The 55,867-nt window shown below is 65.2% G+C and carries 54 protein-coding genes, 1 pseudogene and 1 riboswitch (1 of these 56 cut by a window edge); of the genes and pseudogenes, 38 read left to right on the top strand and 17 right to left on the bottom strand.

Annotated elements, in window-relative coordinates; genetic code table 11:
- The 3 genes from metK to DFS21_RS14510 form a co-directional block, all read left to right on the top strand.
- A protein-coding gene (metK, locus tag DFS21_RS14520) for a methionine adenosyltransferase (RefSeq protein WP_038706913.1) crosses the window boundary here: on the top strand, window positions 1-244 show its 3' end. 947 nt of this gene lie to the left of the window's left edge; only the last 244 of its 1,191 coding nucleotides appear in the window; the start codon falls outside the window, past its left edge; the stop codon is at window positions 242-244.
- 143 nt (window positions 245-387) lie between these two features.
- Window positions 388-2,088, top strand: a complete 1,701-nt coding sequence (gene ligB, locus DFS21_RS14515) for an NAD-dependent DNA ligase LigB (RefSeq protein ID WP_371926841.1) — start codon at window positions 388-390, stop codon at window positions 2,086-2,088.
- 118 nt (window positions 2,089-2,206) lie between these two features.
- Window positions 2,207-2,599: a DUF1090 domain-containing protein gene (locus tag DFS21_RS14510; RefSeq protein WP_110702095.1), complete on the top strand. Its 393-nt coding sequence runs from the start codon at window positions 2,207-2,209 to the stop codon at window positions 2,597-2,599.
- Between the two features lie 57 nt (window positions 2,600-2,656).
- Here the strand turns inward: DFS21_RS14510 and DFS21_RS14505 are convergent, their stop codons facing one another.
- Window positions 2,657-3,103, bottom strand: a complete 447-nt coding sequence (locus tag DFS21_RS14505) for a cytochrome c (protein ID WP_110702097.1) — start codon at window positions 3,101-3,103, stop codon at window positions 2,657-2,659.
- A gap of 119 nt (window positions 3,104-3,222) precedes the next feature.
- On the opposite strand from DFS21_RS14505, the gene DFS21_RS14500 reads away from it, so the two are divergent.
- Window positions 3,223-4,374: a murein transglycosylase A gene (locus tag DFS21_RS14500; RefSeq protein WP_102682222.1), complete on the top strand. Its 1,152-nt coding sequence runs from the start codon at window positions 3,223-3,225 to the stop codon at window positions 4,372-4,374.
- Window positions 4,375-4,435: 61 nt separating this feature from the next.
- Here the strand turns inward: DFS21_RS14500 and DFS21_RS14495 are convergent, their stop codons facing one another.
- Both DFS21_RS14495 and DFS21_RS14490 read right to left on the bottom strand, forming a co-directional pair.
- Window positions 4,436-4,822: an MAPEG family protein gene (locus tag DFS21_RS14495; protein WP_046853941.1), complete on the bottom strand. Its 387-nt coding sequence runs from the start codon at window positions 4,820-4,822 to the stop codon at window positions 4,436-4,438.
- Window positions 4,823-4,853: 31 nt separating this feature from the next.
- Entirely contained in the window at window positions 4,854-5,687 is an 834-nt protein-coding gene (locus DFS21_RS14490; protein ID WP_110702099.1) for an EamA family transporter, read from the bottom strand.
- 218 nt (window positions 5,688-5,905) lie between these two features.
- Between DFS21_RS14490 and DFS21_RS14485 the strand changes: the two genes are divergently transcribed.
- Entirely contained in the window at window positions 5,906-7,144 is a 1,239-nt protein-coding gene (locus DFS21_RS14485) for a sodium:proton antiporter (RefSeq protein WP_102682224.1), read from the top strand.
- A gap of 107 nt (window positions 7,145-7,251) precedes the next feature.
- Here the strand turns inward: DFS21_RS14485 and DFS21_RS14480 are convergent, their stop codons facing one another.
- Complete coding sequence (locus DFS21_RS14480; protein ID WP_003257757.1) at window positions 7,252-7,653, bottom strand: acyl-CoA thioesterase; 402 nt, start codon at window positions 7,651-7,653, stop codon at window positions 7,252-7,254.
- A 177-nt stretch (window positions 7,654-7,830) separates the two neighbouring features.
- A riboswitch (S-adenosyl-L-homocysteine riboswitch) is annotated at window positions 7,831-7,927 on the top strand.
- Window positions 7,928-7,948: 21 nt separating this feature from the next.
- Between DFS21_RS14480 and ahcY the strand changes: the two genes are divergently transcribed.
- From ahcY to DFS21_RS14460, 4 genes are all read left to right on the top strand, one after another.
- A complete protein-coding gene (ahcY, locus tag DFS21_RS14475; protein ID WP_046853939.1) occupies window positions 7,949-9,358 on the top strand; it encodes an adenosylhomocysteinase in 1,410 nt (469 codons plus the stop codon).
- 141 nt (window positions 9,359-9,499) lie between these two features.
- Window positions 9,500-10,345, top strand: coding sequence for a methylenetetrahydrofolate reductase [NAD(P)H] (gene metF, locus DFS21_RS14470; RefSeq protein ID WP_046853938.1), 846 nt, complete (start codon window positions 9,500-9,502; stop codon window positions 10,343-10,345).
- Window positions 10,346-10,461: 116 nt separating this feature from the next.
- Window positions 10,462-11,244, top strand: coding sequence for an ABC transporter substrate-binding protein (locus DFS21_RS14465; protein WP_256591388.1), 783 nt, complete (start codon window positions 10,462-10,464; stop codon window positions 11,242-11,244).
- Between the two features lie 223 nt (window positions 11,245-11,467).
- Window positions 11,468-13,375, top strand: a complete 1,908-nt coding sequence (locus tag DFS21_RS14460) for a DEAD/DEAH box helicase (RefSeq protein WP_111532546.1) — start codon at window positions 11,468-11,470, stop codon at window positions 13,373-13,375.
- A 94-nt stretch (window positions 13,376-13,469) separates the two neighbouring features.
- On the opposite strand, the gene DFS21_RS14455 is transcribed toward DFS21_RS14460, so the two are convergent.
- The 3 genes from DFS21_RS14455 to DFS21_RS14445 form a co-directional block, all read right to left on the bottom strand.
- A complete protein-coding gene (locus tag DFS21_RS14455) occupies window positions 13,470-14,048 on the bottom strand; it encodes a YceI family protein (protein ID WP_023629958.1) in 579 nt (192 codons plus the stop codon).
- A gap of 34 nt (window positions 14,049-14,082) precedes the next feature.
- A complete protein-coding gene (locus DFS21_RS14450; protein ID WP_111532545.1) occupies window positions 14,083-14,634 on the bottom strand; it encodes a cytochrome b in 552 nt (183 codons plus the stop codon).
- A 213-nt stretch (window positions 14,635-14,847) separates the two neighbouring features.
- Complete coding sequence (locus tag DFS21_RS14445; protein ID WP_111532544.1) at window positions 14,848-16,644, bottom strand: flavin monoamine oxidase family protein; 1,797 nt, start codon at window positions 16,642-16,644, stop codon at window positions 14,848-14,850.
- Between the two features lie 204 nt (window positions 16,645-16,848).
- On the opposite strand from DFS21_RS14445, the gene DFS21_RS14440 reads away from it, so the two are divergent.
- The 3 genes from DFS21_RS14440 (at window position 16,849) to DFS21_RS14430 (ending at window position 19,561) form a co-directional block, all read left to right on the top strand.
- Window positions 16,849-17,280, top strand: coding sequence for a hypothetical protein (locus tag DFS21_RS14440; RefSeq protein WP_110702107.1), 432 nt, complete (start codon window positions 16,849-16,851; stop codon window positions 17,278-17,280).
- Between the two features lie 73 nt (window positions 17,281-17,353).
- Entirely contained in the window at window positions 17,354-18,760 is a 1,407-nt protein-coding gene (locus DFS21_RS14435) for an adenosylmethionine--8-amino-7-oxononanoate transaminase (protein ID WP_102682228.1), read from the top strand.
- A gap of 81 nt (window positions 18,761-18,841) precedes the next feature.
- Complete coding sequence (locus tag DFS21_RS14430) at window positions 18,842-19,561, top strand: 16S rRNA (uracil(1498)-N(3))-methyltransferase (RefSeq protein ID WP_110702109.1); 720 nt, start codon at window positions 18,842-18,844, stop codon at window positions 19,559-19,561.
- Here DFS21_RS14430 and DFS21_RS14425 read toward each other — a convergent pair.
- The 7 genes from DFS21_RS14425 to pilG form a co-directional block, all read right to left on the bottom strand.
- Window positions 19,558-20,175 carry a hemolysin III family protein gene (locus DFS21_RS14425; RefSeq protein WP_102682230.1) on the bottom strand — a complete coding sequence of 206 codons (618 nt, stop codon included), beginning with the start codon at window positions 20,173-20,175 and terminating at the stop codon, window positions 19,558-19,560. The two genes, DFS21_RS14430 and DFS21_RS14425, sit on opposite strands and share 4 nt — an antisense overlap.
- A 68-nt stretch (window positions 20,176-20,243) precedes the next feature.
- Window positions 20,244-20,717, bottom strand: coding sequence for a chemotaxis protein CheW (locus tag DFS21_RS14420; RefSeq protein WP_110702111.1), 474 nt, complete (start codon window positions 20,715-20,717; stop codon window positions 20,244-20,246).
- Window positions 20,710-26,004 (bottom strand): Hpt domain-containing protein, encoded by a 5,295-nt coding sequence (locus DFS21_RS14415; protein WP_110702113.1) that lies wholly within the window; start codon window positions 26,002-26,004, stop codon window positions 20,710-20,712. The genes DFS21_RS14420 and DFS21_RS14415 overlap by 8 nt, the downstream gene beginning before the upstream one ends.
- 11 nt (window positions 26,005-26,015) lie before the next feature.
- Window positions 26,016-28,040, bottom strand: coding sequence for a methyl-accepting chemotaxis protein (locus tag DFS21_RS14410; RefSeq protein WP_102682257.1), 2,025 nt, complete (start codon window positions 28,038-28,040; stop codon window positions 26,016-26,018).
- A gap of 63 nt (window positions 28,041-28,103) precedes the next feature.
- Entirely contained in the window at window positions 28,104-28,658 is a 555-nt protein-coding gene (locus DFS21_RS14405) for a chemotaxis protein CheW (protein ID WP_110702115.1), read from the bottom strand.
- Window positions 28,655-29,020: a twitching motility response regulator PilH gene (pilH, locus tag DFS21_RS14400; RefSeq protein WP_046853925.1), complete on the bottom strand. Its 366-nt coding sequence runs from the start codon at window positions 29,018-29,020 to the stop codon at window positions 28,655-28,657. Before pilH ends, DFS21_RS14405 begins: the two co-directional genes overlap by 4 nt.
- A gap of 47 nt (window positions 29,021-29,067) precedes the next feature.
- Entirely contained in the window at window positions 29,068-29,469 is a 402-nt protein-coding gene (gene pilG / locus DFS21_RS14395; RefSeq protein WP_110702149.1) for a twitching motility response regulator PilG, read from the bottom strand.
- Window positions 29,470-29,724: 255 nt separating this feature from the next.
- Here pilG and gshB point away from each other — a divergent pair, with 255 nt between their 5' ends.
- The 14 genes from gshB (at window position 29,725) to DFS21_RS14325 (ending at window position 43,690) form a co-directional block, all read left to right on the top strand.
- On the top strand, window positions 29,725-30,678 hold the full coding sequence (gene gshB / locus DFS21_RS14390; protein ID WP_110702117.1) for a glutathione synthase: 954 nt from the start codon (window positions 29,725-29,727) through the stop codon (window positions 30,676-30,678).
- 233 nt (window positions 30,679-30,911) lie between these two features.
- The gene (locus DFS21_RS14385) at window positions 30,912-31,811 is read left to right on the top strand and encodes an energy transducer TonB (RefSeq protein WP_110702119.1); all 900 of its coding nucleotides are present in this window, start codon (window positions 30,912-30,914) and stop codon (window positions 31,809-31,811) included.
- Window positions 31,812-31,887: 76 nt separating this feature from the next.
- Complete coding sequence (locus DFS21_RS14380; RefSeq protein WP_110702122.1) at window positions 31,888-32,457, top strand: YqgE/AlgH family protein; 570 nt, start codon at window positions 31,888-31,890, stop codon at window positions 32,455-32,457.
- Complete coding sequence (gene ruvX, locus DFS21_RS14375) at window positions 32,457-32,882, top strand: Holliday junction resolvase RuvX (RefSeq protein ID WP_028688357.1); 426 nt, start codon at window positions 32,457-32,459, stop codon at window positions 32,880-32,882. The genes DFS21_RS14380 and ruvX overlap by 1 nt, the downstream gene beginning before the upstream one ends.
- Before the next feature lie 52 nt (window positions 32,883-32,934).
- Entirely contained in the window at window positions 32,935-33,453 is a 519-nt protein-coding gene (pyrR, locus tag DFS21_RS14370) for a bifunctional pyr operon transcriptional regulator/uracil phosphoribosyltransferase PyrR (protein ID WP_102682235.1), read from the top strand.
- A gap of 12 nt (window positions 33,454-33,465) precedes the next feature.
- A complete protein-coding gene (locus tag DFS21_RS14365) occupies window positions 33,466-34,470 on the top strand; it encodes an aspartate carbamoyltransferase catalytic subunit (RefSeq protein WP_102682236.1) in 1,005 nt (334 codons plus the stop codon).
- On the top strand, window positions 34,467-35,738 hold the full coding sequence (locus DFS21_RS14360) for a dihydroorotase (protein WP_102682237.1): 1,272 nt from the start codon (window positions 34,467-34,469) through the stop codon (window positions 35,736-35,738). Before DFS21_RS14365 ends, DFS21_RS14360 begins: the two co-directional genes overlap by 4 nt.
- Before the next feature lie 179 nt (window positions 35,739-35,917).
- Complete coding sequence (hslV, locus tag DFS21_RS14355; RefSeq protein ID WP_011536056.1) at window positions 35,918-36,448, top strand: ATP-dependent protease subunit HslV; 531 nt, start codon at window positions 35,918-35,920, stop codon at window positions 36,446-36,448.
- A gap of 74 nt (window positions 36,449-36,522) precedes the next feature.
- Window positions 36,523-37,866, top strand: a complete 1,344-nt coding sequence (hslU, locus tag DFS21_RS14350; protein WP_110702128.1) for an ATP-dependent protease ATPase subunit HslU — start codon at window positions 36,523-36,525, stop codon at window positions 37,864-37,866.
- Between the two features lie 87 nt (window positions 37,867-37,953).
- Window positions 37,954-38,331 (top strand): gamma-butyrobetaine hydroxylase-like domain-containing protein, encoded by a 378-nt coding sequence (locus tag DFS21_RS14345; RefSeq protein ID WP_046853917.1) that lies wholly within the window; start codon window positions 37,954-37,956, stop codon window positions 38,329-38,331.
- Window positions 38,332-38,666: 335 nt separating this feature from the next.
- Complete coding sequence (gene phaC, locus DFS21_RS14340; RefSeq protein ID WP_046853916.1) at window positions 38,667-40,346, top strand: class II poly(R)-hydroxyalkanoic acid synthase; 1,680 nt, start codon at window positions 38,667-38,669, stop codon at window positions 40,344-40,346.
- 64 nt (window positions 40,347-40,410) lie between these two features.
- On the top strand, window positions 40,411-41,262 hold the full coding sequence (gene phaZ / locus DFS21_RS14335; RefSeq protein ID WP_038706927.1) for a poly(3-hydroxyalkanoate) depolymerase: 852 nt from the start codon (window positions 40,411-40,413) through the stop codon (window positions 41,260-41,262).
- A gap of 126 nt (window positions 41,263-41,388) precedes the next feature.
- On the top strand, window positions 41,389-43,071 hold the full coding sequence (gene phaC / locus DFS21_RS14330) for a class II poly(R)-hydroxyalkanoic acid synthase (RefSeq protein ID WP_102682240.1): 1,683 nt from the start codon (window positions 41,389-41,391) through the stop codon (window positions 43,069-43,071).
- 4 nt (window positions 43,072-43,075) lie between these two features.
- Complete coding sequence (locus DFS21_RS14325; RefSeq protein ID WP_110702132.1) at window positions 43,076-43,690, top strand: TetR/AcrR family transcriptional regulator; 615 nt, start codon at window positions 43,076-43,078, stop codon at window positions 43,688-43,690.
- Window positions 43,691-43,775: 85 nt separating this feature from the next.
- Here DFS21_RS14325 and DFS21_RS14320 read toward each other — a convergent pair whose 3' ends face one another.
- The 3 genes from DFS21_RS14320 to DFS21_RS14310 all read right to left on the bottom strand — a co-directional run bounded on the left by DFS21_RS14320 (window position 43,776) and on the right by DFS21_RS14310 (window position 45,477).
- On the bottom strand, window positions 43,776-44,519 hold the full coding sequence (locus tag DFS21_RS14320; RefSeq protein WP_046853912.1) for a phasin family protein: 744 nt from the start codon (window positions 44,517-44,519) through the stop codon (window positions 43,776-43,778).
- Window positions 44,520-44,529: 10 nt separating this feature from the next.
- A complete protein-coding gene (locus DFS21_RS14315; protein ID WP_023632554.1) occupies window positions 44,530-44,952 on the bottom strand; it encodes a phasin family protein in 423 nt (140 codons plus the stop codon).
- A gap of 249 nt (window positions 44,953-45,201) precedes the next feature.
- On the bottom strand, window positions 45,202-45,477 hold the full coding sequence (locus DFS21_RS14310) for a polyhydroxyalkanoic acid system family protein (RefSeq protein WP_023632555.1): 276 nt from the start codon (window positions 45,475-45,477) through the stop codon (window positions 45,202-45,204).
- Window positions 45,478-45,602: 125 nt separating this feature from the next.
- Here DFS21_RS14310 and ubiE point away from each other — a divergent pair, with 125 nt between their 5' ends.
- The 12 genes and pseudogenes from ubiE to DFS21_RS27295 all read left to right on the top strand — a co-directional run bounded on the left by ubiE (window position 45,603) and on the right by DFS21_RS27295 (window position 55,738).
- On the top strand, window positions 45,603-46,373 hold the full coding sequence (gene ubiE / locus DFS21_RS14305; protein WP_023632556.1) for a bifunctional demethylmenaquinone methyltransferase/2-methoxy-6-polyprenyl-1,4-benzoquinol methylase UbiE: 771 nt from the start codon (window positions 45,603-45,605) through the stop codon (window positions 46,371-46,373).
- Window positions 46,373-46,996, top strand: coding sequence for an SCP2 domain-containing protein (locus tag DFS21_RS14300; protein WP_110702134.1), 624 nt, complete (start codon window positions 46,373-46,375; stop codon window positions 46,994-46,996). Before ubiE ends, DFS21_RS14300 begins: the two co-directional genes overlap by 1 nt.
- On the top strand, window positions 46,993-48,606 hold the full coding sequence (ubiB, locus tag DFS21_RS14295; protein WP_111532543.1) for a ubiquinone biosynthesis regulatory protein kinase UbiB: 1,614 nt from the start codon (window positions 46,993-46,995) through the stop codon (window positions 48,604-48,606). The genes DFS21_RS14300 and ubiB overlap by 4 nt, the downstream gene beginning before the upstream one ends.
- Window positions 48,607-48,679: 73 nt before the next feature.
- Complete coding sequence (hisI, locus tag DFS21_RS14290; RefSeq protein WP_023632585.1) at window positions 48,680-49,072, top strand: phosphoribosyl-AMP cyclohydrolase; 393 nt, start codon at window positions 48,680-48,682, stop codon at window positions 49,070-49,072.
- A 1-nt stretch (window position 49,073) separates the two neighbouring features.
- Window positions 49,074-49,409 carry a phosphoribosyl-ATP diphosphatase gene (locus DFS21_RS14285; RefSeq protein ID WP_023632586.1) on the top strand — a complete coding sequence of 112 codons (336 nt, stop codon included), beginning with the start codon at window positions 49,074-49,076 and terminating at the stop codon, window positions 49,407-49,409.
- Window positions 49,410-49,486: 77 nt separating this feature from the next.
- On the top strand, window positions 49,487-49,759 hold the full coding sequence (locus tag DFS21_RS14280) for a twin-arginine translocase TatA/TatE family subunit (protein WP_102682249.1): 273 nt from the start codon (window positions 49,487-49,489) through the stop codon (window positions 49,757-49,759).
- A gap of 3 nt (window positions 49,760-49,762) precedes the next feature.
- On the top strand, window positions 49,763-50,131 hold the full coding sequence (gene tatB / locus DFS21_RS14275) for a Sec-independent protein translocase protein TatB (RefSeq protein WP_111532542.1): 369 nt from the start codon (window positions 49,763-49,765) through the stop codon (window positions 50,129-50,131).
- Entirely contained in the window at window positions 50,128-50,919 is a 792-nt protein-coding gene (tatC, locus tag DFS21_RS14270) for a twin-arginine translocase subunit TatC (protein ID WP_023632588.1), read from the top strand. The genes tatB and tatC overlap by 4 nt, the downstream gene beginning before the upstream one ends.
- The gene (locus DFS21_RS14265) at window positions 50,916-51,623 is read left to right on the top strand and encodes a 16S rRNA (uracil(1498)-N(3))-methyltransferase (protein WP_110702140.1); all 708 of its coding nucleotides are present in this window, start codon (window positions 50,916-50,918) and stop codon (window positions 51,621-51,623) included. The genes tatC and DFS21_RS14265 overlap by 4 nt, the downstream gene beginning before the upstream one ends.
- A 99-nt stretch (window positions 51,624-51,722) precedes the next feature.
- Complete coding sequence (locus DFS21_RS14260) at window positions 51,723-53,639, top strand: methyl-accepting chemotaxis protein (RefSeq protein ID WP_111532541.1); 1,917 nt, start codon at window positions 51,723-51,725, stop codon at window positions 53,637-53,639.
- A gap of 155 nt (window positions 53,640-53,794) precedes the next feature.
- Window positions 53,795-54,883: pseudogene (locus DFS21_RS27300) on the top strand (methyl-accepting chemotaxis protein); the annotation flags it as partial.
- Window positions 54,866-55,738: a methyl-accepting chemotaxis protein gene (locus DFS21_RS27295; RefSeq protein WP_371918101.1), complete on the top strand. Its 873-nt coding sequence runs from the start codon at window positions 54,866-54,868 to the stop codon at window positions 55,736-55,738. The pseudogene DFS21_RS27300 and the gene DFS21_RS27295, both read left to right, overlap by 18 nt.
- The last annotated feature ends 129 nt before the right edge of the window (window positions 55,739-55,867 follow it).

Here is a 55,867-nt window from a genome sequence, read left to right as displayed (position 1 = left end):
CTTCGGCACCGGCAAGGTCTCGGACGAGAAGATCGTGCAGCTGGTGCGCGAGTGCTTCGACCTGCGTCCGTACGCCATCACCACCATGCTCGACCTGCTGCACCCGATGTACCAGGAAACCGCTGCCTACGGTCATTTCGGCCGTACCCCGCAGCAGAAGACCGTGGGTGATGACACTTTCACCACCTTCACCTGGGAGCGCACCGACCGCGCCGCCGCCCTGCGCGACGCCGCTGGCCTGTAAGCCTCCTACAGCAGTAAAAGAAAGCCCCTGCCGAGCGATCGGCAGGGCTTTTTCGTGACATATCGCCTGACAATGCGGCACGTCGCACCAAGCAACTGGAACCTAGGCTGAGGACTCCTTACCGCCTCGCAAGGATGCCGGTCATGCCTCTACTGCCGATACTCATGCTCCTGTCGACTCTCTTCACCAGCGCACAGGCCGGCCAGTGTCCGGATTGGGGCCCATCACAGGCGAATGCCGAAATGGTCCGACTGGGCGAGACCCTGGCCCGCTGGGACGATCACTACCATCGTCAAGGCAAGTCATTGGTGGCGGACGAACTCTATGACCAGAGCCGCCAGCGCCTGCTGCGACTGCAGCGGTGCTTCAACCTGCCAGACGCGGCGCCCGACCCGCTGGCCGGCGCACGTGGCCCGATGCCCCACCCGGTCGCACACACCGGCGTCGACAAGCTGCCCGACGAACAGGCGATGCGCCGCTGGCTGGCGGGCAAGCGCGATGTCTGGATACAGCCCAAGGTCGATGGCGTCGCGGTTTCCCTGATCTACCAGCAGGGCCGGCTGGTCCGGCTGCTCAGCCGCGGCGATGGCGTCCAGGGCCATGACTGGAGCCGGCATATTCCTTCGCTCGGCGCAATCACCCGACAGCTGCCGCAACCTGTGGACCTGGTGCTGCAAGGGGAACTTTACAAACGCCTGGAGGGCCATGTGCAGGCTCAGGCAGGCAGCCTTAACGCTCGCGGCAGCGTGGCCGGGCTAATGGCACGCAAGCAGCTGGACACCGCCCGCGGCGCGAGCATCGGCCTGTTCGTCTGGGACTGGCCACACGGGCCGCAAACCCAGGCGGAGCGCCTCGAGCTACTGGCCGCCATGGGCTTTGCCGACAGCCAGCGCTACAGCATCCCCATCGCCAGCCCGGAGCAGGCCGCCGAGATGCGCCTGCACTGGTATCGCGCCGCCCTGCCCTTCGCCACCGATGGCGTGATCCTGCGCCAGGGCAGCCGCCCGCCCGCCGAACGCTGGCAAGCCAAGGCCCCTTACTGGATTGCAGCCTGGAAATACCCCTTCTCCCAAGCCCTGGCCGAAGTGCGCGAAGTGCGCTTTCGCATTGGCCGCACCGGCAAGGTAACCCCCATCCTGCACCTGGCGCCTGTCGAGCTGGACGACCGTCGGGTTTCGCAGGTCAGCCTTGGGTCCCTGGCACGCTGGCAGAAACTCGATATTCGCCCGGGCGACCAGGTGGCCATCAGCCTTGCAGGCCTCACCATTCCGCGGTTTGACGACGTGGTACATCGCACGGTCGTGCGACAGCCCGTCACCTCACCGACTGCCGGGCAGTATGACGCCCACACCTGCTGGCAGGCTGGTGCTGGCTGCGAAGAACAATTCATCGCCCGATTGACCTGGTTGAGCGGCAAGCAGGGGCTGGCCCTGCCAGGGCTCGGGCCGGGCACCTGGCGCCGACTGGTGGATGTCGGCCTTGTGACCACCCTCGTGGATTGGCTGGAGCTCGATACCCAAGTCCTGGCGGCCGTGCCGGGTCTCGGCGATGCCAGGGCCCGACAGCTTCATGACAGTTTTAGCGCGGCGCGCTTGCGACCCTTCCTCCAATGGTTGAACGCGCTAGGCGCGCCCTTGCCTCAGGGGATGCCCCTGGAGGCCGACTGGTCGACGCTCGCAACGCGATCGGCTGACGCATGGCAAGCCTTGCCGGGCGGCGGTGGCGCAAGATCGAAACAACTCGAGGTATTTTTTGCAACAGAAGATGTTCAAGCCGTTGCCGAGCAACTGGGCGGGTATCGTATCGCCGGTTTCCAGCTCGCGAACGACTCCGCCGAACAATGACGAGTGTAGGTCAACTCCGAGTTTGCCGTTTAAAGACCCACCAAGGGTTCCTAAATCCGGCAAACCAAGGCAGGATTCCACCAACTTTTGCTGCTCCGCCCCGCTCAGGAGGCTTTTCATGACACGTTTCACCGCTCTTTTCCTGCTGGCAACCCTTGGCCTGGCAACCGGCGCCGCGCAAGCCGCCCAGCCGGATGCAGGCCTGACCGGCTGCGCCGCCAAGCGCAGCGCCATCGAGAACCAGCTGAAGATTGCCCGTGAACATGGCAACAGCAACCAGGCTGCCGGGCTCGAAGAGGCGCTGCGTGGCGTGGACAACTGCACCGAAGCCGGGCTGCGCAAAGAGCGCGAGCAGAAAGTGCTCGATGCCCGCCACGAAGTGAACCAGCGCACCAAGGACCTGGACAAAGCCATGAAGAAAGGTGACGCGGAAAAGATCAACAAGCGCAAGGACAAGCTGGCCGAGGCGAAGAAAGATCTGCAGGAAGCCGTGGACGAGCTTGAGCGCTGACTTTTTAACAGCCCTTGATGTGGGAACGAACCCGCTCCCACAACAGCCTCCCACGGCTCAGTGATTACGAAACTCGCTATGACAGGCCTTGCACGCCGCCTCGACCTTGTCCATCGGGGCCTTCATCTGCGCTGCGTCCAGCGGCGGGTTGCGGGTCACCGTCACCAGGTCGCCGGTAACGCCCTCCAAATGCCGGGCCAGGTCCTGGAACCGCGCCTGGCGCTCCCAGACATCCGCCCGTGCGCTGCTGTCACCCTCGTCGCGCACCTGCGGGAAGTGCTGCCACGGCTCATGGGCCAAGGTATCCAGCTTCACCGCGCCCTCGGCGAACTTCACGTCATCGAAGGGCAACCGCCCGCGCAGCATGCCACCCATGTCTTCACTGGTCTTGAGCATCTGCTTGAAGATCGCCTTGCGCTGGCCCAGCGGCGAGTTGGGGTCGACGCCGTCACAGGCGGTCAGGGCGAGGGCGGCGAGCAGTACTACGGTCAATCGCTTGAACATCACGGTCTCTTTGGCCAGGCAAACGGGTGGCCAGTATCGCCGCCTGCCGGGCAAAGACCAATAGCCACACAGAAAACAAGGGCGAATGTTCATGTTGCGCCCAGCACAGGACCCACCCGATGAAATCTGCATTGCGCCATCTCGCCTGGGCCCTCCCCGCCCTGGCGCTCCTGGCCGGCTGCAACGGCGGCGAAAGCGCCAAGCCCGAGCCTCATGCCATCGCCACTTATGTACCAGCCACCTGGAAGGACCTGCCCCAGGTCAGCGACGACGACCTGCTGGCCGGTTTCTATGCCTGGCGCAACGGTTGCGAGAAGCTCAAGCGCGATCCGGTGTGGGCCGCTACCTGCGAGGCAGCCGGTTCAGCCACGGCGAGCGCTGACCAGGTACGCACCTTCCTCGAGCAGAATCTCCAGGTGTATGGGCTGCGCTCGGCGCAGAACAGCGCCAACGGCCTGATAACCGGGTACTACGAGCCGGTCTACCCCGGCAGCCTGGAACGCACCGAAGCCGCGCATGTACCGGTGTACGGCGTACCCGAGGACATGATCGTGGTCGATCTGGCCAGTGTGTATCCCGAACTCAAGGGCAAGCGCCTGCGCGGGCGCCTCGATGGCCGCGTGCTCAAGCCCTATGACACCGCCGAAGTGATCAACCGCGACGGTGCCAAGGCGCCGGTACTGGCCTGGCTGACCGACCCGATGGACTTGCAGTTCCTGCAGATCCAGGGTTCCGGTCGCATCCAGCTGGAAGGTGGCCGCCAGCTGCGGCTGGGGTATGCCGACCAGAACGGCCACCCCTATCGGCCGATTGGCCGCTGGCTGGTGGACCAGGGCCAGCTGCCCAAGGAACAGGTGACCATGGGCAGCATCCACGCCTGGGCCCAGGCCAACCCGCAGCGGGTCCCCGAGTTGCTGGCCAGCAACCCGAGCTACGTGTTCTTCAGCACCCGGCCGGATAGCAACGAAGGTCCGCGCGGCTCGCTCAACGTGCCGCTGACCGCTGGCTACAGCGTGGCCATCGACCGCAAGGTGATCCCGCTGGGCAGCCTGCTGTGGCTGTCCACCACCCGCCCCGACGGCAGCCCGGTGGTGCGCCCCGTGGGGGCGCAGGACACCGGCGGGGCGATTACCGGTGAAGTGCGTGCGGACCTGTTCTGGGGCACCGGTCCTGAGGCCGGTGAACTGGCAGGCAACATGAAACAACAGGGGCAGATATGGATGTTGTGGCCTAAGGGTCAGCCTTTGCCCGAAGTACCGAAGGTCCCCTGAAGGGCGCTATCGCGGGGCATGCCCGCTCCCACTGCGGGAGCGAGCTTGCCCCGCGATGCAGTCAGATCGAAACGACAAAGAACGACACGATCAGCGCCATCCCGACGAACCATACCAGCGAGCGCAACACTGCCCAGTCCGCCAGGTAGCAGATGATGTAGAGCAACCGGCTGGTGATGTACATCACCCCCAGCACATCTTGGGTCACTTGTTCGGCATTGCCGACGATATCGGCCACCAGCACCGCCGCGGCAAACGCGGGAAACGCCTCGTAGCCGTTCAACTGGGCGGCATGGGCTCGCCGTGGCAGCCCTTCGAGCTTGTCCAGGAACGCACGAGGGTCGTGATTGGCACGCAGGCCGAAATACCCGCTGCTGAGTTTGGCGATCAGTGCACATAGCGGCGGCAGGACCAGCGCGACGAGAATGCACCACAGGGCTACGGTCATCTACAGGACTCCTTGTTCATAGAGGTTCGCTTCAGAGCTTCATCACCAGCATGCCGGCCAGTACCAGCCCGCAAGCTAGGAGTCTTGGCCCGCCAAAAGGTTCTTTGAGGTAGCGCATGCCCAACAGCACCACGAGGATCACGCTCAACTCGCGCAACGCTGCCGCTTCGGCCACCGAGCCCAGGTGCATGGCCCAGAGCACCAGAGCGTAGCTGAACAATACGCAGAACCCGACCGCCAGGCCCAGCTTCCATTGGGTGCGCCAGAACAGCATGAACGGCCCTCGTCGGGCCACCATGGCCAGCAACGGGAACGGCCAGGCACTGAGCAAGGTCAGCCATACCAGGTAGTCCCAGGGCTTGCCCCACAGGCGTACGGCCTGACCGTCGAACCAGGTGTAGCAGCCGATGCACAGGCCTATCAGTGCCACCACCGGCAGCATCGACCAGGGCAGGCGCTCGCCGCCGCCGCCCTGCCAAAGCAAGCACACCATGCCACAGGGGATCAGCAGGATGCCGATGATCTGCTGCTGGCTCAGCGACTCTCCGGCAAAAGCCAGGGTCAGGCCCAGCACCACCAATGGCGACAGACCACGCATCAACGGATAGACCAGGCCCAGGTCGCCGACCCGATAGGCCTGGATCAGCAGAAAGCGGTACAGCTGCTCGGCCAGCGCCGAGGCCAACAGCCAGGGCCAGATCTCGGCGGGCGGGAAATCTACGAAGGCTACCGCCAGTATGGCGAAACTCAGCGCCACCACGTCCATGCTGGCGATCACCAGCAGCCGCTCGGCGCTGAACTTGATCAAGGTATTCCAGGTGGCATGGAGCAGGGCTGCGACCAGTACGAGGGAAGTTGCCAGCACGCCTTGGAATCCTTGTTGTCGTTTGGTGGGGACCACTATATAGCGCCTGGCTAGTTATGGCCTCATCGCAGGGCAAGCCCGCTCCCGCGCCTTCGCCTGACAGGAACCAACTGGAGAAATCCGGTCATAAGGTGTGTCCCGAACGCCGCGCCAGGTCATCAAAGAACTGCCCGAGCCATTCGGGTAATGACTTGGAAGCCACTTTCACAGGATTCGGGATGCTTGAATTAGTTGCCGCGTTTATCTGCCTCACTACCCTCCTCACTTATGTGAACTACCGCTTCATCGGCCTGCCGCCGGCCATCGGCGTGATGGTCACCGCATTGCTGTTCTCCCTGATGCTGCAGGGCCTGAGCCTGATCGGCTTCCCTGGCCTGGAAGAACGCGTCGAAGGCCTGATGAACCAGATCGACTTCAACGACCTGCTGATGCACTGGATGCTGTCGTTCCTGCTGTTCGCTGGCGCCTTGCACGTCAACCTCGCCGACCTGCGCAGCTACCGCTGGCCGATCGGCCTGCTGGCCACCCTTGGCGTACTCATCGCCACCGTGGTGATCGGTTACCTGGCGCACTGGGTGTTCGCCCTGTTTGGCTGGAACGTGCCGTTGATCTACTGCCTGCTGTTCGGCGCGCTGATCTCGCCGACCGACCCAATCGCCGTGCTCGGCGCACTGCGTACCGCCAACGCCTCCAAGCCGCTGAAGACCACCATCGTCGGTGAGTCGCTGTTCAACGACGGCACGGCGGTCGTGGTGTTCACGGTGCTGCTGGGCATCATCCAGCTGGGCGAGACGCCGAGCGTCGCCGACACCGCCATCCTGTTCGCCCGCGAGGCCCTGGGTGGCATCGCCTTCGGCGGCCTGATCGGTTACGCCACCTACCGCATGATCAAGAGCGTCGAGCAGTACCAGGTGGAAGTGATGCTGACCCTGGCGCTGGTGATCGGCGGCTCGGCCATGTGCTACGAGCTGCACGTGTCGGCGCCGATCGCCATGGTGGTGGCCGGCCTGATCATCGGTAACCTGGGGCGCAACTTGGCGATGAACGACATGACCCGCCGCTACATGGACGGTTTCTGGGAACTGATCGACGACATGCTCAATGCCTTGCTGTTCGCCCTGATCGGCCTGGAGCTGTTGCTGCTGCCGTTCAACTGGCTGCACCTGGCGGCCGGTGGCGTGCTGGCGGTGGCGGTGCTGGCTTCGCGGCTGCTGACCGTGGCGCCGGCGATCGTGCTGTTGCGCCGCTGGCGCAGCGTGCCGCAGGGCACCATTCGCGTACTGACCTGGGGCGGCCTGCGCGGTGGCGTGTCGGTAGCCCTGGCGCTGTCGCTGCCGCAGGGCGCCGAGCGTGACCTGCTGCTGTCGATCACCTACATCGTAGTGCTGTCGTCGATCCTGATTCAGGGCCTGACGGTCGGCAAGGTGGTGCGCAAGGTCAGCACACAACCCGAGTAACAGCATAGGGGCGGACTAGCCCCGCGATATCGTCTGCACAGGCATCGATGTTGATCCTGCCGGCGCCATCGCGGGGCAAGTCCGCTCCCACGCTTTAGCAAACGGGTCTATTCCACCGCGCTGTCCGGGAACTGGTCCTGGATGTACTTGATCTCGGTGCGCCCGTGGGCGGCAGGCAGGCCATCCTCGCCCAGGTTGACGAACACCATCTTGTCGACGGTCAGAATCGCCTTGCGGGTGATCTTGTTGCGTACTTCACACTTGAGGGTGATCGAGGTGCGACCAAACTCGGTGGCGGTGATGCCCAGCTCGATGATATCGCCCTGACGCGAAGCACTGACGAAGTTGATCTCGGAAATGTACTTGGTCACCACGCGCTGATTGCCCAGCTGGACGATGGCGTAGATCGCCGCCTCCTCGTCGATCCAGCGCAGCAGGCTGCCGCCGAACAGGGTGCCGTTGGGATTGAGGTCTTCGGGTTTTACCCATTTGCGGGTGTGAAAGTTCATCTGTACTCCTGACCTGCTTGCTGACATGCGCTAATGATGGCAGACCGCTCGGTCACGCTCCATTGAACATCGACTATCGTCTCGATTAATCGACAGAAAGTCTTGGGTGTGTCACACGCCCGCGGCTATAATCTTGCCGTTTCACATGGCCCCCCACAGTGGTGGCCATCCCGCCACCCATCCGAGGGGCGCTGCAGCAGGCTTGGCCTGTCAGGCTCGGTTGGGGCGTTGTCCGCGCAAGCGGACGCTCAACGCACAACGGCGCCCATTCGCACACTACGAATGGAGGCTCTCAATGAGCGCTGTAAACACGCCTGCAGGTTTTTCCGACTTCAAGGTCGCCGACATCTCCCTGGCCGACTGGGGCCGCAAGGAAGTCATCATCGCCGAATCGGAAATGCCCGCGCTGATGGGCCTGCGCCGCAAGTATCAAGCCGAGCAACCGCTCAAGGGCGCGAAGATCATCGGCTGCATCCACATGACCATCCAGACTGCCGTGCTGATCGAGACCCTGGTCGCCCTGGGTGCCGAAGTGCGCTGGTCGTCGTGCAACATCTTCTCCACCCAGGACCAGGCCGCCGCCGCCATCGCTGCCGCCGGCATCCCGGTGTTCGCCTGGAAAGGCGAGACCGAGCAAGAGTACGAGTGGTGCATCGAGCAGACCATCCTCAAGGATGGCCAGCCATGGGACGCCAACATGGTGCTGGACGACGGCGGTGACCTGACCGAGATCCTGCACAAGAAATACCCGGCCATGCTGGACAAGATCCACGGCGTGACCGAAGAGACCACCACCGGCGTGCACCGCCTGCTGGACATGCTGGCCAAGGGCGAGCTGAAAGTCCCGGCGATCAACGTCAACGACTCGGTCACCAAGAGCAAGAACGACAACAAGTACGGCTGCCGTCACAGCCTCAACGACGCCATCAAGCGCGGCACCGACCACCTGCTGTCGGGCAAGCAGGCCCTGGTGATCGGCTACGGCGACGTGGGCAAGGGCTCGGCCCAGTCCCTGCGCCAGGAAGGCATGATCGTCAAGGTCACCGAAGTCGACCCGATCTGCGCCATGCAAGCCTGCATGGACGGTTTCGAAGTCGTCTCGCCATTCAAGGACGGCATCAACACCGGTACCGAAGCCGGCATCAACAAGGACCTGCTCGGCCGCATCGACCTGATCGTCACCACCACCGGTAACGTCAACGTCTGCGACGCCAACATGCTCAAGGCCCTGAAAAAGCGCGCCGTGGTCTGCAACATCGGCCACTTCGACAACGAGATCGACACCGCCTTCATGCGCAAGAACTGGGCATGGGAAGAGGTCAAGCCACAGGTGCACAAGATCCACCGCACCGGTGCCGGCGTGTTCGACCCGCAGAACGACGACTACCTGATCCTGCTGGCCGAAGGCCGCCTGGTGAACCTGGGCAACGCCACCGGTCACCCGAGCCGCATCATGGACGGTTCGTTCGCCAACCAGGTCCTGGCGCAGATCTTCCTGTTCGAGCAGAAGTTCGCCGCGCTGCCTGCCGCGAAGAAGGCCGAGCGCCTGACCGTGGAAGTGCTGCCCAAGAAACTCGACGAAGAAGTGGCCCTGGAGATGGTTCGCGGCTTCGGGGGCGTGGTCACCCAGCTGACCCCGCAGCAGGCCGAGTACATCGGTGTGACCGTCGAAGGCCCGTTCAAGCCGGACGCTTACCGCTACTAAGCGGCTGGTTGCCAGTGCCAGGTATCCTTGCCCGGCACTGGCAGGCAACGTTTCGAACCGATGTCCGAGCCAGGCCGGCCCCCACCGTCCTGGCTTTTATTTGCAGGCAGCAGCCCAGGCTCACTGCCGAAGGAACCAGAGATGTCACAAGAACGCCGCTACAGTTTCGAGTTCTTCCCCACCAAGACCGATGCCGGTCACGAAAAGCTGATGGGCGTTGCCCGCCAGCTGGCCAGCTACAACCCGGACTTCTTCTCCTGCACCTATGGTGCCGGTGGCTCGACCCGCGACCGCACGCTCAACACCGTGCTGCAGCTGGAAAATGAGGTGAAAGTCCCCGCCGCCCCGCACCTGTCCTGCGTGGGTGACAGCAAGGACGACCTGCGCGCCCTGCTGGCCGAGTACCAGGCCGCCGGCATCAAGCGCATCGTCGCCCTGCGTGGCGACCTGCCGTCGGGCATGGGCATGGCCAGCGGCGAACTGCGCTACGCCAGCGACCTGGTCGAGTTCATCCGCCAGGAAACCGGCAACCACTTCCACCTGGAAGTGGCCGCCTACCCGGAGATGCACCCGCAGGCGCGTAATTTCGAGAGTGACCTGGCCAACTTCGTGCACAAGGTCAAGGCCGGTGCCGACAGCGCCATCACCCAGTATTTCTTCAACGCCGACAGCTACTTTTATTTCGTCGAGCGCGCGCAGAAGCTGGGCGTCGAGATCCCGGTGGTACCCGGCATCATGCCGATCACCAACTACAGCAAGCTGGCGCGGTTCTCCGACGCCTGCGGCGCCGAGATCCCACGCTGGATCCGCAAGCAGCTGGAGGCCTATGCCGACGACACCGCCAGTATCCAGGCCTTCGGCGAGGAAGTGATCACCCGTATGTGCGAACAGCTGCTGCAAGGCGGCGCGCCGGGCCTGCACTTCTACACCCTGAACCAGGCCGAGCCGAGCCTGGCGATCTGGAACAACCTGAAGCTGCCACGCTGATGGTCGCGAACAAGGCTTTGGCGCAGGTCAGAGCCTTGTTCGTCCACCTAGGCGCCGTACGCTCCCACGGCCAGCGTTCACTGGTCTTGCCCGGGCTTGCAGCGTACTCTCACGTCATGCGCACGCTCATCCTCCCTCTCCTGCTGTTGCTGCTTGCCGGCCTGAGCCCGATGGCCCATGCCGAAAGCCTGCGCATCGTCAGCGACGACTGGGCCCCCTACCTCTATCAGGAGAACGGCCAGGCCAAAGGCATCGACTACGAGATCACCAACGAGGTGTTCAAACGCCTCGGAGTCCAGGTGCAGTGGCAGTTCCTGCCCTGGAAGCGCTGCCTGGCCATGGTCGAACAGGGCCTGGCGGACGCCGTGATGGATATTTTCCAGGTCGACTCGCGCCAGGGCTACCTGGTCTACCCGGACGAACCGATGTCCGAGGTCGAGTTCGTCCTCTACCAAGCGCGTTCACGCCCACACCCGATCGAGCGCGTCGAGGACCTGGCCGGGCTGACCATCGGCACCTCGCCGGGCTATGTCTACGATGGCACCTTCGCCGAGTCACCGCTGTTCCGCCGCGAACCCGCGCCCAGCCACGAGGCCAACTTCGGCAAGCTGGCGCTCGGGCGCATCGACCTGCTGGTGACCGACCGCCAAGTCGGCCGCTATGTGAGCCGTCGGCTGGGCCTGGAGCAGGCCGTCGAAGAGCTGCCCCTGGTGGTCAGCCGCCGCCCGCAGTACCTGGGGCTGGCCCGCAAGCCCGGCCGCGAGGCGTTGGCGCAGGCCTTCAGCGACGAGTTGCGGCGCTTCAAACAGGAGCCCGCCTATGCGGCGATCAGTGCCCGCTACCTCGGCAATCAGGATTTTCCTTTCGCCGTTGAGCAGCAGGAACGCGGCACACGCTGATTGCTCTGTTATACTCGGGCCTTCCCGCCCGGCTCACGCCCGGACGCTCGGCCTCGCAACAGGCATCTCGACCCGCAGCCGCGCACCTTTGGTGCCCGCCCGCCGGCATTCAGGATGCGCAGTGAACGCCCAGCTGGACCGGACGCGATCGCATCCCTCCGATGCCCGTCGCGCCAGGCAGAACACCCCATCGGGCCTAGCCCCCACGAGAACAGGATTGCCCATGTCCTTTGCTTCCCTCGGTCTCTCCGAGGCTCTTGTCCGCGCTATCGAGGCAGCGGGCTATACCCAGCCCACTCCGGTGCAACAGCGGGCCATTCCCGCCGTGTTGCAAGGTCGCGACCTGATGGTCGCCGCCCAGACAGGTACTGGTAAAACCGGCGGCTTCGCGCTCCCTATTCTTGAGCGCCTGTTCCCGGGTGGCCACCCCGACAAATCGCAACGCCATGGCCCGCGCCAACCGCGCGTGCTGGTGCTGACCCCCACCCGCGAGCTGGCAGCGCAGGTGCATGACAGCTTCAAGGTCTACGCCCGCGACCTCAACTTCATCAGCGCCTGCATCTTCGGTGGCGTCGGCATGAACCCGCAGGTCCAGGCCATGGCCAAGGGCGTCGACGTCCTGGTCGCCTGCCCGGGCCGCCTGCTCGACCTGGCCGGCCAAGGCAGCGTCGACCTCTCGCGTGTCGAGATCCTGGTGCTGGACGAAGCCGACCGCATGCTCGACATGGGCTTCATCCACGACGTCAAGAAAGTGCTGGCGCGCCTGCCGGCCAAGCGCCAGAACCTGCTGTTCTCGGCGACCTTCTCCAAGGACATCACCGACCTCGCCGACAAGCTGCTGCACAACCCCGAGCGCATCGAGGTCACGCCGCCGAACACCACCGTCGAGCGTATCGAGCAGCGGGTCTACCGCCTGCCGGCCAGCCACAAGCGCGCCCTGCTGGCGCACCTGATCACCCTGGGCGCCTGGGAACAGGTGCTGGTGTTCACCCGCACCAAGCACGGCGCCAACCGCCTGGCCGAGTACCTCGAGAAGCACGGCCTGACCGCCGCGGCGATCCACGGCAACAAGAGCCAGAACGCCCGCACCAAGGCGCTGGCCGACTTCAAGGCCAACACCGTGCGCGTGCTGGTCGCCACCGACATCGCCGCCCGCGGCCTGGACATCGACCAGTTGCCCCACGTGGTCAACTTCGAGCTGCCCAATGTCGAGGAAGACTACGTTCACCGCATCGGCCGTACGGGCCGTGCCGGTCGCTCCGGTGAAGCCATTTCGATGGTCGCGCCGGATGAAGAAAAGCTGCTCAAGAGCATCGAGCGCGTCACCCGCCAGAAAATTCCGGATGGCGACCTGATGGGCTTTGACGCATCGCAGGTCGAGGCCGAGAAGCCGGAAGTGCGCGAGCGCCAGCCGAACAATGGCCGCGGTGGCCGCAACCAGCAACCTCGCGGCGAAGGCGGCAAGGAAGGCAGTGGCGGGCGCAAGGACAAAGGCAAGGACAAAGGCCGCAACAAGCCTTCGTCCGAGAAGTCCGCGGAAAAGGACAAGTCCGGCGAGAAACAGCAGCAGGGCCAGCAGCGCAAGCCGCGTGACCAGAAGCCACGCCAGCAGCAGAACAACGGCCAGAAAGCCGTGCCTGTCGCCGCCCCCAATCGCGACCCTGAAGAGTTCCTCGACGACGACGTCGACAACTTTGGCAACCGCGCCGACTACGTAAGCCCCTACCAGAACGCCAAGAACCAGGGGCGCAATCGTCGCCCGGGCGGCAACGGGGGCCAAGCCCAAGGGCAAGGCCAGCGCAGTGGTGGCGGCCAGGGGCAAGGCCAGGGGCAAGGCCAGGGCCGTGGCAATGGCCAGCAACGCCAGGGCCAGGGCTCCGGTGAAAAGCGCCCGCGCAACGGCGGCGGTAGCAATGGTGGCGCCCGACGCGACAACAACGGTGGCCGTGCCCGCCGTGAAGATTCGTCCCGCCAGGAACCGGCCGTGCGCAACCCGCGCGAGTCGCAGAGCGCGCCAGTGATCATCCGCAAGGAATCCAAACTCGACCGCTACCCGACGCCCGAGCAGTTGGACGACCTGCCAAGCCGCCCACGCGGTGAACGCCCGGCGCTGCTGACCCGCAAGGGCTGAGCCCGCAATCGCGGGGCCTGCCCCGCGATGAGGCCATGCAAAGCCAACGAAAACGCCGCCCATTGGGCGGCGTTTTCGTTGCTGGCGAAGCGAATTACTTCTGCTTCACGCCTTCGACGCTGATATCCAGGTCCAGGGTCTGCGAAGTCGGGCCTGGGCCCTTGATGCCGAAGTCGTTCAGGTTCAGCGTGGTGGTGGCGTTGAAGCCAGCGCGCTCGCCGCCCCACGGGTCCTTGCCCTCGCCATTGAACACGGCCTTGAAGGTGACGGGCTTGGTCACGCCGTGCAGGGTCAGGTCGCCGGTCACATCGGCAGTCTTGTCACCGGTCGACTTGACGCTGGTGGAGACGAACTTGGCTTCCGGATATTTTTTGACATCCAGGAAGTCCTTGCTGGCGATGTGCTTGTCACGCTCGGCGTGGTTCGACCACAGGCTGGCAGTCTTCAGGTCTACGCTGATCTTGCTGGCCTCGGGCTTGGCACTGTCCCAGGTGAAGTTGCCGTCGAAGTCCTTGAAGGTGCCGTGGATGAAGCTGTAGCCCAGGTGGCTGATCTTCCAGTCGACGAACGCGTGCTGGCCTTCCTTGTCGATCTTGTACTCGGCGGCCATGGCCTGGCCGGCGGAGATCAGGGCGGTACCGAGCGCCAGAGCGGCAAAAGTCTTTTTCAACATCCTTACTTCCTTCCTTTGCAATTGAGGTTGAGAGTCAAGCTTTGCGGCCCAGCATGCGGGTCAGGGTCGCGTCACGGTCGATGAAATGATGTTTCAATGCCGCCAATGCGTGCAGTACGGCAAAAATCACCAGGCCCCAGGCCAGCCAGAGGTGGATCACCCCCGCCAGGTCAGCCTGGTCAGGCAGGTCGCTGACCAGCGCGGGAACGTCGAACAAGCCGAACACCGGAATACCCACGCCGTCGGCGGTGGAAATCAGATAGCCCGCTATCATCACTGCGAACAGGCCCAGGTACAGCGCCAGATGGCCCAGCTTGGCGGCCAGCCGGGTGACCTTGCCATGGTTGGCCGGTGCCGGTGGCGGCGGGCTGACGAAACGCCAGACTACCCGCAACAGCATCAGTGCCAGCAACACCAGGCCGATGCTCTTGTGCAGGTCCGGACCGGACTTGCGCCATGGGTCGTAGTAATCAAGGCCGACCATCCACAAGCCCAGGCCAAACAGCCCGAAGACCGCCAGCGCCACACCCCAGTGCAGGACGATGCTGATCAGGCCATAGCGATAAGATGAATTGCGCAGTTGCATGTTGGCGTATTTCCCCGTGAAAGCTGTGCACAAGACTAACGCGTAATGCATCGAATAAAAGCGTAAAAAGCAGCTTCTGATTATCGAAAAACCAGATATTAATTCTGAAAGCTTCCTATTAAGGAAACATTAACGATAGACGTTTGGAAGATCCGACGCCATCGCGGGGCAAGCCCGCTCACACAGGGCTCCGCGATGGCGGCTATACCGAGATCAGCCGGCCTTGGCCTGGCTGTTGAGCACCGGCTTCTTGGCCGGTTCCGACTTGGCGGTGGCCTTCTTCACCGGCGCCGGTTTGGCTGCAGGCTTGTGGGCCTGCTTGGCCGCAGGCTTGGCGGGGGCCTGCTTGGTGGCCGCCGGCTTCACTGGCTCTTCCTTAGCAACGGGTGTCGGCGCAACCGGCGCGGCTGCCGGTGCAGGCGCAACCTCCTCGGCCTTGGCGATCGGCGCGGCCTTGGCCTCTGGCTTGTCAGAGCCGCCAAACAGACGCGAGAAGAAGCCCGGCTTGGCCGGAGCCTTGTCAGAGGCGCCGCCGAACAGGTTGGAGAAGAACCCGCCCTTGTCCTTCGCGGCCGCGACGCCGGCCGCTCCAGTAGCCGCTGCGGCGGCTACCGACGCAGCCTTGGCCGGGTCGAAGGACTTGCCCGCCGCCAGGTCCTGGACCTGCCCCGCGGCACGCTGGCCGCTACGCAGGGCCCCTTCGAGGGTACCTGGGTAAAGCGCATCGGTGTGTTCGCCGGCAAAGGCGATCCGTTGTACCGGGCGCTCCCACAGGCGCCAGTATTTGCTGATCTGCCCCGGGCCGTAGGCCAGGTACGCACCGCCCATGCCGGCGTCGGTGCTGTAGCGGCGGATTTCATAACCGGTGAAGGCGCCGCGTGCCTGCGGGTAGAAGGCGTGCAGGCGGATCAGTACCTGGTCGACCATTTGCTTGTCACCAAAAGCCTGGAGCAAGCGGGCGTTATCCCCGGACAGGTTGATCACCACGTTGGCGCCGCCCTTGAGCGCCGGCTCGATCCACAGCATGCCAAGGCCAGTGTTGCTGAAGATTTCCCCGGACATGCGTGCACGGCTTTCCCACACCGGATTCTTGAACTTGAGCATCAGCTGGTCGCGCCAGCCATAGTTGGTGCCCTTCAAGGCGGCCAGGTGCTGCCCGTCCAGGCCCGGGGTCATCTGGATCTTGGCCAGTGCACGCAGCGGTACGGCCATGACCAGGTAGTCAGCCTGGTAGCCGACGCCGCCGACCTTGACGGTCACACCGTCTTTGTCCTGAACGATGGCGGTAACCGGCGAGCTGGTCTTGATGGTCTTCAGCTGCTTGACGAAGGCCTGGGCCAACACCGGGCTGCCACCGGGCAGGCGCGCGGCGCGCAGGTCACGGTCGCTGACATTGCGGTAGACCCGGCCTTGCTGGGCGAAGTACAGCAGCGACAGGCGCGACGGCTCATCATAGCGGGTGCGGATCTGCTGGTTGACCAGCTGACGGGCGGTGGCTGGCAGTTGCAGCTTGTCGAGCCAGGTGGACACGTTCATCTGGTCGAGGGCGAACAGGGTGCTGTTTGCCGCGGGATTGAGCGGGTCTTCAATGGAACGGGCCAGGTCGTCGAGGGTTTTCTCGAAGCGTTTGAGCGCCTCGGCAGTGGCTGGCTGCTTGGTCGCCAGATCGGTGGCACTGAAATATTCACCGTCGATCAGGTAGCCGGGGTTGCGCACGAACTCCGGGGCCGGCAGGGTGGCGACCTTGAACTGCTCCAGATACTGGTTGAGCACCGGCTGGGTCTTGCTGTTGCCGACCCATTCGCTGGTGGCCAGGCCCGAACGCCCGCCCATGCCCGACTTGGCTTCCAGCAGGGTCACCTGCCAGCCCTTGCTCTGCAGCTCGTAGGCCGCGGTCAGGCCCGCCAGGCCACCACCGACGACGATCGCCGTCTTGTCCTTGGCCAGCGCGACGCCGCTGGTCACCCCGATCAATACCAACGCGCACAGGCGCACCCAAGCAGCAGCCATGATGGCGAACTCCGGTTAGAGAAGCGATAGATGGGACGGGGAGCAATGCCCCGGGAGAGATGCGTTAAGAATACGTCACCTCTGCCCACCCTGCCACCGCAGTGACATCAAGTGCCTTTGGCAACTGGTAATTTTGTCAGTGGCGTTGGGTCGCCGGGGCGTGCAGCCTTGGCTGGCACTCAAGCATCGAGCCGGGGAAGAACAGTGATCTACACCGAAGATTTTGCCAGGTGGACGCCTTCGGCGCCCCTACCCGAGTGCTCCTGGCGCACGCCCACCGGCCTGAACATCGTGTCCAATGGCATTGTCTACAGCGCGCGCTACCAGACCGACGAGGGGCGGATCGGCACGGAATTGATCATCCATGGCCAGTGCGATATCGAGTTCATCTTCGGCCAGACGGTCGATTGCCTGCTGCTTGAGGTGGATGTCACCACGCTCGGCACGGCCGTCTCGACCGCCTACTGGTTGACCCTGCGCGACCTGGACTACACCGAGTTCACGCCCGGGCCCGGCACCCACGGCACCTCCTGGCACGACGTGCCCGGCCCGCTCGACCGCCTGACCCTGTCCACCCTGCCGCAGTGCACCGTGCATATCCGCCAGCTGGAATGGCGCCCGGCCTGGCGACATTGAGCAGTTGTCCTGCCCCCCGGCATTGCTTAGGCTTACGCGGTCAAACCGAGCCGTAACGCCAGGAGAAGTGCCCATGGGCCTCAACGATCAGTGGATGCAGCGCGACCTGAAGGTCCTTTGGCACCCCTGCACCCAGATGAAAGACCACGAACAGCTGCCGCTGATCCCGATCAAGCGCGGCGAGGGCGTGTGGCTGGAGGACTTCGAGGGCAAACGCTACCTGGACGCCGTCAGCTCATGGTGGGTCAACGCTTTCGGCCATGCCAACCCGCGCATCAACCAGCGCATCAAGGACCAGGTCGACCAGCTCGAACATGTGATCCTCGCCGGTTTCAGCCACCAGCCGGTGATCGAGCTGTCCGAACGCCTGGTAGCGATCACCCCCGCCGGCCTGGACCGGGTGTTCTATGGCGACAATGGCTCATCGTGCATCGAAGTGGCGCTGAAGATGAGCTTCCACTACTGGCAGAACACCGGCAAAGCGCAGAAGAAGCGCTTCGTCACCCTGACCAACAGCTATCATGGCGAGACCATCGCCGCGATGTCGGTGGGCGACGTGCCGCTGTTCACCGAAACCTACAAGGCGCTGCTGCTGGACACCATCAAGGTGCCGAGCCCGGACTGCTACCTGCGTCCGGAAGGCATGGGCTGGGAAGAGCACTCGCGGAACATGTTCGCGGCCATGGAGCAGACCCTGGCCGAACACCACGCCAGCATCGCTGCGGTGATCGTCGAACCGCTGATCCAGGGCGCCGGCGGCATGCGCATGTATCACCCGGTGTACCTCAAGCTGCTGCGCGAGGCCTGCGACCGTTACGACGTGCACCTGATCCACGATGAGATCGCCGTCGGCTTCGGCCGCACCGGCACGATGTTCGCCTGCGAGCAGGCCGGCATCACCCCGGACTTCCTGTGCCTGTCCAAGGCCCTGACCGGCGGCTACCTGCCGCTGGCCGCCTGCCTGACCACCGACAAGGTCTACCAGGCGTTCTACGACGACTACCCGACCCTGCGCGCCTTCCTGCACTCGCACAGCTACACCGGCAATCCGCTGGCCTGCGCCGCGGCCCTGGCCACTTTGGACATCTTCGAGCAGGACAACGTGATCGAGGCCAACAAGGCCTTGTCGGCGCGCATGGCCAGCGCCACCGCGCACCTGGCCGACCATGCCCACGTCGCCGAGATCCGCCAGACCGGCATGGTCCTGGCCATCGAGATGGTACAGGACAAGGCCACCAAGGCCGCCTACCCTTGGCAGGAGCGCCGCGGCCTGAAAGTCTTCGAGCACGCCCTGAGCCGTGGCGCACTGTTGCGCCCGCTGGGCAGCGTGGTGTATTTCCTGCCGCCTTACGTGATCACACCCGAACAGATCGACTTCCTGGCCGAGGTGGCCAGCGAAGGGATCGATATCGCCACCCGCGACAAGGTGAGCGTTGCCGTGCCGGCCGACTTCCATCCGGATTTCCGCGATCCGGGCTAGCCCCAGACCAACCCGAAACCTGTAGGAGTCGGCTCGTCCGCTCCTACAGGATCTGCGTCAGCCTTTTTCCAGAGCAAGCCCATGAGACTCTCCCGCTTCTTCATCGACGCCCCACTGGGCCTTGGCGAGCACGAGCTCCCCGAAGCCCAGGCCCACTACATTGGCCGCGTGCTGCGCATGGCCCCTGGCGACGCCGTGCAGCTGTTCGACGGCAGCGGCCAGGAATACCTCGGCCAACTGCTCGAAGTCGGCAAGAAAACCGTGCGCGTCAGCCTCGACCAGGCACTTCCCGGCCAGGCCGATTCGCCTTTGCATATCCACCTCGGCCAGGGCCTGTCCCGCGGCGAGCGCATGGACTGGGCGATCCAGAAAGCCACCGAGCTGGGGGCCAACGAAATCACCCCGATCGTCAGCGAACGCTGCGAAGTACGCCTGAAGGACGAACGCGCCGACAAGCGCCTGGCCCACTGGCGCCAGGTGGCTGTCAGTGCCTGCGAGCAGTGCGGGCGCTCGACCTTGCCGGTGATCCACCCGCCCGTGACCCTGGCCGAGTGGCTGAAAAGCACCGAAGCCGACCTCAAGCTGGTGCTGCACCCGGTGGCCGAGCCACTGACCAGCCATGCCAAACCGGCCAGGCTGGCCTTCCTGATCGGCCCCGAGGGCGGCCTGAGCGAAGCGGAAGTCGAGCAGGCCAAGGCCGCCGGCTGCCACGCCGCCCGCCTCGGCCCTCGCGTGCTGCGCACCGAGACCGCCCCAGTGGTGGCCCTGTCGGTGGCACAGCAACTGTGGGGCGATTTCTAACGCACGTAGAAAAACACCGCGACGAAGTGCATCAGGCTGCCGGCAATCACAAACAGATGCCAGATGCCGTGCCAGTGGCGAAATCGGCTGTCAAAAGCGAAGAAGATGATGCCGACGGTGTAGAACACACCGCCGGCCGCCAGCCAGGCGAAACCCGCGGCACCCAGGCTGTGCAGCAGCGGTTTCACCGCCACCAGCACGATCCAGCCCATCAACGCATAGATGACGATCGACAGGATCCGTGCCTCGGAGCGCGGCTTGATCTCCTGCAACATGCCGACCAGCGCCAGCCCCCAGACCACCCCGAACAGGCTCCAGCCCCAGGGGCCGCGCAGGCTGACCAGGCAGAACGGCGTGTAGCTGCCGGCAATCAACAGGTAGATCGACAGGTGGTCGAGCTTGCGCATGACCCGCTTCGCCCGCCCGCGGGTGCTGTGGTAGAGGGTGGAGATGCTGTAGAGCAACAGCAGGGTGAAACCGTAGATGGAGAAACTGACGATCTTCCAGGGATCGCCCTGCAGGCCCGCCACGACGATCAGCCAGCTCGCGCCGATGCAGGCCAGTACCGCGCCGACCAGGTGGGTCCAGGCGTTGAAGCGTTCACCGTAATACATGCAAACACAGACCTCCCGCAGCAGTCAGGGTTCCTGAGCCCCGCGACAGGGCCCGCTCAACCATCATCCTAGCCAGCTGCAGATTGCAGATCAGCGTCACGCACCAATCTTTCCAGCCCGGCCAGGTCCGGCACTCGCGCCACCTGCTCGCCCACCTGCACTGCTGCCATCTCCAGCGCGGCAAGCGGCACGTCAACATAGTTCAACTGGCTGTCGAGCTTGCACGAGCGCGGAATACCCTGCAGCAGCAACGCCAGGAAGCGCAGGCCGGTATCCCCCAGTGCATTGAGCACCACTACCCGTGCCCGCTCGCCGCAGGTGGTCTGCCCGCCACAGGCTGCCTCGAAACCGATCAACGGCAAGCGCTGCTGGCGCCAGTCCACCCAGCCCAGGTGCCAGGCCGGCTCCCCTGGCTCGCAGGCGATGGCGCGATGACCAATCAATTCGGCCACCGCCACGTTGGGCAGTACCAGGGTGCGGTCGCCCAAGGGCAACAGCAGGCCGGTGAGGCTGCTGCGCTGGCCGGCGATATGTTCAAGCATGGGGTTGGCTCCAGTGGGCGATGCTCTGCAACAGGACCGACTCCTGGTAAGGCTTGCCGAGGTATTCGTTGACGCCGATGGCCATGGCCCGGTCGCGGTGCTTCTGCCCGGTGCGCGAGGTGATCATGATGATCGGCAACTGTGCCAGGCGTTCGTCGCGGCGGATGCGCGTGGCTACCTCGAAGCCGTCCATGCGCGGCATCTCGATGTCCAGCAGCAACACGTCCGGGCGGTGCTCCTCGAGCAGCGCCATGGCATCCACCCCGTCCTTGGCGGTCAGCACGCTCATGCCGTGGCGTTCGAGCAGGCGGCTGGTGACCTTGCGCACGGTCACCGAGTCGTCCACCACCATCACCAGCAATGGCCGCCTGGGCACCGGGCCGGTCAGCAGATGCTGCCCCTGCGCCGCGCCCGGCAGGCGCGCCAGGCGTCGCTGCTGGCCGCGCAACTGGCCGAGCAGGTCGAGAATCAGCACCACCCGCCCGTCGCCAAGCAGGGTGGCACCGGACAGCCCTGGCACCGCCGCGAACTGCGGGCCCAGGCTCTTGACCACGATCTCGCGGCTGGGCGACAGGCTGTCGACCTGGATCGCGAACGATTGCTCGTGGGAATGGGTGAGCAGCACCGGCAGCGGCACGCTCTGGCCCAGCAGGTTGGGTTGCGTACCCTCCTGCAGCAGCTCGCCGAGGTAACGCAGCGCGTAGTCATGGCCGGCATAGCTGTAGCGTGGCGGGTCGAGTCGGTAGCAGGCCTCGAGCTCCGATGGCGGCACGCGCACGATGCCCTCGATGGTGTTCAGCCCAATAGCGTACTGCTCATCCTCCACGTGCACCATCAGCGCCCGGTTCACCGACACGGTGAACGGCAAGCGGATCAGGAAGCGCGCGCCCTTGCCGGGGCTGGACTCGATGCTCATCGAACCGCCCAGCTGCTTGACCTCTTCATGGACCACGTCCATGCCCAGGCCGCGCCCGGAGATCTGGGTGATCTTCTCGGCCGTGGAAAACCCCGGGCGCAGGATGAACTGCAGGATCTCGTGGTCGCTCAAGCGTGCCTGCGGATCGAGCAGGCCGCGTTTGATCGCCTTGTTGCGCACCGCCTCCAGCGGCACCCCGGCACCGTCGTCGCTCATCTCGATGACGATGTCGGCGCCTTCGTGCAGCAAGTTCAGGTGGATGGTGCCCTGCTCCGGCTTGTCGGCCGCCAGGCGCGCCTCGCGGGCTTCCAGGCCATGGTCGACGGCATTGCGCAGCATGTGTTCCAGCGGCGCGACCATGCGCTCGAGCACACTGCGGTCCAGCTCGCCCTCGGCATTGCCGACCACCAGTTCGACCTGTTTGCCCAGTTCGCTCGCCACCTGCCGCACCACCCGTTGCAAACGCGGCACCAGGCGCTCGAACGGTACCATCAAGGTGGCGGTCAGCCCCTCTTGCAACTGGCTGTTGACCCGCGCCTGCTGCTGCAACAGGCTGTGCGCTTCCTGGGCCCGCTGCAGCAGGGTCTCCTTGAGGTCGAGCAGGTCCGAGGTGGACTCGAACAGCGCCCGCGACAATTGCTGCAACTGCGAATGACGGTCCATCTCCAGGGGGTCGAAGTCGTCATAGGCGTCACCCTCGAACTGGTGCCGGCTCGAGATCCGCCCCTGGGTCTCGATATCCAGGCGCAGCAGCTGGTCGCGCATGCGCTCCAGCGTGGTCTCCATCTCGTTGAGAGCGAACTGCGCATCGTTGACCTGCTGCTCGATGCGCCCACGGATCACCGAATGCTCGCCGGCCAGGTTGCCCAGGTCGTCAAGCAGTTCGGCATCGACCTTGACCATGTCCCCGGCCCGCTCGGGCGCGACAGCCGGGGCTTCGGCCGGGGCGGGCTCGGCCTGGGGCTGCCCGGCGGCGCTGTCGGTCAGCGCGGCGCTGGAGAAGTTGCGGATATAGTCGATCAGCGCCGTCGCCGCGTGCAGCGGCTCGCCCAGGCGCGCCGCGTCGAGCATGTGCGCCAGGCGGTCATGGCAGTTCTGCAGCAGGCTGAACAAGGCCGGCGTCGACGGCAGCCGCGCGGCCGCCAGCAGCTCGTACAGGAATTCCAGCTCATGGGCCAGGTCGCCGATGGCGGCGATCTCGACCATGCGCGCCCCACCCTTTAGGGTGTGCAGGTCGCGCAACAGGTTCTCCACCTCGACCGTGTTGCGCGGGTCGGCCTGCCAACGCGCCAGGGACTGGGCCGCGCTTTCGAGGATATCGGAGCTCTCTTCGAGGAAAACCTCCAGTAGTTCCTTGTCGCCTTCGCTTTCCTGCGTGTCGTCCTGCGCCTCGGTCGGGCCAGGTGGCGGAGCGTTATGGCGGAAATCGCGCAGCTCGCCCAGCAACGCCACCGCCGACAGCGGTGACTGGCCCTCGCGCAAGCTGCGCAGCATCTCGGCCAGGGCGTCATGGCTGCGTGCGAGCATCTCGAACAGCCCTGGGCTTGCCCCGATCCGCCGGTCCACCAGCCCTTCGTAGAGCCGCGCGAGCTCCTGGGCAAGCACTTCGATGGCGCCAATCGCGGCCATCTGCGCACCGCCCTTGAGGGTCAGCACATCATGTTGCAACGCAGACAGCGGTGACAGGCTTTCGGGATCGTCCTTCCATTGCCGCAGTGCCTGGTCGGCGCCCTCGAGAATATCCGCGGCCTCCTCGAGAAACAGCTCGACGACAGCGGGGTCCGGCAGCTGGCCAGGTAGGGGCAGCACTGTCGCGCCAGCTGCGCCGACCAACCCCAGGGCCGCCGGGTCGAGGGCATCGTCAAGCAAGCCATGCAAGGCGGCCAGGCAATCGGGGCGGGCGGTCGGATCCTGCCCGGCGGCTATTTCGTCGAACAGGTCGAGCAGCGCTTCGTGGGCCTGACGGGCAATGGCAAAGAAACGCGGTGTCACCGCAAGGCTGCCCTCTTCGACCGCGCCATAGAGGTCGAGCAGCCCTTCGCAGACTTCATCCACCTGCCACAGCTCAGCCTGGTGCGCGCCATGGCTGAGGGTGGTCATTTCCTCGAGCAGCAGGTGCAGCTCATGATGCTGCGTGGGGTCGGCCTGCCAGTTGGCCAGCCGCGCCTCGGCGTCAAGCAGGATATCCATGCCCAGGGTCAGGAAGGTGGCCGTCAGTTGCGGGTCACGCCTGGCCCGGCGCGACGGGTGCGGCTCGGCCTGGTGCCGGGCGAGCCTGGCATCGACCGTTTGCCCGACCTGCTCGATCAACGCCGCAGCCCCCGGGATGGCAGCCAATGGTGAGCTATCCAACTGGTCCAGCCCCAGGTGGAACAGCGCACGCGCAGCCTCCAGCAGCTCGATCTCGGCCTGCTGTAAAGGCAGGTGGTGACCTTTGTACTCGCGCACCAGGCGGTCGAGCGCGGTGGCCAGTTCCGCCACCGGCATCACGCCGGCCATGGCGGCGCTGCCCTTGAGGGTGTGCAAGGCGCGTTGCAGGCTGTCGCTGACCACTGTGCCTTGGGCACCAGCCACCTGCAGGAAAACATCGAGCCCGGCCAGGTGCCCCTGGGCCTCGTTACGGAAAATCTCCAGCAGCTGCGGATCGAGCCCGTCGATGCTGGCGCTGGCCGGCGTGTCATTGAGCGCCAGTGCGTGCAGATGCCCGGCCAGCTGCTCTATCTCCGCAGTGGGCGGCAATTGGCTGGCGGCGAAGTCGGCGAGCAGGTCGGGCAGGCGCACGAACACTTGCTGCAAGGCCACCAGGCCTTCGGCGCTCAGTGTGATGCGCCCCTCCAGCACCCGGTTGAGCAGGTGCTCGGCGCCCCAGGCGAGTTCTGCCACGGCCTCTGCGTGAACCATCCGCCCGCTGCCCTTGAGCGTATGCAGCGCGCGGCGTACCTCGATCAGTGCCTCGCGCAGGCCGTTGTCGGCACGCCAACGCAGCCACTGGCGCTCGAGTTCAGGCAACAGTTCGCCGGCCTCTTCGAGAAAAACCTCGCGCAACTCGTCATCGACACCGTCCGCCATGCCGGAGCCAGCCAAGGGCCGCTCGAGGCGCGGGCATTGCACGCCCAGGGCGGTCAGGCTGGCGTGGGCCATGTCGATGAAACGCTGGGCATCGGCCAGCGGATCGGCCACACGCCACTGCAACCAGGCCTCCCCGGCGCACAGGGCATCGGCCAGGTGGGCCAGCTCATCGGGCAGCGGCTCGTCCTCCACATGGACCAACCAGCCCTGCACATACCCCGCGCACCCACCGAATACCTCGGCGGCGGCCGGCAGCATCAGCATCGCCAACGCCCCGCGCACCTGCTGCAGCAAACCGGGCAAGGCCTGCAGGCGCTGACGCGACCAGTCCGACTCCAGGCAGTCGCCGATCAGGTCCTTGGCCTGCTGCAGCACATTGAGCGACTCGTTGAGTACCAGTTGGCGAATCTCGGCAAGGTCAGAACCAGGCAGGTTGCCTGGCGAGGTCTCCTCCAGCGGGCCGACCATGCCGTTGAGGGTCGCCTCGACGTACAACAGCGCCCCGGCGACATCCATCAACAGCGCCTCGTCCACCGCGCCGTCCTTCTCGACCTGCGCCTGCAGCGCCAGCACCTGGTCGATGATTACTCGTCGTGGCTGCTGGAAACCCAGCACTGCCAGGGTATCTGCGACATGGCGCAAGGGTGGCAGCAAGGTTTCCAACGACTCGCGGGGCGGATGCTCGCCACTGACAAAGGGGTCGAGACGGTCCTTGATGCGCATCAGGTCATCGCACAGGGCCATCACCACCGAACGCAGCGCGTCCCGCCCAGGGCCGGCCTGCATGTGCTCACGCCAGCTCCCCAGGGAAAGGTCGAGGTTGGCGAGGTCCGCGGCGCCCGCCAGGCGCTGCCCGAGCTCGCCCAGCAGGCTGCCCTGGGCCAGGGGCTCGGCACCCCGGCAGACCCGCAGTTGGTTGAGCAACGGCATGACCACCAGCGGCAAGTCGTGACGCGCTCCCCGCAGTCGATCCAGGTAAGGCGGCAATTGCTCAAGCCCCCGGAACAGCGCGCCCAGGCAGTCACCGCGAGGGCTCACCTGGCCCTCGGCCATGGCCCGTCCCAGCAGCTCCAGTTCCTCGGCCAGGCGCGTCGCGCCCGGCAATTCGAGCAGGTGCAGGCAACCGTGCACCTGGTGCAGGTTGTCGACGAAGAACGCCAGCATCGACAGGTCGCCTGGCTCCGCCGAGAAACGCTCCAGGGCCTGGCGCGCCTGCGCCAGGCAATCGAGGATGGGGGCCTTGATCCAGGCCAGGGCCACCGTGTCGTGGCGCTCGCCGGCCGTATTGCCCGGGCCGGCCATGCTCGCCCCGCTCACGACCGCTCCACCGGCTTGGGCAGGGTGAAACCGGATACCGAGCGGCGCATCTCGCTGGCCATGCGTGCCAGGTGGCGGATGCTGTCGGCCGTGGCGCCGGAACCGGCGGAGGTCTGCGCGGTGATCTGCTGGATCACCGCCATGGTGTGGGAAATCTGCCCGGCAGACGACGTCTGCAACTGAGCGGCATCGGAGATGCTGTGAATAAGGTCGGCCATCGTCTGCGACACGCCTTCGATCTCTGCCAGGGCCACGCCGGCGTCCTGGGCCAGGCGCGCGCCGCGCACCACTTCGGCGGTGGTCTGCTCCATGGAGATCACCGCCTCGTTGGTATCGGCCTGGATGGTGCGTACCAACGCCTCGATCTGCCGGGTTGCCGAGGACGAGCGCTCGGCCAGGCGCTGCACCTCGTCGGCGACCACGGCAAAGCCGCGGCCGGCCTCGCCGGCGAGCGATGCCTGGATGGCCGCGTTGAGGGCGAGGATGTTGGTCTGCTCGGCAATGTCGTCGATCAGGCTGACGATATCGCCGATCTCCTGGGAGGACTCACCCAGGCGCTTGATCCGCTTGGCGGTGTCCTGGATCTGCTCGCGGATGTTGTCCATGCCGTGGATGGTGTTGTGCACCACTTCGTTGCCCTTGTTGGCGATGGCCACCGAACGCTCGGCCACCTTGGCCGATTCATAGGCATGCGCGGAGACCCGGTCGATCGACTCGACCATATCGCCCACCGCCTCGGACGCCTCGCTGATCTGCTCGGCTTGGTGCTCGGAGGCCTTGGCCAGTTGGCGGGCGGTGTTCTGGGTGTCCTGCACCGCAGCGGCGACCTGCTCGGCACTGTGGTTGATGGTGGCTACCAGGTCGCGCAGCTGGTCGACCGAGAAGTTGATCGAGTCGGCGATGGCTCCGGTGAAGTCCTCTGTCACCGAAACGGTCACGGTCAGGTCGCCGTCGGCCAGTTCCTCGATCTCGTCGAGCAGGCGCATGATCGCCTGCTGGTTGCGCTCGTTCTTTTCCGCGGTCTCGCGGAGCTGGCGGTGGGTGGCGCGCACCATCACCAGGCCGATGAGGATGATCGAGGCCAGTGCCAGCAGGCCGAGTACGTAGCCGCCGACAGTATCGAGGGTACGCCCGCCGGCCAGGTTTTCGAAGCCGTTGGCCAGGTGCGAGGCCTCGTCGAGCAGGGTCTGCGACAGGCTGAAGATGTTACCGGCAGCCTCGCGCACGCGGAACAGTTCGGGCGAAGTCTCGAGGATTTCGTCCACCGAGCCCGAGACGAACTGGAACAGTTCGGCGATCTCGGCCAGCCGCGCCCGGGCATCGGCGTCCTCGACGCGGGTGACCTGGATCGCCGGGTTGCCGGCGAGCATGCCCTCGAGCACCTGGCCGAAGCGGCTGGCGTCGCGGCCGAAGGCATCGGCGGCCTGCACCGAAGTCTCGTCACCGGCGAGCACGGTGTTGACCGAGCCGAGAATGCGCTCGGCCAACAGCAACTGGCGCTGGGCCACGGCCACCTGGTTGGCCGGCGCACCGCTCTGCAGCAGGATTTCCACCACTTTCTCGTATTCGACCTGCAACTGCGGAACGGTCTCGGCCAGGGTGGCCGCGACCTGGTGCAACGACAGCACGGTCTGTTCGCTGGCCAGGATGGTGTCGGTGTTCTTGCGCAGGTTCTCCCAGTCCTGGCGCACCGCGTCCATTTCGTCGCGTACCGTGGCGGGCGCGGCGGGCAGGCCGGTGGTCTTGTCCCCCTCGCGCAGGTAGCTCCAGCGCCGCTCGAAGTCGTTGCGCGCGTCGCTGAGCAGCCTGAACGCCAGCGCCTTGCCCGCCGCCGCCTCGGTGGCGTTCTTGGCAATGCGCTGGGACAGCACGCGCAGCTCGCCGGCATGGCCGATGTACTGCTTGTCGTGGTTGGCCTGGGTGTTGAGGTAGGCGAAGTTGGCGAACAACAGGACGATCGACAGGATCAGCACCACGAACAGCACGGTGATCTGCGCGGTGCTGCGCGGGCGTTGGGCCACGGCGGCGGGCGAGACGCCGGCTGCGGCAACGGTGGGTCCTGGCTTGTTCACGTCGAAAGTCCTCTACAACGCCACATCGAGAAAGCCCGGCGCCTGGGCCAGGGCGAACGGGCTGAAGATCGCCCAATTGCGCTCACGGGGAAAATGGCCCTGCACGAAGGGCGCGGCCGCGCGGATCAACGGTTGCGGCGGCGACAGCTCGAGGCTGCTCAGGGCGAAGTGCTGCAGGCCGACCACTTCGTCCACCAGCAGCCCGGCGAACAGCTCTTCGTGATCCAGCACCAGCACCCGCCGTTGCTTGCCCGCCGCCGCCGGCCCCAGGCCGAAGAACGCACACAGGTCCATCACCGGCAGCAGCCGCCCTCGCAGGTTGGCCACTCCGCGCACCCAGGGCTGCACACCCGGTACCCGGCTAGCGCGGGGTTCGCGCAACACTTCGGCGACTTCACCCATGGGCGCGACGAACCACTGCCCGGCGACACGAAAGCCGATGCCGCTCCATTGTTGCAGGCGGATGTCCTGCGGTGGCTGGTCGGCCACCAGCAGGCGGCAGCGCCGGTCGATGTCCAGCAGCAGCTCGAAGGCGGTCAGCGACGCGCCCTGGGGCCGGGTGGTCAAGCCTGCAGCACTTCTTTGAGCTTGGCGATCAGCGCGTCTTCTTCCACAGGTTTGGTCAAGAAGTCGCGGGCGCCCTGGCGCTGGGCCCAGATCCGATCGGTTTCCTGGTCCTTGGTGGTGACCACGATCACCGGGATGGCGCTGGTTTCCGGGTCCTTGCTCAACTGGCGGGTGGCCTGGAATCCGTTCATGCCGGGCATGACAATGTCCATCAGCACCGCGTCGGGCTTCTCCTGGCGGGCCAGGGCCACGCCGTCGGCGCCGTTGTCGGCCTTGAGCACCCCATAGCCGTGCTTCTCCAGCCATTCGGTCAATCTGTACATCTCTGTCGGCGAGTCGTCGACAATCAGAACTCGGGCCATGCTGTTTCCCCATCAGGAAATAGAGACGCCGCCTTGCGTGGGCGGCTTCAGGGTGCGTGTGGGTCCTGCACGGCGAAACCGGGCACGCAGGCACGGATCGCATCGAGCAGTTCTTCCTTGCTGAACGGTTTGGTCAGGAACTGGTCGGAACCGACCACCCGGCCGCGGGCCTTGTCGAACAGGCCGTCGCGGGAAGAGAGCAGGATCACCGGGGTGTCCTTGAACGCGCTGTTGTGCTTGATGATGGCGCAGGTCTGGTAGCCGTCGAGGCGCGGCATCAGCACGTCGACGAAGATGACCCGCGGTTTGTGGTCGACGATCTTGGCCAAGGCGTCGAAGCCGTCACTGGCGGTGATCACCTCGCAGCCTGCCTCGCCGAGCAACATCTGCGCGGTGCGGCGGATCGTGCGGGAATCGTCGATCACCATCACCTTCAGGGGTTGTTCCATATAGTTCGCCATCATTTGCTGCTCTGGTCTGAGCGGCAAGCTGCAAGTTACAAGCGTCAAGTAAAAGCAAATGGGTGTGCAGCCCGGCTCTCTTGCAGCTTGTGGCTTGGAGCTTGAAGCTGGATCGAGCCTTTTTAGCACACTCCCGAAGGCCATTCCATCCGCCCGCCCCTTGACCGTGGGCGCGCCCGGCGCCACCCTGAGCCACTTTTCTTTCGTGCCATCGCGGCCTAGGGCCGCCAAGAGGAACTACCCATGAGCGTTCGCCTCGGGATTGTCATGGACCCCATCGCGTCCATCTCCTACAAAAAGGACAGCTCGCTGGCCATGCTGCTGGCCGCCCAGGCCCGCGGCTGGAGCCTGTTCTACATGGAGCAGCGCGATCTGTACCAGGGCCAGGGCAAGGCCCGCGCACGCATGCGCCCGCTCAAGGTGTTCGCCGACCCGGCCCGCTGGTTCGAACTGGGCGAGGAGCAGGACAGCACCCTGGCCGAGCTGGACGTGATCCTGATGCGCAAGGACCCGCCCTTCGACATGGAGTTCGTCTACAGCACCTACCTGCTGGAACAGGCCGAGGCCGAAGGCGTGCTGGTGGTCAACCGCCCGCAGAGCCTGCGCGACTGCAACGAGAAGCTGTTCGCCACGCTGTTCCCGCAGTGCACGCCCCCCACGCTGGTCAGCCGCCGCCCCGACATCATCCGCGAGTTCGCCGCCGAGCATGGTGATGTGATTCTCAAGCCGCTGGATGGCATGGGTGGCACTTCGATCTTCCGTCACCGGGTCGGCGACCCCAACCTGTCGGTGATCCTCGAGACCCTGACCGCGCTCGGCGCCCAGCAGATCATGGCGCAGGCCTACCTGCCGGCGATCAAGGACGGCGACAAGCGCATCCTGATGATCGACGGCGAGCCGGTGGACTACTGCCTGGCGCGCATCCCGGCCAGCGGCGAGACCCGCGGCAACCTGGCCGCCGGTGGTCGCGGCGAAGCCCGCCCGTTGAGCGAGCGCGATCGCTGGATCGCCGCCCAGGTCGGCCCGACCTTGCGTGAAAAGGGCCTGCTGTTCGTCGGCCTGGACGTGATCGGCGACTACCTCACCGAAATCAACGTCACCAGCCCGACCTGCATCCGCGAGATCGACGCCGCCTTCAACACCAATATCGGCGGGCAATTGATGGACGCCATTGATCGCAAGCTTCAGGCGCGCTGACCGAAGACAGGTGGCAACACCGCGCAGTGGGGTATGATGCCGGTCCTTTTCGACTGAGCTGCTGCCCCGCCGAGGCTCTGTACGAAAAGTCTTGAGACGCAGGTCAGGCAAGGCGAAAACCGCCGAGGAAGCGCAGTGTACTGGAGTACATGAGCATTCCGAGGCTGTTTTCAACGCAGCATGAACAAGTATCAAGGCTTTTCGTACAGAGCCTAGCGGTTGCTGGATACCCGATGACGCTCCCCGCCGACATCCCACCCGACCTGCTGCCACCGCGCGTCCGCCCGGTGGACCGGCTCGGTTTCACACTGTTCCTGGCCACCCTGGTGCACCTGGCGCTGATCCTGGGCGTGGGTTTCACCGTGGTCAAACCGGCCGAAATCCGACACGCCATGGATATCACCTTGGCCACCTTCAAGAGCGAGAAAGCGCCCGAGAAGGCCGATTTCCAAGCCCAGGACAACCAGCAGGGTAGCGGTACGCTGGACAAGAAAGCGGTGCCCAAGACCACCGAGGTCGCGCCGTTCCAGGACAGCAAGATCAACAAGATCACCCCGCCCCCGGCGGCGAAACCGCAAACACCCCCAGCACCGGCGAAGTCCGTGGTCGCCACCCAGGCGCCGAAGCCGCAGAAAGCCGAGCCCAGGCCCAAGGAGAGCAAGCCGCAACCTAAGCCCGAGGCCAAGGTACCGGACTTCGACAGTTCGCAGCTGTCCAGCCAGATCGCCAGCCTAGAGGCCGAACTGTCCCAGGAACAGCAGCTTTACGCCAAACGCCCGCGCATCCACCGCCTGAATGCCGCCTCGACCCTGCGCGACAAGGGTGCCTGGTACAAGGAAGAGTGGCGCAAGAAGGTCGAGCGCATCGGCAACCTCAACTACCCCGAAGAAGCCCGGCGCCAGCAGATGTACGGCAGCCTGCGGATGATGGTGTCGATCAACCGCGACGGTTCGCTGTACGAGGTGCTGGTGCTGGAGTCCTCCGGCCAGCCCGTGCTGGACCAGGCCGCCCAGCGCATCGTGCGCCTGGCGGCGCCCTTCGCGCCATTCACCGGGGACCTGGCGGAGTTCGACCGCCTGGAAATCATCCGTACCTGGCGCTTTGCCCGGGGTGACCGGCTGCAGAGCAACTGATCGGGCTGCGTTGCGGCCCCAGACTGACCTGCAGAGCACCTTGTCAGCCTCGCCACCTGGCGCCACACTAGCGGACATGAAGACCCTCGCCCCCAGCTACCTCAAGCACCAGTTCCTGATCGCCATGCCGCACATGGCCGATCCGAACTTTGCCCAGACCCTCACCTACATCGTCGAGCACAATGCCCACGGCGCCATGGGCCTGGTGGTCAACCGCCCGCAGGAGCTGAACCTGGCCGACATCCTCGAGCAGTTGCGCCCGGACGATGAGCCGCCCGCCAGCACCCTGCACATCCCGATCTACCAGGGCGGCCCGGTGCAGACCGACCGCGGCTTCGTGCTCCACAGCAACGACCGCAACTACCAGGCCACGGTCGAGCTGGAGGGCCTGTCGCTGTCCACCTCCCAGGACGTGCTGTTCGCCATCGCCGCCGGCGACGGTCCGCGCAAGAGCCTGATCACCCTGGGCTACGCGGGCTGGGAAGCCGGCCAGCTGGAGGCCGAGCTTGCCGACAACGCCTGGCTCAACTGCCCCTTCGACCCCGAGATCATCTTCGGCATGGCCAGCGACATGCGCCTGGGAGCCGCCGCCGCCAGCCTGGGGATCAACCTCAGCCTGCTGACCAGCCAGGCGGGCCACGCCTGATGGCCGAACTGCGCTTGCTGCTTGGCTTCGACTACGGCACCCGGCAGATCGGCGTGGCCGTCGGCCAGGTGATCACCGGCCAGGCCCGGGAACTGTGCACGCTCAAGGCACAGAACGGCGTGCCGGACTGGAACCAGGTCGAGAAGCTGATCAAGGAATGGAAACCCGACGCCATCGTCGTCGGCCTGCCGCTGAACATGGACGGCACGCCCAGCGAGATGAGCGAACGCGCCGAAAAATTCGCCCGTCGCCTGCACGGCCGCTACAACCTGCCGGTACACACCCACGACGAACGGCTCACCACCTTCGAAGCCAAGGGCGAGCAGATGGCCCGTGGCGGCCGTCATGGCAGCTACCGCGACAATCCGGTCGACGCCATCGCCGCGGCCCTGCTGCTGCAAGGCTGGCTGGAGGCCAACACTTAAATCCGCTTTGCCGCCGGCGGCTTGCCGGCGCCCGCCTTCCGAGGAGCACGCAATGAGCCTACCCAATCCCGCCGACCTGATCCGGCAGATGGCCGTCGACCTTCGCGCCCACCTGGCCCGCCGCACGATCGCCGAGCCACGCTTCATCGGCATCCGTACCGGCGGTGTGTGGGTGGCCCAGGCCCTGCAGGCCGAGCTCGGCGACCAGAGCCCGCTGGGTACCCTGGACGTCTCCTTCTACCGTGACGATTTCAGCCAGAACGGCCTGCACCCGCAGGTGCGCCCCTCGGAATTGCCCTTCGAGATCGAAGGCCAGCACCTGGTGCTGGTGGACGACGTGCTGATGAGCGGGCGTACCATCCGCGCCGCCCTCAACGAGCTGTTCGACTACGGCCGCCCGGCCAGCGTGACGCTGGTGTGCCTGCTCGACCTGGATGCCGGCGAACTGCCGATCCGCCCGAATGTGCTTGGCGCCACCCTGTCCCTGGCCGCCCATGAACGGGTAAAATTGACCGGACCCACGCCGCTCGCCCTCGAGCGCCAGGACCTCGCTCCCGCATCCGCCCTTTAAGAGTCCCCCGCGATGACGCCATTCGACGCCAAGCGCCCGCTGCAGCTCAATGATCAGGGCCAGCTGCGCCACTTCCTCTCGCTCGACGGTTTGCCCCGCGAACTGCTGACCGAGATCCTCGACACCGCCGACTCGTTCCTCGAAGTCGGCGCCCGGGCCGTGAAGAAAGTCCCGCTGCTGCGCGGCAAGACCGTGTGCAACGTGTTCTTCGAGAACTCCACCCGTACCCGCACCACCTTCGAGCTGGCCGCCCAGCGCCTGTCGGCGGACGTGATCAGCCTGAACGTGTCGACCTCCTCGACCAGCAAGGGCGAGACCCTGTTCGACACCCTGCGCAACCTGGAGGCCATGGCCGCCGACATGTTCGTCGTGCGCCACTCCGACTCCGGCGCCGCCCATTTCATCGCCGAGCACGTATGCCCGGACGTGGCGGTGATCAACGGCGGTGACGGCCGCCACGCCCACCCGACCCAGGGCATGCTCGACATGCTGACTATCCGTCGGCACAAGGGCAGCTTCGAGAACCTGTCGGTGGCCATCGTCGGCGATATCCTGCACTCGCGCGTGGCCCGCTCCGACATGCTCGCGCTCAAGGCGCTGGGCTGCCCGGACATCCGCGTGATCGGCCCGAAGACGCTGATCCCGATCGGCATCGAGCAGTACGGCGTGAAGGTGTACACGGACCTCGCCGAAGGCCTCAAGGATGTCGACGTGGTGATCATGCTGCGCCTGCAGCGTGAGCGAATGGCCGGCGGCCTGCTGCCCAGCGAGGGCGAGTTCTACCGCCTGTTCGGCCTGACCACCGCGCGCCTGGCCGGTGCCAAACCCGACGCCATCGTCATGCACCCGGGCCCGATCAACCGCGGCGTGGAGATCGAGTCGGCAGTGGCAGACGGCCAGCACTCAGTGATCCTCAACCAGGTCACCTACGGCATCGCCGTACGCATGGCGGTGCTGTCCATGGCCATGAGCGGGCAGAACGCGCAACGTCAATTCGAGCAGGAGAACGCCCAGTGACCATCAGCATTATCGGCGCCCGGGTCATCGATCCTGCCAGCGGCCTGGACAAGGTCACCGACCTGCACCTCGACGGCGGGCGCATTGCCGCCATCGGCGCCGCTCCAGCCGGTTTCAGCGCCAGCCGCATGATCCAGGCCGATGGCCTGGTCGCCGCCCCAGGCCTGGTCGACCTCGGCGTCTCCCTGCGCGAACCTGGCTACAGCCGCAAAGGCAACATCGCCAGCGAAACCCGCGCCGCGGTCGCCGGTGGCGTCACCAGCCTGTGCTGCCCACCGCAGACCAAGCCGGTATTGGACACCTCGGCCGTCGCCGAACTGATCCTTGACCGCGCCCGCGAAGCGGCCAACAGCAAGGTCTATCCGATCGGTGCCCTGACCAAAGGCCTGGAAGGCGAGCAACTGGCCGAACTGGTGGCCCTGCGCGACACTGGCTGCGTGGCCTTCGGCAACGGCCTGAAAGAGATCCCCAACAACCGCACCCTGGCTCGCGCCCTGGAATACGCCGCCACCTTCGACCTGACCGTGGTGTTCCATTCCCAGGACCGTGACCTGGCCCAGGGCGGCCTCGCCCACGAGGGGCCGATGGCCAGCTTCCTCGGCCTGCCTGGCATCCCGGAAACCGCCGAGACCGTGGCCCTGGCCCGCAACCTGCTGCTGGTCGAGCAGAGCGGCGTGCGCGCTCACTTCACCCAGATCACCAGCGCCCGTGGCGCCCGGCTGATCGCCCAGGCCCAGCAGTTGGGGCTGCCGGTCACCGCCGATGTGGCGCTGTACCAACTGATCCTCACCGATGAGGCCCTGCGCGACTTCTCAAGCCTGTACCACGTGCAGCCGCCGCTGCGCACCGCCGCCGACCGCGACGGCCTGCGCGAGGCGGTGAAATCCGGGGTGATCCAGGCAATCTCCAGCCATCACCAGCCCCACGAGCGCGATGCCAAGCTGGCGCCGTTCGGCGCCACCGAGCCAGGCATCAGCAGTGTAGAACTGCTGTTGCCGCTGGCCATGACCCTGGTGGAGGACGGCCTGCTCGACCTGCCGACCTTGTTGGCACGCCTTAGCAGCGGCCCGGCCACGGCCATGCGCCTGCCAGCCGGCGAGCTGAAAGTCGGCGCCGCCGCCGACCTGGTGCTGTTCGACCCGAAAGCCTCGACCGTGGCCGGCGAACACTGGTTCTCCCGCGGCGAGAACTGCCCGTTCATCGGCCACTGCCTGCCGGGCGCGGTGCGTTATACCTTGGTCGATGGGCACGTCTGCCACGAGGCCTGAGTAACGCCATCACGGGGCAAGCCCGCTCCCACGAAGCCCCCCGGGGTCATTGTGTGGAGCAGGCCTGCCAGGCAATGCCTTGAAACAACCATTCATCCCTCTCGGTTGAAATCCTTCCCCCCTCCCCCCATATGAGTCTGCATCAGGCATTTTCGCCCCGCTGCGTGGAGACTCTCCCCTTGACTACCATCGTTTCTGTCCGCCGTAACGGCAAAGTCGTCATGGGCGGCGACGGCCAGGTTTCCCTCGGCAACACCGTGATGAAAGGCAACGCCAAGAAAGTGCGGCGCCTGTACAACGGCCAGGTCATCGCCGGTTTTGCCGGTGCCACCGCCGATGCCTTCACCCTGTTCGAGCGCTTCGAAGCCCAGCTGCAGAAACACTCCGGCCACCTGGTGCGTGCCGCCGTCGAGCTGGCCAAGGAATGGCGTACCGACCGCTCGCTGAGCCGCCTGGAAGCGATGCTGGCCGTGGCCAACAAGGATGCATCCCTGATCATCACCGGCAACGGCGACGTGGTCGAACCCGAGGACGGGCTGATCGCCATGGGTTCCGGTGGTGGCTATGCCCAGGCCGCGGCCCGCGCCCTGCTGAACAAGACCGACCTCTCGGCCCGCGAGATCACCGAGGCCGCCCTGAACATCGCCGGCGACATCTGCGTGTTCACCAACCACAACCTGACCATCGAGGAGCAGGACCTGGCCGAGTGAATCAGTTGTTTTGGCGTCCCGCTCGCAGCGGGACTTTTCCACACTGATCACTGTGCTTGAGGACCCCACACATCATGTCCATGACCCCACGCGAAATCGTCCACGAACTCAACCGCCACATCATCGGCCAGGACGACGCCAAACGCGCCGTCGCCATTGCCCTGCGCAACCGCTGGCGGCGCATGCAGCTCCCCGCCGAGCTGCGTGCCGAAGTCACCCCCAAGAACATCCTGATGATCGGCCCCACCGGCGTGGGCAAGACTGAAATCGCCCGCCGCCTGGCCAAGCTGGCCAACGCACCGTTCATCAAGGTCGAAGCGACCAAGTTCACCGAGGTCGGCTATGTCGGCCGTGATGTCGAATCGATCATCCGCGACCTGGCCGACGCCGCGCTGAAGATGCTGCGCGAGCAGGAGATCGTCCGCGTGCGCCACCGCGCCGAGGACGCCGCCGAGGACCGCATCCTCGACGCCCTGCTGCCACAGGCGCGGGTCAGCAGCTTCAGCGAGGAAGCCCAGCAGAGCAGCAGCGACTCCAACACTCGCCAGCTGTTCCGCAAGCGCCTGCGCGAAGGCCAGCTGGATGACAAGGAAATCGAGATCGAAGTCGCCGAAAGCATGGGTGTCGAGATCGCCGCGCCACCCGGCATGGAAGAGATGACCAACCAGCTGCAGAGCCTGTTCGCCAACATGGGCAAGGGCAAGCGCAAGGCACGCAAGCTCAAGGTCAAGGACGCGCTGAAGATGGTCCGTGACGAAGAAGCCGGCCGCCTGGTCAATGAGGAAGAGCTCAAGGCCAAGGCCTTGGAAGCGGTCGAGCAGCACGGTATCGTGTTCATCGACGAGATCGACAAGGTTGCCAAGCGTGGCAACGTCGGCGGCGCCGATGTCTCCCGTGAAGGCGTGCAGCGCGACCTGCTGCCGCTGATCGAAGGTTGCACCGTCAATACCAAGCTGGGCATGGTCAAGACCGACCACATCCTGTTCATCGCCTCCGGTGCGTTCCATCTGAGCAAGCCGAGCGACCTGGTGCCCGAATTGCAGGGCCGTCTGCCGATCCGTGTCGAGCTCAAGGCGCTGACCCCGGAAGACTTCGAGCGCATCCTCAAGGAACCGCACGCCTCGCTGACCGAGCAGTACAGCGCCCTGCTCAAGACCGAGGGCCTGAACATCGAGTTCGCCGACGAGGGCCTCAAGCGCCTGGCCGAGATCGCCTACCAGGTCAACGAGAAAACCGAGAACATCGGTGCCCGCCGCCTGCACACCCTGCTCGAGCGCCTGCTCGAGGAGGTGTCGTTCAGCGCCGGCGACCTGGCCAGCGCCCACGACGAGACGCCGATCCACATCGACGCCGCCTACGTCAACAGCCACCTGGGTGAGCTGGCGCAGAACGAAGACCTGTCGCGCTACATCCTGTAAGACCGCAGGGGGCCGCGTTGCGGCCCCCTTGCACAATGCCTGGAATCACTCGAAGCTTGCAGCTTGAAGCCAAAGAGAGAGTCACCCATGGCCCGCCTCCCCACCGCCATCAACCTGCACAAAGCCTCCAAGACCCTCACCCTCACCTACGCCCCCGGCGAGGTCTACCACCTGCCCGCCGAGTTCCTGCGCGTGCACTCGCCTTCCGCCGAAGTCCAGGGCCACGGCAATCCCATCCTGCAATTCGGCAAGATCAACGTCGGCCTCAGCGGCCTGGAACCGGCTGGTCAATACGCACTGAAACTGACCTTCGACGACGGCCATGACTCAGGATTGTTCACCTGGGAATACCTCGAGCAGCTGTGCCTGCGCCAGGAGCAGCTATGGGCCGACTACCTCGACGAATTGCACAAGGCCGGCAAATCCCGCGACCCGTCCGAATCGGTAGTGAAATTGATGCTCTAGCTCAAGCCCCGCAAGCTTTAGAGCGCATTTTCTAATCTCATCTGCTTGAATGCCTGGATGACGGCCAAAGATTGGCTGTCTTGCGCATTACACGAAAGTCGGGTAACCAATGGAGCTGGCAAGTTCCCTGCATCGCCTCCGGGCAGGCAGGGCCAGGCCGGTATGTAGAGGTCGCGAGCGAAAGCAGGTTGTCTTCACACGCAGAAACCCCCGCAGCTCATCATCGGCACGCATCCGGTCGCAGCACCGCTGTTCCTTATCACTGGTCACCCGAGTAGCAGTACCGGGCTGTCACAGCACACCGGTACTCGTCTCAGGACAACGGAGCGTCGTAGATGAGTAACAAGAACAACGATGAGTTGCAGCGGCAGGCCTCGGAAAACACCCTGGGGCTGAACCCGGTCATCGGCATTCGCCGCAAGGATCTACTTACATCGGCACGCACGGTATTACGCCAGGCCATGCGCCAGCCCTTGCACAGCGCCAAGCACGTGGCGCACTTCGGCCTGGAGCTGAAAAACGTCCTGCTGGGCAAGTCGGCGCTGCAACCGGAAGGCGACGACCGTCGCTTCAGCGACCCGGCGTGGAGCAAGAACCCCCTTTATCGCCGCTACCTGCAGACCTACCTCGCCTGGCGCAAGGAACTCAACGACTGGATCAGCGAGAGTGACCTGTCGCCGCAGGACATCAGCCGCGGGCAGTTCGTCATCAACCTGGTGACCGAGGCCATGGCGCCCACCAACACCCTCTCCAACCCGGCCGCGGTCAAACGCTTCTTCGAGACCGGCGGCAAGAGCCTGCTCGACGGGCTGTCCAACCTGGCCAAGGACATCGTCAACAACGGCGGCATGCCCAGCCAGGTGAACATGGAGGCTTTCGAGGTCGGCAAGAATCTGGGCACCAGCGAAGGCGCGGTGGTGTACCGCAACGATGTGCTGGAGCTGATCCAGTACAGCCCCATCACCGAGCAGGTGCACAGCCGCCCGTTGCTGGTGGTGCCACCGCAGATCAACAAGTTCTACGTATTCGACCTGAGCCCGGAAAAGAGCCTGGCGCGCTTCTGCCTGCGCTCGCAGCAACAGACCTTCATCGTCAGCTGGCGCAACCCGACCAAGGCCCAGCGCGAGTGGGGCCTGTCCACCTACATCGACGCACTCAAGGAAGCCGTCGACGCGGTGCTGGCGATCACTGGCAGCAAGGACCTGAACATGCTCGGTGCCTGCTCCGGCGGTATCACCTGCACGGCGCTGGTGGGCCACTACGCCGCCCTCGGCGAGAAGAAGGTCAATGCCCTGACCCTGCTGGTGAGCGTGCTCGACACCACTGTCGACACCCAGGTGGCATTGTTCGTCGACGAGCAGACCCTGGAAGCGGCCAAGCGCCACTCCTACCAGTCCGGCGTGCTGGAAGGCAGCGACATGGCCAAGGTGTTCGCCTGGATGCGCCCCAACGACCTGATCTGGAACTACTGGGTCAACAACTACCTGCTCGGCAACGAGCCACCGGTGTTCGACATTCTGTTCTGGAACAACGACACCACCCGACTGCCGGCCGCCTTCCACGGCGACCTGATCGAGATGTTCAAGAACAACCCGCTGATCCGTTCCAACGCCCTCGAAGTGTGCGGCACGGCCATCGACCTGAAGCAGGTCGACTGCGACATCTACAGCGTTGCCGGCACCGCCGACCACATTACCCCGTGGCAGTCGTGCTACCGCTCGGCACACCTGTTCGGCGGCAAGATCGAGTTCGTGCTGTCCAACAGCGGCCATATCCAGAGCATCCTCAACCCCCCGGGCAACCCCAAGGCGCGCTTCATGACCGGCGAAGACCGCCCGGACGACCCGGTGGCCTGGCAGGAGAACGCGGTCAAGCATGCCGATTCCTGGTGGCTGCACTGGCAGGCCTGGCTGGGTGAGCGCGCCGGCGAACTCAAGAAGGCACCTACACGGCTGGGTAACCGCGCCTATACCGCGGGCGAGGCCGCACCGGGAACATACGTGCACGAGCGTTGAGCCGAACCGCCGTGGTGCGCCTGCTGGCGCAGCGCGGCGCTACTTTCACCACAGAGTCACGCGCATGCCGCAACCGTACATCTTCAGGACCGTCGAGCTGGACGACCAGTCCATCCGCACTGCGGTCCGCCCCGGCAAGCCCCACCTGACGCCGCTGCTGATATTCAACGGCATCGGCGCCAACCTCGAGCTGGTGTTTCCATTCATCGAGGCCCTGGACCCGGACTTGGAGGTCATCGCCTTCGACGTGCCCGGGGTGGGCGGCTCGTCCACGCCCCGTCACCCCTACCGTTTTCCCGGCCTGGCCAAGTTGACTGCAAGGATGCTCGACTACCTGGACTACGGCCAGGTCAACGTCATCGGCGTGTCCTGGGGCGGCGCCCTGGCCCAGCAGTTCGCCCACGACTACCCCGAACGCTGCAAGAAACTGGTGCTGGCCGCCACCGCCGCCGGCGCGGTGATGGTACCGGGCAAGCCCAAGGTGTTGTGGATGATGGCCAGCCCACGGCGCTACGTGCAGCCCTCCCATGTGATCCGCATCGCGCCGCTGATCTATGGCGGCGGCTTTCGCCGGGATCCGGACCTGGCCATGCACCATGCCTCGAAGGTGCGTTCGGGCGGCAAGCTGGGCTACTACTGGCAACTGTTCGCCGGGCTCGGCTGGACCAGCATCCACTGGCTGCACAAGATCCACCAGCCCACCCTGGTGCTGGCCGGCGACGACGATCCGCTGATCCCGCTGATCAACATGCGCCTGCTGGCCTGGCGGATTCCCAATGCCCAGCTACACATAATCGATGATGGCCACCTGTTCCTGATCACCCGGGCCGAGGCCGTCGCACCGATCATCATGAAATTCCTCGAGCAAGAACGCCAACGCGCGGTCATGCACCCTCGGCCAGCGGCACGGGGGTAGGAAGGCTTTTTATTGCGTCAGCACGGGCCTTTGCGGGCACTCCCAGGCAGGTGATGCGAACCTGCAGGAGTAGCTTTACCCGCACCAAGGCCAACGCGGAAATGGATCTGACGAAGGAGTGTTGGCATGAAGGACAAACCGGCCAGAGGATCGACACCGGTCCCCGCCACGAGCATGAACGTGCAGAACGCCATTACCGGCCTGCGCGGTCGCGACCTGTTCTCGACCCTGCGCCAGGTCGGCCGGATCGGCCTGCGCAATCCGCTGCACACCGCGCATCACCTGCTGAGCCTGGGCGGCCAGCTGGGGCGCGTGCTTATCGGCGACAGCCCCTACCAGCCCCACCCGCGTGACGCACGCTTCAGCGACCCGACCTGGAGCCAGAACCCGTTCTACCGCCGCGGCCTGCAGGCCTACCTTGCCTGGCAGAAGCAGACGCGCCTGTGGATCGAGGAAAGCAGCCTGGCCGACGACGACCGCGCCCGGGCGCAGTTCCTGTTCAACCTGGTCAGCGACGCCTTCGCCCCCAGCAACTCGCTGCTCAACCCGCTGGCGGTCAAGGAACTGTTCAACACCGGCGGCCTGAGCCTGCTGCGTGGTGTCAGCCACCTGCTCGACGACCTGCGCCACAACGACGGCTTGCCACGGCAGGTGGACGAACGGGCCTTCGAGGTTGGCGGCAACCTGGCAGCGACCCCGGGCGCCGTGGTGTTTCGCAACGAGCTGCTGGAGCTGATCCAGTACAAGCCCATGAGCGAGAAACAGTACTCCCGGCCGCTGCTGGTGATACCGCCGCAGATCAACAAGTTCTACATTTTCGACCTGAGCCCGACCAACAGCTTCGTCCAGTACATGCTCAAGCAGGGCCTGCAGGTGTTCATGGTCAGCTGGCGCAACCCCGACCCCCGTCACCGTGAGTGGGGCCTGTCCAGCTATGTGCAGGCCCTGGAGGAAGCGCTCAACGCCTGCCGCAGCATCAGCGGCAACCGCGACCCCAACCTCATGGGCGCCTGCGCCGGCGGCCTGACCATGGCCGCGCTGCAGGGCCACTTGCAAGCTAAGAAGCAGCTGCGCAAGGTGCGCAGCGCCACTTACCTGGTGAGCCTGCTCGACAGCCAGTTCGACAGCCCCGCCAGCCTGTTCGCCGACGAACAGACCATCGAGGCGGCCAAGCGCCGCTCCTATCAGCGCGGCGTACTGGACGGCGGCGAGGTGGCACGGATATTCGCCTGGATGCGCCCCAACGACCTGATCTGGAACTATTGGGTCAACAACTACCTGATGGGCAAGACACCGCCGGCCTTCGACATCCTCTACTGGAACGCCGACAGCACGCGCCTGCCGGCCGCGCTGCACGGCGACCTGCTGGATTTCTTCAAGCTCAACCCGCTGACCTTCCCCGAAGGCCTTGAGGTGTGCGGCACACCGATCGACCTCACGCAGGTCGGGCTGGACAGCTTCACCGTGGCCGGCAGCAACGACCACATCACCCCCTGGGACGCGGTGTACCGTTCGGCCCTGCTGCTCGGCGGCGACCGGCGCTTCATTCTGGCCAACAGCGGTCATATCCAGAGCATCATCAACCCGCCCGGCAACCCAAAGTCCTACTACCTGGAAAACCCCAAGCTCTCCAGCGACCCGCGGGCCTGGTTCCACGACGCCCAACGCCGCGACGGCAGCTGGTGGCCCCTGTGGCTGGAATGGATACTGCAGCGCTCCGGCACGCTCAGGACGCCACGCGACGACCTGGGCAGCACCACTTATCCACCGCTGGGCCCCGCGCCCGGCAGCTACGTACTGGCACGCTGACCGGATGAAGACCCGCGACCGTATCCTCGAATGTGCCTTGCAGCTGTTCAATCGCCAGGGCGAACCGAACGTCTCGACCCTGGAGATCGCCAACGAACTGGGGATCAGCCCAGGCAACCTGTACTACCACTTCCACGGCAAGGAGCCGTTGGTGATCGGCCTGTTCGAGCGTTTCGAAGAGCAACTGATGCCACTGCTCGACCCGCCGCTGGACGTACGCCTGGATGCCGAGGACTACTGGCTGTTCCTGCACCTGATCGTCGAACGCATGGCCCAGTACCGTTTCCTGTTCCAGGACCTGTCCAACCTGACCGGGCGCCTGCCCAAGCTGGCGCGGGGCATGCGCAGCTTGATCAACGCCCTCAAGCGCACCCTGGCCGCGCTGCTGGCCAGTCTCAAGGGCCAGGGCCAGGTGACCAGCGAGACCCAGGCACTGGGGCAGTTGGTGGAACAGATCACCCTGACCCTGATGTGCTCGCTTGATTATCAGCGCGTGCTTGGCCGCGAGGGCGATGTCGGCGTGGTGGTGTACCAGGTGATGATGCTGGTGGCGCCGCATCTGCAGGCCCCGGCGCGCATAGCGGCGGAGCAGTTGGCAATGAGGTATCTGGAAGGCTGAAACGATCACGGGGCAAGCCCGCTGCCACGAGCCCTGTGCAGGCTTCGTGGCAGCGGGCTTGACCCGCGACCAGTGCGACCCGGTATCAGGCCTGGGTGGCCGCGTTTACCGGTGCCGACGGGGTGCTGCTGGCCGGCGCCGCGCTCGGTGCCGGGGCTGCGGTGGCGGCAGGCGCCGGTGCGGCGGGCTTGGCTGCCGCAGGTTTGGCCGGCGCCGCTTTCTTCACGGCCGGTTTCTTGGCGGCTGCCGGTTTGGCAGCGGGCTTGGCCGCTACAGGCTTGGCCGCTGCCTTGACCGCAGGCTTGGCCGCTGCGGTTTTCGCCGCAGGTTTTGCCGCAGCGGTCTTGGCCGCAGGCTTGGCGGCCGCCTTGGCCAATGGCTTGGCGGCCGTCTTGCTGGCGCTGGCCTTGGAGATCGGGGTGACCGAGGCACCGGTCAGTTTCTCGATCTGCTTGGTCAGCGAATCGACCTGCTGGTGCAGGGCCTTGATCTCATTGCGGCTGGGCACGCCCAGGCGCGAGATGGCGCTGTTCAGGCGCTTGTCGAAGGCTTCCTCCAGCTCGCTCCACTTGCCCAGCGCACGATCCTTCACGCCCGACACTCGCGAGTTGGTCGACGACTTGGCGCTTTCGGCCACGTCTTCGGCGGTTTTCTTCGCCTGCTTCTCGGCCTTCTCGCCGTCCTTCACCAGCGAATCGAACAGCTTCGGACCGTCCTGGTCGACCTTGGAGTAGATACCCAGGCCAGCCAACCAGATCTTGCGGGAGTACTTCTCGATTCCGCCGATCCAGGAGCTGCCTTCTTTCTCGGTGTTCTTCTTGCCAGCCATCCTGCTCTCCTTATGGTTTGTGCGCGACGCGCTCGAGCAGCTCGTGCAGCTGTTCAAGCTTGATGGACAACGCCTCAACGTCATGTTTAGACGGAATGCCGAGGCGATTCAAGGCGCGACCGACACGGGCGTCGAAGGCGCGTTCGATTTTGTCCAGCTGCGCCTCGACCCGACCGGGCACGCGGGTGACTTCCTGGGTGGCTTCGTCGATCTGGGTATTGGCGGCTTCGACAGCCTTGTCGAGGCGTTTCTTGCCACGCTTCTCGACGCCTTCACCGGCTTTCACCAGCTCCTTGAAATAGTCGGAGCCTTCCTGGCCGACACGGGCGTAGGCACCGATGCCCGCCAGCCAGATCTTGCGGGCGTAGCCGCGCACCTCACCCAGCGTGCTGCCTTGGGCGTCGTCTTTTTGCTTGAGATTCACTTTGGCCATGCTCTGCACCTCATGCTCATTCTAAGGGAGGGAGGAACTGCCCGGGGTGGTAGGGCTTGAGCGTGAAGGTAGGCGGAAAAATTAGAATCCTCACCCTAAGGTGGAGTCATGCAGCGTTTGCGTTTGCGTGGGAGCGGGCTTGCCCCGCGATAGCGCGAGCCCGGGCAATCGCTATCGCGGGGCAAGCCCGCTCCCACGATACCTGCTCCCACAAGGCCCGCGCCCGCAAACAGCAAGGAGCGCGCAGTGTCAGGCCAGCGCCTTGTCCAGCGCCCGCTCGATCTCGCCCTTGATGGTGCCGCTCATCATCGACAGCATCATGCCCAGCTTGAGCTCGACGCGGATGGTGTCCTCACCGATATGCACACTGCCGTTGGCGCCGCTGCGTTTCACATCGACACGATCACCGTTCCAGCTGGCCTTGAGGTCGTATTCGCGGGTCAGCTTGTCCACCAGCGCCTCGGCCTTGGCGCGGGCGGCTTCACGGCCGAGGGTGTGTTTGCGTTCGACGCTGATCTGGGTCATGCGGGTGATCCTGGATATGAAGACATAATCGCCATTATGCCCGCCCCCTTTGCATGACACACCCCGCCAAGACAAATCCGCCCGTAGCCCCTAGAATGGCCGTAATTTTTTTCTGGTGAAGCGATATGACCGACCAGCGCAAAGGCGACCACGCCGAACCCACCACCCACTTCGGCTACCAGGACGTTCCCGAGAGCCAGAAGGCGAAGAAAGTCGCCGAGGTGTTCCACTCGGTGGCCGCCAAGTACGACCTGATGAACGACGTGCTCTCCGGCGGCATGCACCGTCTGTGGAAGCGCTTCACCATCGAACTGTCCGGGGTGCGCAGCGGCAACCGGGTACTGGACATCGCCGGTGGCACCGGTGACCTGGCCGCCAAGTTCTCGCGCCTGGTCGGCCCGACCGGGCAGGTGGTGCTGGCCGATATCAACGAATCGATGCTCAAGGTCGGCCGCGACCGCCTGCTCGACCGCGGCGTGTCCGGCAATATCGAATTCGTCCAGGCCGATGCTGAAAAGCTGCCGTTCCCGGACAACCACTTCGACTGCGTGACCATCGCCTTCGGCCTGCGCAACGTGACGCACAAGGATGCGGCCATCCGCTCCATGCTGCGCGTGCTCAAGCCCGGTGGCCGCCTGTTGATCCTGGAGTTCTCCAAGCCGACCAACAAGCTGATGTCCAAGGCCTACGACGCCTACTCGTTCGCCTTCATGCCGCTGGCCGGCAAGCTCATCACCAACGACTCGGAAAGCTACCGCTACCTGGCCGAATCGATCCGCATGCACCCCGACCAGGAAACGCTCAAGAGCATGATGGTCGAGGCCGGCTTCGACCGCGTCACCTACCACAACATGACCAGCGGCATCGTCGCCGTGCACCGGGGGATCAAGCCCTGATGCTCCTGGCCGGCCTGCTCGCCAGCGTCGAGCACGGGCTCAACCGTGTCCTGCGCCTGGACAGCACCGCCCTCCCGCGCCTGGCGGCGCTGGAAGGCAAGGTGATCGAGATCGACTGCGTGCAGCCGGCCCTGAAGCTGTTCGTGCTGCCCGACGAGGAAGGCCTGATGCTTGCCGCCCATTGGGAAAGCGAGGTCGACTGCACCCTGCGCGCCCCCGCCGGGCGTCTGGCGCAGTTGGCGCTGGCCAAAGACAAGACCGCGGTACTGCACAGCCCCCAGGTCGAGCTGCATGGCGACAGCGCCGTGCTGCTCGACCTGTTCGGCATCCTGCAGGACCTGGAACTGGACTGGGAACACGAGTTGCAGCGTTGGCTGGGGCCGGTGCCCACCGCGCTGATCGCCGGCCACCTGCGCCTGCGCGCGCGCTGGACCCGCCAGGGCCTGGCCCGCTTCGGCGAGAATCTGTCCGAGTACCTGGCCGAGGAATCGCGTACCCTGGTCGGCAAACGCGAAGCCGAAGCGGCATTCAGCGAACTCGATACGCTGAAGGTCGATATCGAACGCCTCGAGGCACGCCTGCGCCGCCTCGCCCACACTCTTGATACCAGCGATAACGCATGAAGCTGCTCGCCGTCCGCCGTCTGTTGCGCATCCAGCGCGTCGTGATCCGCTACCGCCTCGATGACCTGCTGTTCGAACAACCCCTGCTGCCTTGGTGGCTGGCCAGCCTGCGCCTGCTGATGCCGTGGCGCTGGTTGCCGCGCAAGCCCCTGGAGCTGAGCCGCGGCGCACGCCTGCGCCTGGCGCTGCAGGACCTGGGGCCGATCTTCATCAAGTTCGGCCAGTTGCTCTCCACCCGCCGCGACCTGCTGCCCACCGACATCGCCGACGAGCTGATGCTGCTGCAGGACCGCGTGCCACCGTTCGACCCGCAGCACGCCGTGGCGCTGATCGAAGCACAGCTCGGTGCCAAAGTGGGCGAGGTGTTCAGCCGTTTCGACGTTGAGCCGCTGGCCTCGGCTTCGGTGGCCCAAGTACACGCCGCACGCCTGAAGAGCGGTGAGGAAGTGGTGGTCAAGGTGGTGCGCCCAGGCCTGAAACCGGTCATCGCCCAGGACCTGGCCTGGCTGTTCCTGATCGCCAAGGCCGCCGAGCGCGCCTCGGCCGATGCCCGTCGCCTGCACCCGGTGGAAATCGTCGGCGACTACGAAAAGACCATCTACGACGAACTCGACCTGCTGCGCGAGGCCGCCAATGCCAGCCAGTTGCGGCGCAACTTCGAAGGCTCCGAGCTGATGTACGTACCGCAGGTCTACTGGGACCTGTGCCGGCCCAAGGTGCTGGTGATGGAGCGTATCTATGGCGTGCCGGTCACCGACATGGCGACGCTCGCCGACCAGCGCACCGACATGAAGATGCTGGCCGAGCGCGGCGTCGAGGTGTTCTTCACCCAAGTGTTCCGCGACAGCTTCTTCCATGCCGACATGCACCCCGGCAACATCTTCGTCAGCACGGTCAAGCCGTGGAGCCCGCAGTACATCGCCATCGACTGCGGTATCGTCGGCAGCCTCACTGCCGAGGACCAGGACTACCTGGCCCGCAACCTGATCGCCTTCTTCAAGCGCGACTACCGCCGCGTGGCCCAGCTGCATATCGATTCGGGCTGGGTACCGGCGCAGACCAAGGTCAACGAGTTCGAAGCGGCGATCCGCACCGTGTGCGAGCCGATCTTCGAAAAGCCGCTCAAGGATATCTCCTTCGGCCAGGTGCTGATGCGCCTGTTCCAGACGGCCCGACGCTTCAACATGGAGGTCCAGCCACAGCTGGTATTGCTGCAAAAGACCCTGCTCAATATCGAAGGCCTAGGCCGCCAGCTCTACCCCGACCTGGACCTGTGGAGCACCGCCAAGCCCTTCCTCGAACGCTGGATGCGCGAGCGCATGAGCCCGAAAGCGGTAATCGGCAACCTCTACAGCCAGGCCGAGCAACTGCCGCACCTGGCCGACATGACCCGCGACCTGCTCGAACGCCTGTCGCAACCGCACCTGCACGACCCGCAACTGCCCGAGCGCCGCCGCGCCGGCGACAACTGGGCGCTGCGCCTGCTTGGCGCCGGGCTGCTCGGTGGTGGCGCCACCCTGGCGGCCGGTGCGGCCAGCCTCAGCGCCCCGGCCGCCTGGCCCGCGTGGTTGATGCTGGCAGCGGGCCTGTACCTGATCGTGCGCCGATAGCCAGCCGCGTCGCTGGCTGGCACACTAGCGCACAGGGGCCCGGTACGGGAGCGGGCCCGGTTTGGAGTCGACGATGAAAGACTGGCTGGACGAGATCAAGTGGAACAGCGATGGCCTGGTACCGGCGATCGCCCAGGACCACAAGACCGGGCGCGTGCTGATGATGGCCTGGATGAACCGTGAATCCCTCGCCCTGACCGCCGCCGAGCATCGCGCCATCTATTGGTCGCGCTCGCGGGGCAAGCTGTGGCGCAAGGGCGAAGAGTCGGGCCATGTGCAGAAGCTGCACGAAATGCGCTTGGACTGCGACGCCGACGTGATCATCCTGATGGTCGAGCAACTGGGCCATATCGCCTGCCATACCGGCCGCGAAAGCTGCTTCTATCGCGTGTTCGAAGACGGCCAGTGGAAAATCGTCGATCCGGTCCTCAAGGATCCGGACGCCATCTATAGCGCAGGGCATTGACATGAGCGACACGCTAGACCGCCTCGCCGAGGTGCTGGAAGAACGCAAGCACGCGGCGCCCGACAGCAGCTACGTGGCCAGCCTGCATCACAAGGGCCTGAACAAGATCCTCGAGAAGCTCGGCGAAGAGTCCATAGAGACCATCATCGCTGCCAAGGATGCCGCCGTCAGCAAGGATTACAGCGATGTCATCTACGAGACCGCGGACCTGTGGTTTCATAGCCTGGTCATGCTCAGCGCGCTGGGCCAGCATCCGCAGGCGGTGCTCGACGAACTGGAGCGCCGCTTCGGCCTTTCCGGCCATGACGAGAAGGCCGCCCGTCAGCCACAGGCCTGACCGCGCGTATTTGTAGGAACGGGCTCACCCCGCGATAGCGCCGGTTCCGGCTGACATACATTTTTCAGGAGTACGAAATGGGTATTTTTGACTGGAAACACTGGATCGTCCTGCTGGTCGTCGTGGTGCTGGTGTTCGGCACCAAGAAACTGAAGAACTTCGGCAGCGACCTGGGCGAATCGATCAAGGGCTTCCGCAAGGCCATGAACGAAGAAGAAGCCAAGCCGGCCGAGCAGGCCCCACCGCCGGCGCAGCCCGTTCCGCCTGTGCAGAACACCGCGCAGCAGGCCCAGGGCCACACCATCGAGGGCCAGGCCCAACCGGTTCAAGAGCCGCAGCGGAAAGACTGACCCATGTTCGGTATCAGTTTCAGCGAGCTGCTGCTCGTCGGCCTGGTCGCCCTGCTGGTGCTCGGCCCTGAGCGCCTGCCGGGAGCCGCGCGCACTGCCGGGCTGTGGATCGGTCGCCTCAAGCGCAGCTTCAACGCGATCAAGATGGAGGTCGAGCGCGAGATCGGCGCCGATGACATCCGCCGCCAGCTGCACAACGAGCACATCCTGCAGATGGAGCAGGAGGCCAAGCGCATCCTCAACCCCCTGGCGCCACCCGCGCAGCCGCCGGCCAACGCTGAAACGCCTGCCGCACCTGCCGCCGATGCCGCCCCCGCGCAGCCGGCCGCAGCACCACCCTCCGAACCGCCACAACCGCCGCGAGCCCCATGAGCGAGAATCCGGAAACCGACCAGCCGATGCCGCTGGTCTCGCACCTGACCGAGCTGCGCACCCGCCTGCTGCGCTGCGTCGCCGCCATTTTCCTGATCTTCGCCGGGCTGTTCTCCTTCGCCCAGCAGATCTACACCCTGGTCTCGGCGCCGCTGCGCGAGCACTTGCCGGCCAACGCGACGATGATCGCCACCGATGTGGCCTCGCCGTTCCTGACGCCGTTCAAGCTGACCATGATCGTCTCGCTGTTCCTGGCGATCCCGTTCATCCTCCAACAGATCTGGGGTTTCATTGCCCCCGGCCTGTACCGCCATGAAAAGCGCATCGCCATCCCGCTGTTGGTGTCGAGCATCTTCCTGTTCTACGCCGGCATGGCCTTCGCCTACTTCCTGGTGTTCCCGCTGATCTTCGGCTTCTTCGCCAGCGCCACGCCCGAAGGCGTGTCGATGATGACCGACATTTCCAGCTATCTCGACTTCGTCATGACCCTGTTCTTCGCCTTCGGGGTCGCCTTCGAAATCCCCGTGGCGGTAGTGCTGCTGGTGTGGATTGGCGTGGTCGACGTGCAGTACCTGAAGAAGATCCGCCCGTACGTGATCATCGGCTGCTTCGTGGTCGGCATGATCCTCACCCCGCCGGACATCTTCTCCCAGACCCTCCTGGCCGTGCCCATGTGGATGCTGTTCGAGGTCGGCGTGCTGTGCGGCAGCCTGATCCGCAAGCGCAGCCACGCCCATGAAGAAACCGGCAACGACCACAACGACCAGCCGCCTGCGACCCAACCGTGAACCTGTTGCTCCTTGAAGAGGCCGACTTCGTGTCGGCCGACCGTGTTGTCCTGGCCGATCGCCGCTTCACCCATATGCAGGAGATCCATCGCGTGGCGGTGGGCGACAGCCTGCGCGTCGGGCGCATAGGCGGGCTGATGGGCAAGGCCGAGGTCATCCGCCTCGAAGGCCACGAAGCCGAACTGCGGGTGGCCTTCGACCAGCCCCCGCCGGCCAAACTGCCACTGACCCTGGTGCTGGCCGTGCCACGGCCGAAGATGCTGCGCCGGCTGTTCCAGACGGTCGCCACCCTGGGCGTGCCACGGCTGATTCTGGTCAACAGCTACAAGGTCGAGAAGAGTTTCTGGCAGACGCCGTTCCTCCAGCCCGAGACCATCCGCGAAAACCTCATTCTCGGTCTGGAGCAAGCTCGTGACACGGTGCTGCCGGAGGTGATCATCGAGAAGCGCTTCAAGCCCTTCGTCGAAGACCGCCTGCCCGCCATCGCCGCCGAAACCCTCGGCCTGGTCGGGCATCCTGGCCCCTACCCCGCTTGCCCTCGGGCAGTTGAAGGCCCGGTAACCCTGGCGATCGGCCCGGAGGGCGGCTGGATTCCCTATGAAGTCGATCTGCTGGGCAAGGCTGGCCTGGAGCCTGTGCAGTTGGGGGATAGGATCCTGCGCGTGGAGACGGCTGTAACAGCGTTGCTTTCGCGAATTTTCTGACAGACTGGTCAGCTTTTTCCCATCAAGTTTCCCCGCCGTGCGCCGATGCCCTATGCAACAAAACAATAATCCGCACTGCCACGCGCCGGGGAGTCGTCTATGTACCGTTGGTTTGCCCAGTCATTGGGAAATGTAAGCGTCAATCGCAAATTGGGGATCGGCTTCGGCCTGGTGCTGCTGCTCACTCTGGGCATCACCTTCACCGGTTGGCTGGGCATCGACAGCGTCACCAGCCGTGGCGACAAGCTCGGCAACATCTCGGTGATCCACCAGTACACCCAAGACCTGCGTCTCGCCCGCCTGGCCTACGAGCGCAGCCGTGATGACGCTTCCGTGGCCGAGCTGGAGAAGGCCCTGGCCAATCTTGAGCGCCAAGTACAGTTCATGATCGGCCAGATCGAACTGCCCGCCGACCGCCAGCGTCTGGACAAGCAACAGGACGCCGTACGCCAATACCAGCAAGCCTTTGCCGAGCTCAGGCAGGCCGGCCAGCACCGCGAGGCCAGCCGCGGCACCCTGGGCGACAGCGCCGACAAGGCCGCCGACCTGATCGGCAAGGTCCAGCAGCGCCTGTTGCAGGGCGGGGATATCCAGCAGTACCAGGAAGCTGTGCAGGTCGCGGCGCTGCTGCAGCAGGCGCGCTTCCAGGTACGCGGCTACACCTACAGCGGCAAGGCCGAATTCCAGCAGACCGCGCTCACTGCCATCGACCAAGCCCTGACCGTGCTCAAGGCCCTGCCCGCCAGGCTCCCGGCCGAGTTCGCCGCCAGCCTTGGCGATGCTGCCAGCGCGCTGGCCGCCTACCGCGACGCGGTGAACCAGTTCGGTAACGCCCAGGCGGCCAGCGAGCAGGCGCTGACGCGCATGTCCGCACAGGGCCAGGTGCTGCTGGACACCAGCCAGGCAATGACCGTTTCGCAAACCACCGTGCGCGACCAAGGCACCCAGCAGGCCAAGACCCTGCTGGCCGGTGCCACGGCGCTGGCCTTGCTGCTTGGCGTGCTTGCCGCGTTCGCCATTACCCGGCAGATCATCGTGCCCCTGCGCCAGACCCTCGCCGCCGCAGAACGCGTGGCCGGTGGCGACCTGCGCCAGGACCTCAAGGCCGACCGGCGCGACGAGCTGGGCCAGTTGCAGGCCAGCATGCAGCGCATGACCCAGAGCCTGCGCGAGCTGATCGGCGGCATCGGCGACGGCGTGACGCAGATCGCCAGTGCTGCCGAGGAACTGTCGGCGGTCACCGAGCAGACCAGCGCCGGGGTCAACAACCAGAAAGTCGAGACCGACCAGGTCGCCACCGCCATGAACGAGATGGCCGCCACCGTCCAGGAAGTGGCGCGCAACGCCGAACAGGCCTCGGAAGCGGCGCTGATGGCCGACCAGCAGGCCCGCGAGGGTGACAAGGTGGTGGGCGAGGCGATCAGCCAGATCGAGCGCCTGGCCAGCGAAGTGGTCAACTCCAGCGAAGCGATGAACCAGCTCAAGGCCGAGAGCGACAAGATCGGCAGTGTGCTCGATGTGATCAAGTCGGTGGCTCAGCAAACCAACCTGCTGGCGCTCAACGCCGCCATCGAAGCGGCCCGTGCGGGCGAGGCAGGCCGTGGCTTCGCCGTGGTCGCCGACGAAGTGCGCAGCCTGGCCCAGCGCACCCAGCAGTCCACCGAAGAGATCGAGGAGCTGATTGCCAGCCTGCAAAACGGCACCGAGCGCGTGGCCGGTGTCATGGACAGCAGCCGCGCCCTCACCGACAGCAGCGTGGAACTGACGCGCCGCGCCGGAGATTCGCTGGGCACCATCACCCGCACCGTGTCGTCGATCCAGTCGATGAACCAGCAGATCGCCACCGCCGCCGAGCAACAGAGCGCCGTGGCCGAAGAGATCAACCGCAGCGTGATGAACGTGCGCGATATCTCCGACCAGACCTCCGCAGCCAGCGAGGAGACGGCAAGCTCCAGCGTCGAGCTGGCGCGCCTGGGGACTCACCTGCAGGGTCTGGTGGGGCGTTTCAGGCTCTAGACTGCAGCTTGCGGGCTGTAGGCTTTGCCCTTCAGCCCGCAAGGACTTTTCCTACCCTATTTACAGGTCCAGTCCGACGGACTCCCTGCCGATGAGCAAGGGTCATAGCGGCAACATAGCGCTATGGCCATTTCTCAATTGGACGGAGACCTGCCATGTTCGGATACCTTGACCGTCAGCTCGGCAACCTTGGCGTCGGGCTCAAGCTCGCCCTGGGCTTCACCGTGGTGCTGCTGCTCACCCTGGCCACCACACTCAGCGGCTGGCGCGCCCTGGACGGCGCCATCGAGCGCTCGGAGCAGCTCAGCGACATCGGCCAACTCAACGACTTGACCCGAGACCTGCGTGCCGAGCGCATCACTTACCGGGTGCTTGCCGACGACGTCAGCAAGGCCCGCATCGCGACCATCCTGGAGCAGTTGCACGACCGCCTGACCCTGCTGCAACAACGCAGCGGCGTCGATTCGTCGCGGCAGATGCTGAACCAGAAACTGCAGCTGCTGCAGCGCCTGAAGGCCGACTTCGCCATCCTGCAAGGCACCGTGGACAGCCGCGAAGGCTTGCGTGCGGCGATGCAGGCGCAGGCAGGCGTGCTCGAAGCCGTGATCGACGAACTGCAGACCCAGGCCTTGCTCAAGCTGCCCGGCGATGGCCAGCAAGGCAGCGTAGTCGGGCTTATGGATACCCTGGGCCGTCATATCGAGTCCGCCAGCCAGCAAAGCCAAGTGCCGGCCTATACCTACTCGCCCCAGGACAGTTTCGCCAGCATGGGCGATGCCGCGCTGCAGGCGGCGAACGTCAGCCTGGGACAGTTGCTGCGGGCCATTGCCCCACTGGAACTGCCCGCCACATTGACCCAGCGGCCACAGGTGGAATTGGACCGCTATCGCGACACCCTGCGCCAATACCGCGAGGCTGCGCTCAAGGTTGAGCAACTGCAGGACGGCATGGAGAAAATGGGCGACGAACTGCAGGCCGTGAGCCGTGAACTGAGCGAGCGCAAGGTCGAGCAGCGCGACAACGAGGCCCTGGCCGACCGTTCGTTGCTGACCAGCGTGGCCGTGTTGGCGCTGGTGTTCGGCATCCTGGCCGCCTGGCTGATCACCCGACAGGTGACTCAACCTCTGCGTCAGGTGCTGTCCCAGGCCGCGCGCATCGCCCGTGGCGATCTCAGCCAAGTACAGACGGTGCACCGCCGTGACGAGATGGGCCAGCTGCAGACCAGCATGCGCGAGATGACCTTGAGCCTGCGCGAGCTGCTCGGCGGCATCGATCAGGGCGTCGGCCAGTTGTCCAAGGCAGCGGCAGAGCTGGCCTGCGCCAGCGTGGATACGCGCGAGCGCATCAGCCAGCAGCGCGAAGAGACCGATCAGGTGGCCACGGCCATGAACCAGATGAGCGCCACGGTACAGGAAGTCGCGCAGAACGCCGAACAAGCCTCGCTGGCGGCAACCACCGCCGATCATCAGGCACAGCTGGGCGATCAGGTGGTGGCTGAAGCCATCGCCCGCATCGAGCAACTGGCAAGCCAGATGGACCGCTGCCTCACCGCGATGGGCCACCTGGCCGGTGAAAGCCAGCGCATCGGATCGATTCTAGATGTGATCAAGTCGGTTTCCGAGCAGACCAACCTCCTGGCGCTAAACGCCGCCATCGAAGCAGCCCGGGCGGGGGAAGCAGGGCGTGGCTTCGCCGTGGTGGCCGACGAAGTGCGCGGCCTGGCCCAACGCACGCAGCAGTCGACCGAGGAAATCGAGCTGCTGATCGACAGCCTGCACCGTGGTACCGACGAGGTCACCGGCCTGCTCGACGACAGCAAGAGCCTGACCGGGCAGAGTGTCGAGCTCAGCCGCAAGGCGGGTGCCGCGCTGGGGCAGATCACCGAAACGGTATCGAGCATCCAGGGCATGAACCAACAGATCGCCACGGCCAGCGAGCAACAGAGCGTGGTTGCCGAGCAGATCAACCGCAGCGTGATCAATGTACGTGATGTGTCGGACCAGACCAGTGCGGCCAGTGAGCAGACCGCTGCTTCAAGCGGGGAACTGGAGCACTTGGGGCAGCAGTTGCGGGGCATGGTGGGGCGGTTCAGCCTTTAGGCCTTCCGGCCGTGCGTTCAAATCTCCAGCCCCGGGCTTTGGCTTTGGCTTTGGCTTTGGCTTTGGCTTTGGCTTTGGCTTTGGCTTTGGCTTTGGCTTTGGCTTTGGCTTTGGCTTTGGCTTTGGCTT

Source organism: Pseudomonas sp. 2848, assembly GCF_003253945.1.
Taxonomy (GTDB): Bacteria; Pseudomonadota; Gammaproteobacteria; order Pseudomonadales; family Pseudomonadaceae; genus Aquipseudomonas.
This window is presented reverse-complemented; position numbering and strand designations above follow the sequence as displayed.

Excerpts from the sequence above, each read along its gene's own strand:
- DFS21_RS14320 (WP_046853912.1), bottom strand. The coding sequence starts at position 44,519 with ATGGCTGGCAAGAAGAACACCGAGAAAGAAGGCAGCTCCTGGATCGGC.
- tatC (WP_023632588.1), top strand. The coding sequence starts at position 50,128 with ATGAGCGAGAATCCGGAAACCGACCAGCCGATGCCGCTGGTCTCGCAC.
- DFS21_RS14365 (WP_102682236.1), top strand. The coding sequence starts at position 33,466 with ATGACGCCATTCGACGCCAAGCGCCCGCTGCAGCTCAATGATCAGGGC.
- gshB (WP_110702117.1), top strand. The coding sequence starts at position 29,725 with ATGAGCGTTCGCCTCGGGATTGTCATGGACCCCATCGCGTCCATCTCC.
- ubiB (WP_111532543.1), top strand. The coding sequence starts at position 46,993 with ATGAAGCTGCTCGCCGTCCGCCGTCTGTTGCGCATCCAGCGCGTCGTG.
- DFS21_RS14280 (WP_102682249.1), top strand. The coding sequence starts at position 49,487 with ATGGGTATTTTTGACTGGAAACACTGGATCGTCCTGCTGGTCGTCGTG.
- DFS21_RS14425 (WP_102682230.1), bottom strand. The coding sequence starts at position 20,175 with ATGTATTACGGTGAACGCTTCAACGCCTGGACCCACCTGGTCGGCGCG.
- ligB (WP_371926841.1), top strand. The coding sequence starts at position 388 with ATGCCTCTACTGCCGATACTCATGCTCCTGTCGACTCTCTTCACCAGC.
- DFS21_RS14310 (WP_023632555.1), bottom strand. The coding sequence starts at position 45,477 with ATGACCCAGATCAGCGTCGAACGCAAACACACCCTCGGCCGTGAAGCC.
- DFS21_RS14345 (WP_046853917.1), top strand. The coding sequence starts at position 37,954 with ATGGCCCGCCTCCCCACCGCCATCAACCTGCACAAAGCCTCCAAGACC.
- ahcY (WP_046853939.1), top strand. The coding sequence starts at position 7,949 with ATGAGCGCTGTAAACACGCCTGCAGGTTTTTCCGACTTCAAGGTCGCC.
- DFS21_RS14500 (WP_102682222.1), top strand. The coding sequence starts at position 3,223 with ATGAAATCTGCATTGCGCCATCTCGCCTGGGCCCTCCCCGCCCTGGCG.
- DFS21_RS14455 (WP_023629958.1), bottom strand. The coding sequence starts at position 14,048 with ATGTTGAAAAAGACTTTTGCCGCTCTGGCGCTCGGTACCGCCCTGATC.
- DFS21_RS14480 (WP_003257757.1), bottom strand. The coding sequence starts at position 7,653 with ATGAACTTTCACACCCGCAAATGGGTAAAACCCGAAGACCTCAATCCC.
- metF (WP_046853938.1), top strand. The coding sequence starts at position 9,500 with ATGTCACAAGAACGCCGCTACAGTTTCGAGTTCTTCCCCACCAAGACC.
- DFS21_RS14260 (WP_111532541.1), top strand. The coding sequence starts at position 51,723 with ATGTACCGTTGGTTTGCCCAGTCATTGGGAAATGTAAGCGTCAATCGC.
- DFS21_RS14460 (WP_111532546.1), top strand. The coding sequence starts at position 11,468 with ATGTCCTTTGCTTCCCTCGGTCTCTCCGAGGCTCTTGTCCGCGCTATC.
- pilH (WP_046853925.1), bottom strand. The coding sequence starts at position 29,020 with ATGGCCCGAGTTCTGATTGTCGACGACTCGCCGACAGAGATGTACAGA.
- DFS21_RS14485 (WP_102682224.1), top strand. The coding sequence starts at position 5,906 with ATGCTTGAATTAGTTGCCGCGTTTATCTGCCTCACTACCCTCCTCACT.
- DFS21_RS14325 (WP_110702132.1), top strand. The coding sequence starts at position 43,076 with ATGAAGACCCGCGACCGTATCCTCGAATGTGCCTTGCAGCTGTTCAAT.
- DFS21_RS14385 (WP_110702119.1), top strand. The coding sequence starts at position 30,912 with ATGACGCTCCCCGCCGACATCCCACCCGACCTGCTGCCACCGCGCGTC.
- hslU (WP_110702128.1), top strand. The coding sequence starts at position 36,523 with ATGTCCATGACCCCACGCGAAATCGTCCACGAACTCAACCGCCACATC.
- pilG (WP_110702149.1), bottom strand. The coding sequence starts at position 29,469 with ATGGAACAACCCCTGAAGGTGATGGTGATCGACGATTCCCGCACGATC.
- hisI (WP_023632585.1), top strand. The coding sequence starts at position 48,680 with ATGAAAGACTGGCTGGACGAGATCAAGTGGAACAGCGATGGCCTGGTA.
- DFS21_RS14315 (WP_023632554.1), bottom strand. The coding sequence starts at position 44,952 with ATGGCCAAAGTGAATCTCAAGCAAAAAGACGACGCCCAAGGCAGCACG.
- DFS21_RS14435 (WP_102682228.1), top strand. The coding sequence starts at position 17,354 with ATGGGCCTCAACGATCAGTGGATGCAGCGCGACCTGAAGGTCCTTTGG.
- ruvX (WP_028688357.1), top strand. The coding sequence starts at position 32,457 with ATGGCCGAACTGCGCTTGCTGCTTGGCTTCGACTACGGCACCCGGCAG.
- DFS21_RS14465 (WP_256591388.1), top strand. The coding sequence starts at position 10,462 with ATGCGCACGCTCATCCTCCCTCTCCTGCTGTTGCTGCTTGCCGGCCTG.
- tatB (WP_111532542.1), top strand. The coding sequence starts at position 49,763 with ATGTTCGGTATCAGTTTCAGCGAGCTGCTGCTCGTCGGCCTGGTCGCC.
- DFS21_RS27295 (WP_371918101.1), top strand. The coding sequence starts at position 54,866 with ATGCGCGAGATGACCTTGAGCCTGCGCGAGCTGCTCGGCGGCATCGAT.
- phaZ (WP_038706927.1), top strand. The coding sequence starts at position 40,411 with ATGCCGCAACCGTACATCTTCAGGACCGTCGAGCTGGACGACCAGTCC.
- ubiE (WP_023632556.1), top strand. The coding sequence starts at position 45,603 with ATGACCGACCAGCGCAAAGGCGACCACGCCGAACCCACCACCCACTTC.
- DFS21_RS14445 (WP_111532544.1), bottom strand. The coding sequence starts at position 16,644 with ATGGCTGCTGCTTGGGTGCGCCTGTGCGCGTTGGTATTGATCGGGGTG.
- pyrR (WP_102682235.1), top strand. The coding sequence starts at position 32,935 with ATGAGCCTACCCAATCCCGCCGACCTGATCCGGCAGATGGCCGTCGAC.
- phaC (WP_102682240.1), top strand. The coding sequence starts at position 41,389 with ATGAAGGACAAACCGGCCAGAGGATCGACACCGGTCCCCGCCACGAGC.
- DFS21_RS14285 (WP_023632586.1), top strand. The coding sequence starts at position 49,074 with ATGAGCGACACGCTAGACCGCCTCGCCGAGGTGCTGGAAGAACGCAAG.
- DFS21_RS14495 (WP_046853941.1), bottom strand. The coding sequence starts at position 4,822 with ATGACCGTAGCCCTGTGGTGCATTCTCGTCGCGCTGGTCCTGCCGCCG.
- DFS21_RS14380 (WP_110702122.1), top strand. The coding sequence starts at position 31,888 with ATGAAGACCCTCGCCCCCAGCTACCTCAAGCACCAGTTCCTGATCGCC.
- DFS21_RS14450 (WP_111532545.1), bottom strand. The coding sequence starts at position 14,634 with ATGCAACTGCGCAATTCATCTTATCGCTATGGCCTGATCAGCATCGTC.
- DFS21_RS14505 (WP_110702097.1), bottom strand. The coding sequence starts at position 3,103 with ATGTTCAAGCGATTGACCGTAGTACTGCTCGCCGCCCTCGCCCTGACC.
- DFS21_RS14415 (WP_110702113.1), bottom strand. The coding sequence starts at position 26,004 with ATGGCCGGCCCGGGCAATACGGCCGGCGAGCGCCACGACACGGTGGCC.
- DFS21_RS14300 (WP_110702134.1), top strand. The coding sequence starts at position 46,373 with ATGCTCCTGGCCGGCCTGCTCGCCAGCGTCGAGCACGGGCTCAACCGT.
- DFS21_RS14420 (WP_110702111.1), bottom strand. The coding sequence starts at position 20,717 with ATGCTTGAACATATCGCCGGCCAGCGCAGCAGCCTCACCGGCCTGCTG.
- DFS21_RS14430 (WP_110702109.1), top strand. The coding sequence starts at position 18,842 with ATGAGACTCTCCCGCTTCTTCATCGACGCCCCACTGGGCCTTGGCGAG.
- phaC (WP_046853916.1), top strand. The coding sequence starts at position 38,667 with ATGAGTAACAAGAACAACGATGAGTTGCAGCGGCAGGCCTCGGAAAAC.
- DFS21_RS14510 (WP_110702095.1), top strand. The coding sequence starts at position 2,207 with ATGACACGTTTCACCGCTCTTTTCCTGCTGGCAACCCTTGGCCTGGCA.